This window comes from Streptomyces polygonati (assembly GCF_042650325.1).
Classification (GTDB): domain Bacteria; phylum Actinomycetota; class Actinomycetes; order Streptomycetales; family Streptomycetaceae; genus Actinacidiphila; species Actinacidiphila polygonati.
On record NZ_JBHSBB010000006.1, the window covers coordinates 117,349 to 174,191 of the forward strand.

Here is a 56,843-nt window from a genome sequence, read left to right on the forward strand (position 1 = left end):
CCCGGCCGGGGTTCCGCCCACCACCTCATCTGCCTCCCGGGCGACCTGGTTTCCGGTCAGCCCAGTGCGCGCAGCCGTTTGGCCGCGGGGCCGAGCGAGTGTCCCCGGGAGGGCAGCAGGCCGTCCCAGGGATCGTTGCGCGCGTGGTCCAGCGCGTTCTCGACGGTCCAGCGCCGCGGGCTCAGCCCGGGGTCGTCCAGCGCGTCCCGGGTGATCGGGGCCGCGACCGGTGCGCCGGGCAGTGCCCGCACCGACCAGGGCGCGACGGCGGTCTGCGCGTAGCCGTTGCGCAGCACGTCGACGAAGAGCCGTCTGCCGCGCGCGCTCTTGCGCGGCTCGGTGGTCAGCTCGCCCGGGTGGCGCGCGACGAGTGTGTCGGCCACCTCGCGGGCGAAGTCCCGCACCTCGTCCACATCGGCGCGCCGGTCGAGCGGCACCGTCAGATGCAGCCCGCGCGAGCCGCTGGTCATCGGCGCCCAGGGCAGTGCCAGCTCGTCCAGCAGTTCGCCGAGCCACTGGGCGGCGCGGCGAACCGGGGCGAAGGCGTCACCGGCCGGATCGAGGTCGAACACCATCCGGTCCGGCTGCCGCGGCCGGTCCGCCCGGGACTGCCAGCGGTGCAGTGTGGTGCAGCCCTGCCCGGCCAGATAGACCAGCGTGTCGGGGCTGTCGGCCAGCACATGGGTGACGGTGCCGCCCTCCTTGGGCAGCTGGACCCGTTTGATCCAGTCCGGGTAGTGGCCCGGCACGTTCTTCTGCATGAAGCGCTGCCCGTCGATGCCGTCCGGGTGGATCTCCAGCATCAGCGGCCGGTCCTTGAGCTGCGGCAGCGCGTAGGGGGCGATGTCGCGGTAGTACGCCGCCAGGTCCGCTTTGGTGACCTCCGCCGCGCCGCGCCGGGCCGGGAAGAGCACCTTCTCCGCCCGCGCCACCCGCACCGCGTGCCGGCCGGCCTCGACCGTGAGCGTACTCATCGGCCCACCAGCTTCCGGGCCGCCGCCGTGATGGCGTCGGCGTCGATGCCGGCCGCGTGCAGCTGCTCCTTCGGGGTGGCCGATCCCGGCATGGAGTGCACCGCGAGGCGGGTCAGCAGCGGCATGGGATGGCCGTTGCCGAAGGACTCCAGTACGGCGTCGGCCAGGCCGCCCTCGGGGTGGTGGTCCTCGGCGGTGACGAACCGGCCGGTGTCCTCGGCGGCCGTCCGCAGGGTCCGGGCGTCCACCGGCTTGACCGAGTACAGATCGATCACCCGGGCCCGGATGCCGTGGTCCGCCAGCCGGTCGGCGGCGGTGAGCGCCTCGTGCAGGGTGACACCGGCGCCGATCAGGGTCACCTCGTCGTCGTGGCCGGAGCGCAGCACCCGGCTGCCGCCGATCGGGAACTCCTCGCCGGGCGCGTAGATCACCGGGGTGTTCCCCCGGCTGGTGCGCAGATAGGTGATGCCGGCGCGGTCGGCCATCGCCGGGACCAGCTGGGCGGTCTGGTTCGCGTCGCAGGGGTAGAGCACGGTGCTGCCGTGGATGGACCGCATCATCGCGAGGTCCTCCAGCGCCATCTGCGAGGGGCCGTCCTCACCGATGCCGACGCCGGCGTGCGAGCCGAAGACGTTCAGGTCGGAGCGGCTGACCGCGGCCATCCGCAGGAAGTCGTGCGCGCGGGTCAGGAAGGCGGCGAAGGTGCCGGCGTAGGGCTGCCAGCCGCACACCCCGATGCCGACCGCGGTGCCGATGAGCTGCTGCTCGGCGATGTAGCACTCGATGTAGCGCTCCGGGTGCTCCTTGGCGAACAGCTCGGCCTTGGTGGAGTCGCCGACCTCGCCGTCCAGCACCACCACGTCCTCGCGGCGGGTGCCGGTCACGGTCAGCGCCTCGCCGAAGGCGGTCCGGGTGGCGACCTCGTCGCCCAGGTCGTAGGCGGGCAGCGCGGCCTTCGGGTCGCCGCCGTGGGCGGGGCGCTCGGCCGGCTCCGGGTGGCGGACCTCGATCCGCAGCTCGCGCACCCCGCCGAGCTCGCGGACCGCCTCGCCGGCGTCGGGCACCGGCTTTCCGTGCATGCCCTCGCGGTCCTCGACGGCGGCGACGCCCTTGCCCTTGCGGGTGCGGGCGATGATCGCGGTCGGCGCGCCGCGGCTGGCCCCGGCCTCGGCCATCGCCGCGTCGACGGCGCCGATGTCGTGCCCGTCGATCTGCAGGGTGTGCCAGCCGAAGGCGCTGATCCGGCGCGCGTAGGCGTCCAGGTCCCAGCCGTGCCGGGTCGGGCCGCGCTGACCGAGCCGGTTGACGTCGATGATCGCGGTGAGATTGTCCAGGCCCTCGATCCCGGCCTGCTCGAACGCCTCCCACACCGAGCCCTCCGCCAGCTCGCTGTCCCCGCACAGCACCCAGGTCCGGTACGGCAGGTGGTCCAGGCGCTTGCCGGCCATCGCCACCCCGACCCCGATGGGCAGTCCCTGGCCGAGCGAGCCGGTGGCCACGTCCACCCAGGGCAGCTTGGGCGTCGGGTGCCCTTCGAGGCGGCCGCCGAGCTTGCGGTAGGTGGTCAGCAGCTCGTCCTCGGTGATGGCGCCGGCCGCCTTGTAGGCGGCGTACAGCAGCGGCGAGGCGTGGCCCTTGGAGAAGATCAGGTGGTCGTTGCCGGGGTGCTCGGGGTGGTCGAAGTCGTAGCGCAGATGGCGGGCCAGCAGGACGGCGACGAGGTCCGCCGCGGACATCGACGAGGTGGGGTGTCCCGAGCCCGCCGCGGCGGCGGCGCGGACCGCGTCCACGCGCAGCTGCTGGCCCAGTTCACCGATCTGGTCGTCGGTCAGGGACGGTGCCTGGGTGACCGTGTTCATGAGGGGCGTTCTCCGTTCGCTTGCGGGCGGTCGGACGAGGTGCTGTGCGGCGGCTTGCTCTCCGGGGGCTCGGTGGCGGGCCGGCCGGCCGGGGCGGGACCGCTCGGCGGCGGGGCGTTGCGCGTCCACTGGTCGGGGCCGCGCGGCAGCTCGGGCGCGGCGGTGTCCAGCGGTACGGCGTAGGAGCGGACGATGCCCAGCTGGACGGCCTGCCGGGGCAGCACCGCGTCGAGCAGCCAGTCGGCGGCGACCCGGACGCGGTTGCCGGGCATCGCCATCAGGTGGTAGCCGCGGGTGACCGCGCCGGCCGCGATCCCGGACAGCGGGACGCGCAGCGGGTTGGCGGCGGCCTTCACGCCGCCGAGGTCGACGGTGAAGCCGAGGTCGTGGTGCTTGTACGGCCTGGTGCTGCCGTAGCCGAAGGAGGCGGCGATGTTGCGCGCGGCGGTCTTCCCCTGCCGGCTGGCGTGCTGGGCGGTCATCGGGGTGTACGAACCCGGCCGGGTGCGGTCGGGCACCGCGGCGGCGTCACCGGCCGCGTAGACCTCCGGATGCCCGGGCACCACCAGCTCCGGGCCGACCACCAGGCGGCCCTTCTCGGCGGGCAGGCCGACGTCGGCGACCAGCGGGTCGGGGCGGACCCCGACGCACCAGATGAGGCTGCGGGTGGCGAGGTGCTCGCCGGTGTCCAGCAGCACACCGTCCGAGGTGGCCTCCTTGACCGATTGGCCGGTGCGCACCTCCACCCCGCGCCCGCGCAGCACCCGGTCGGCGGTCCGGGACAGCCGCGGGTCCAGCTCGGGCAGGACCCGCTCGGCGATGTCCAGCAGCAGCCAGCGCGGCGGGTCGCGGTGCCGCAGCACCCGGTGCCGTTTGACCAGCGTGTCGGTGTAGAGCTTGCCCTGGGCGGCGACCTCGGTACCGGTGTAGCCGGCCCCGACCACCACGAAGGTGCAGCGGGCGGCGCACTCCCCCGGGTCGTCGGTGCCGCCGGCCAGCTCCAGCTGCCGGGTGATGTGGTCGCGCAGGTAGAGCGCCTCGGGCATGCCGCGGAAGCCGTGCGCGTGCTCGGCGATGCCGGGTATGGGCAGCAGCTTGTTGACGCTGCCCACGGTGAGCAGCAGCCGGTCGTATCCCAGCTCGCCCCGGTCGCCCTCGGGGCCGGTGTACGAGACGCTGCCCCGGTCCAGGTCCACCCCGTCGACCTCGCCGAGCACCAGCCGCACCCCGCGCAGGGTGCTCGGCAGCGACACCGCCACCCTGCGGGCCTCCAGGACGCCGGCCGAGACCTGCGGCAGCAGCGGCAGGTACAGGAAGTAGTCGGTGGGGTTGATCAGCACGATCTCGGCCTCTTCGCGCAGGCCGCGGTGCCGGCTCAGAGCGCGGGCGGCCTGGTATCCGGCGAAGCCGGCCCCGACGATGACGACACGGGATCGGGACATGGGGGGCTCCCTTCCTCAGGCAGCGGCTGCCCGGGAGGGAGCGGGACAAACGGGGCGGCGCCGGGAAGCGGCGCGCGGTCAGCCCAGCACCCGGTGGACCAGGGTGTCGCGCTCGGTCTGCGGGATCGCCGTCCAGCGCATGCCGCGCAGCGCGCCCTCCAGGGCCAGCAGGGTGTGGGTTCGGGCGTCCTCGGGCAGATCGGGGCTGATCTTCTCGTAGGCCCGGCCGGAGCCGAGGCGGCGCAGTTCGCCCGCGTCGCCGACGCCGGCACGACGCAGACGGTCGGCGAGCACCGCCCCGATGTTCGGCAGCTGCTGAAGGGAGTCCATGTGGCGCCTCCGGTACAAGCTGGTGGGTGCGTTCGGCGCCATCATGCACGGGCGGCGGCGCGCTGCCGGGGACTCGGCGGCTGACACGCCCGGGGCGGTCCCCCGCGGTGGTGATGTGCGGCCAGTCGGTCCCGGGCCGCCCGGACCCCGCGCGCCGGAGAGTCGGGCGCCGCCGTCACAGATCGAGGTCGACCACCACCGGGGCGTGGTCGGAGGCGCCCTTGCCCTTGCGTTCCTCGCGGTCCACATAGGAGTCGGAGACGGCCTTGGCGAAGGACTGGTTGCCGTAGACGAGGTCGATCCGCATCCCGCGGTTCTTGGGGAAGGCCAGCTGGCGGTAGTCCCAGTAGGTGTAGGGGTGGTCGTACTTCAGCGGGCGGGGCAGCACGTCCGTCAGGCCGGTGCCGCGCAGCGAGGTGAGCGCGGCCCGCTCGGCGGGGGTGACGTGGGTCAGGCCCTCGAAGGCGGCGGGGTCGAAGACGTCGTCGTCGGTGGGCGCCACGTTGTAGTCGCCGAGGACCGCGAAGGGGCGCTCGCCCGCCGCGTCCCCGGCGACGGCGGCCTGGAGCGCCTCCAGCCAGAGCAGCTTGTACGCGAAGTGCGGGTGGTCGACCTCGCGGCCGTTGGGCACGTACACCGACCAGACGCGGACCGGGCCGCAGGTCGCCCCGACCGCCCGGGGCTCGCTCACCCCCTCGAACTGCGGACCGGCCGGCAGGCCGTGCACCACGTCCTCCAGACCGGCCCGCGAGATCACCGCCACGCCGTTCCACCGCCCGGTGGCCTCCACGGCGGCCTCGTAGCCCAGCGCGCGCAGCTCGGTGTGCGGGAACTGCTCGGGGGTGCACTTGATCTCCTGGACGCACAGGACGTCCGTGCCGCTGCTCTCCAGCCAGGCCAGCAGCCGCGGGAGGCGGGCGGTGATCGAATTGACGTTCCAGGTCGCGATGCGCATGCCTGACAACCTAGCGGCTGGGTCCGACACCGCCCGCGCACCGGCCGGACTCCGGCGCCGGGAGCGCCGCGGCTACGCGTCGGTCGCGTCCCCGGGGGTCAGCCGCAGGTGGTCGGCGCCGCCGAGGCCGCCGACCAGCGAGTCGTACAGCGGGCGGGCCTGGTCGTTGAGCAGGCCGTCGTGCACGTCGATGGTGCGCTGCGGCTTGATCTCGCGTACGTATTCGATGACGTCGAAGATCTTGTTCCAGGGTGCCTGCAGGGGCAGCAGCAGGGTGTCGACAGGATGGTTCGGCACGGTCAGCGCGTCCCCGGGATGGAAGATCGAACCGTCCACCAGATAGCCGACGTTGGTGACCCGCGGGATGTCGGGGTGGATCACCGCGTGCAGTTCGCCGTGCACCTGGACGTCGAAGCCGGCGACGGTGAAGGCGTCGCCGTGCCCGACGGTGTGCACCCGCCCGGGAAAGGCGGCCGACATCTGGTCGGCCACGCTCGCCAGCGTCCACAGCTCGGTCGCCGGGTTGGCCTCAAGACCGGTGCGCAGCCGCGCCTCGTTGAAGTGGTCCGGGTGCTCATGGGTGACGAGGATGACGTCCGCGCCCGCCGCCGCGTCGTCCTCGCTCCAGCCACCGGGGTCGATGACGAGGGTGCGGCCGTCCTTCTCCAGGCGTACGCAGGCGTGTCCGTTCTTGGTCAGCTTCATGCGCCCATCTTCCTACGGCTGCCCCCGCCCGCGCCTGTCGAGCCCCGGTGGGGGCTTGGCCCCCTCCTATGGTGTGCCGCTCCCGGTCTCCTCCGCGACCACGGCCCGGGCCGCGTCGATGGCGGCGCGGGCGGCGGGCAGCCCGCAGTAGACGGCGGTGTGCAGCAGCGCCTCCTCTATCTCGGCGGGCGTCAGACCGTTGCGCAGCGCGGCGCGGGTCTGCTCGGCGAGTTCGCCGAGCTGGCCGAGCGCGGTCAGCGCGGTGAGGGTGATGACGCTGCGGGTGCGGCGGTCCAGTCCCGGCCGGCCCCACACCTCGCCCCAGGCGTAGCGGGTGGCGAAGGTGTCGAACGCGGAGCCGAAGCCCTCGGCGCGGGCCAGCGCGGCCTCGACCTCGGCGTCCCCGGTCAGCTCGCGGCGCACGCGCAGCCCCTCGGCGTAGTGGTCGGGGCCCGCCGGCGGCGCGGCCGGCCCGGGCATGCGGGGTGCCACCGGCGGCGGGGCGGGGGCGAAGGGCAGCGGCGCGGGGGTGTGGTCGGCCCAGGCGGCCCGGAAGTGCCGGGCGAGCAGGTCGCCGACCGCGGCCGGCTCCTCGACCGGGGCCAGGTGCCCGGTGGCGGGAACGACCGCCAGGCGCGCGTCGGGTATGCCCGCGACCAGCAGGCGGGCGTCGGCCGGCGGCGTCTCGGTGTCGTCCACGCCGACCACCACCAGCGTCGGCACGGTGATGCTGCCGACCGCGTCGCGGATGTCGAAGGCGGCCAGCGCCTCGCAGGCCGCGACATAGCAGGCGGCGTCGGTGCTCCTGACCATCTGCACCGCCCACTCGGTGATCGCGGGCTGGGTGGCCAGGAAGGCCTCGGTGAACCAGCGCTCGGGGGTGGTGTGCGCGGTACGGTCCAGGCCGTTGGCGCGCACCAGCACGCCGCGCTGGCGCCAGCCGTCGGCGGTGGCGTAGCGGGCCGCGGCCGAGACCAGGGCGAGCGCGGCCACCCGGTCGGGCCGCAGCAGCGCCAGCCGGGCGCCGATGGCCGCGCCGAGCCCGCAGCCGGCGTAGCCGAAGCTGTCGATGCCCTCGTCGTCCAGCACCGCCAGCAGCCGCCGGGCCAGGTCGTCGACGGAGTAGGCCGGGTCGGCCGGCGCGCCGCCGTGTCCCGGCAGCTCGTAGCGCAGCACCCGCCAGTCGCCGCTGAGCATGGGGAGCTGGCGGTCCCACATGTGCCAGGTCGCGCCCAGCGCGGGGCCCAGGACGAGCACGGGGGCGTCGTCGGGGCCGTCGAAGCGGTACTGCAGCGGGGGCTGCAGCAGGTCGTCACGATCGTCGTACCCGTCGTTGAACGTGTCGTACGTAGTGGCGGCCTGGTCGGTCGTCTCGCTCATCGCCTCACGCTATCGAGTGAAGGCGGGGACGGGGTCACCCGCCCCCGAAGCCATGCTGGAAATTGACAGTGGACACCACGTACACCGTCGGGGCGTCGGGGTCCGTGAGGTCCACCGTGATGTCGTGGTCGGGCTTGTCGCCGGCCTGGTGCAGGGAGATCCCGGCGTAGGGGCGGTGGACGCCGAAGTCCCAGTCGGCGCCTTTGGTCTGGGCCGGGGTGATCGCGGACCGGCCCTCCTTCAGGGCGGCGCGGCTGGTACCGACCTTCGCCAGGAAGGTGTCCAGTCCGCCGGCGGTGGTGGTGAACTGCGCCAGCAGCGTGCTGGTGTCCCAGGAGTTGGTCTCCAGGTAGGCGGGGTGGGTGGCGCCGATCGGGAACGCCACCTGGTAGATCCGCTGCTGGAGCGAGCTGGGCCTGGCCCGGGTCAGATGGCGGGCGGCGGCCTCCTGCTGCTTGTCCTCGCCGCTGTCCCGGCTCTGCTCGGCGGCGATGACGACATAGCCGATGGGCACCAGGACCAGCAGCGGGAGCACCGTCCAGCGCACCCAGCGGGGGAGGTCACGGGGCGGTCGCATGCCGGATCCGGCGCGCTCGGCGCCGATGGCGGGGTGCTGGGGCGGGATGGTTCGCGATGGGCTCATCTGCTCGGGCTGATCGGACGGATCGGGCTGGTCGGACGGATCGGTGGCGGTGGGATCGACGGGTTCGGGGTCGGCCGGCACCGGGCCGGTGGGGGCGAGGTCGGCGGCTGCCGGGTCGGCGGCTGCGGGATCGGTGGTGTCCGGGTCCGGCGGGTCCCCGGTCGGGAACGGGTCCGCCGGGTCCGCTGGGTGGGCCGGGTCGGCTGGCGCGCCCGCGGTCTGCTCGGGCCCGCCGCCGGAGCCCGCCGTCTCGGCGGAGTCCGCCGCGCCGGTCGCCGGGACCCGGTGCTGTCGCTGGTGCTCGTGCTGGTCGGGGGTGGTCGTCACGAATCGGCCTCCTGCCGTCCGTAGACCCGACCGTAGCGCTCGTACCGCTCGACGCGGCGCCGGTTGGCGCGGCGGAAGCGGCGGGCGACCAGCCGGGCCAGGTCGGCGGCCCCGACCATACCGGCCTCCGGGCCCAGCTCGGCCTTGACGATCCGGGCCTCGGGCCGGTAGCCGCGGCCGGTGAGATTGCGGCGGAAGGCGTCCCTGGCCGGGCCGATCAGCAGGTCGTCGGCCGCGCTGACGCCGCCGCCGATGACGAAGCAGGACGGATCGAGGGCGGCGGCCAGATTGGCGATGCCGATGCCGAGCCACTGCCCGATGTCCTGGAACAGCTCCACGCACATCGCGTCGCCCTCGCGGGCCAGTTCGGTGATCAGCGGCCCGGTGATCTCGCGGATGTTGCCGCCGACCCGGTCGTTGATGCTGTGGGCGACCGGGGAGTCGGCGGCGGCCATCTCGCGGGCCTCCCTGACCAGGGCGTTGCCCGAGCTGTACTGCTCCCAGCAGCCGCGGTTGCCGCAGGCGCAGCGGTGTCCGCCCTGCACCACCTGCATATGGCCGAACTCGCCGGCCACGCCGTAGCGTCCCCGCTTGACCCGGCCCTCCTCCAGGATCGCGCCGCCGATGCCGGTGCCGAGGGTGATCATCACCAGATCGCTCTCCCCGCGGCCGGCCCCGAAGCGCCACTCGGCCCAGGCGGCGGCGTTGGCGTCGTTGTCGACCATCACCGGGACCAGCAGCCGGTCGGCCAGCCGGTCGCGCAGCGGCTCGTCGCGCCAGGCCAGGTGCGGGGCGAACAGCACCCGGGAGCGGTCGCCGTCCACCCAGCCGGCCGCGCCGATGCCGACCGCGTGCACGTCGTGCCGCTCGGACAGGTCGAGCACCAGCTCGACGATGGTGTCCTCGACGACCTTGGGGCTCTTGGACTTGTCCGGCGTCTCGGCGCGGATCTTCTCCAGGATCGTCCCGTCGGCGTCCACCACCCCGGCCATCACCTTGGTGCCGCCGATGTCGATACCGACGGTGGGGACGCGGGGCGCGGTCAGGTGCGAGCGGCGCTCGCGGCGGTCGCGCATCCCGACGTTCTGCCACACCGTGGCGCGGGCGGCGCCGCCACGGTAGACACGTTCACGATTGGCACTCAAGCGTTGCTCTCCGGCTCGCTGCTGTCGGGTGTCGTACGAACCGGTTCATCGGGGGTCGCACGGCTCAGTTCATGGGTCAGCTCGTCCAGCTCACTGCCTCCGGCCATCTCCCGGGTCAGCTCGTCCAGCGTAATGTCCTTCTTGAGGTGGCTGCCGGACATCGCCCCGCGCTTGAGCAGGACGAAACGGTCACCGACCAGGTAGGCGTGGTGCGGATTATGGGTGATCAGCACCACCCCCAGCCCTCTGTCGCGGGCCGCTGCCACGTATTTCAGCACCATTCCGGCCTGTTTGACGCCGAGCGCGGCGGTCGGCTCGTCGAGTACCAGCACCTTGGCGCCGAAGTGCACCGCACGGGCGATGGCCACGCACTGGCGTTCGCCACCGGACAGGGTGCCGATCGGCTGGTCGACGTCCCGCAGATCGATGCCCATCCGCAGCAGCGCCCGGTGCGTGGTGGCGCGCATGGCGGCGGTGTCCAGCCGGCGCAGCGGGCCGCGGCCCCGGGTGGGTTCGGAGCCGAGGAAGAAGTTCCGCCACACCGGCATCAGCGGGACCACCGCCAAGTCCTGGTGCACGGTGGCGATCCCGCGGTCGAGGGCCTGGCGCGGCGAGGTGTGCCGCACTTCCTCGCCGCCCACCGTGTAGCTGCCGGAGTCGTGCGGGTGCAGCCCGGCGACGATCTTGATGAGGGTGGACTTGCCCGCCCCGTTGTCACCGAGGACGCAGGTGATCTCTCCGGCGCGCACATCGAGACAGACGCCCCGCAGCGCCCGGACGTTCCCGTAGGACTTGGAGACGTCGGTGAGCCGCAGCAGCGCGGCCGGCCCGGGCACGGCGGTCGCCGGGTCCGGCGGCCCGTCCGTACCGGTCGTCGCCCCGCCCGTCATTCGCCGGCCTCCGCCCGCTTGCGCACCCAGGCGTTGAGCAGCACGGCGAGCAGCAGCATCATGCCGAGGAAGAACTCGAACCAGTTCGGGTCCCATTGGGCGTAGACGATGCCCTTGCTGGTCATACCGAAGATGAACGCGCCGACCGCCGCGCCGACCGCGCTGCCGTAGCCGCCGGTCATCAGACAACCGCCGATGACGGCCGCGATGATGTACAGGAACTCGTTGCCGACGCCCTCGCCGGACTGGACGACGTCGAATGAGAACAGCAGGTGCTGTCCGGAGATCCAGGCGCAGAAGGCCACCGCCATGTAGAGGCCGACCTTGGTCCGGGCCACCGGGACGCCGACCGCGCGGGCCGCGGCCGCGTTGCCGCCGGCCGCGAAGATCCAGTTGCCGGTCCGGGTGCGCAGCAGCACCCAGGTGGCCACCGCGACCAGCCCGAACCACCACAGGATGGTGACCTGGAGGTCGACCGAGCCGATCGTCCAGTGCGAGGCGAAGACGTCCCGGGCGGTCGGGAAACCCTCCATGTCGCCGATGGACTTGGTGGAGACGGTGCCGCTGATCAGTTTGGTCAGGCCCAGGTTGAGGCCGGTGAGCATCAGGAAGGTGCCCAGCGTGATGATGAAGCTGGGCAGCCGGGTGCGCACCAGCATCACCCCGTTGAACGCTCCGACCGCGAGGGTGACCAGCAGCGAGACGCCGACACCGACCCAGACGTTCGCGGTCAGCTGATAGCTGGACATCGAGGAGACCAGCGCCGAACTCGTCACCATGACGCCGGCCGACAGGTCGAACTCGCCGCCGATCATCAGCAGCGCCACGGGCACGGCCATGATGCCGATGGTGGAGGACGCGTAGAGCACGGTGCTGAGGCTGGAGGCCCGCAGGAAGGGGTCGGCGGCGATCGAGAAGAAGACGAAGACGGCCGCCGCGCCGACCACCGCGCCCAGTTCCGGCCGGCCCAGCAGCCGCCGGGCCGCCGAACGCGGCGCCAGCCGCTCGTCCGGCCGGTCCCGCCGGCCTGCGGTCAGGGCGGTCACCGGGTGCCCCGCCGGGTGTACGCCAGCAGCGCGTCGGCGTCGTCCTTGGTGACGATCTGCGGGCCGGTGAGCACGGGTTGGCCGCCACCGAGGGTGTCGCCGTTGTAGCGGTCCAGCCAGAGCAGGTCGACCGCCTCGTAGCCCTGGAGGTACGGCTGCTGGTCGACCGCGAAGCCGATCGTGCCGTTCTTGAGGGAGGCGGCGACCTGCGCGTTCAGGTCGAAGGTGTCGATCTCGGCCCGCGAGCCGGCGTCGTCCCTGGCCTTGGCGGCGGTGGCGGCGAAGGGGGCGCCGAGGGTGACGACGGCGTCGATGCCGTGGTCGGCCTGGAGTTTGGCCTCGATCGCGGACCGCACGTCGGGCATGTTGGTGCCGTCGACGTAGAGGTCGTCCAGCCGGCCGGTGAAGGTGTCCTTGGCCCCGGCGCAGCGCTGCTCATGCCCTACGTTGCCCTGCTCGTGCAGGACGCACAGCGCGTGTTTCCGGCCCCGCCTGTCCAGTTCCCGGCCGACCGCCTGTCCGGCGATCGTCTCGTCCTGGCCGATGTGCGCGATCGCGCCGAACCGCTTGGACTGCGCGGAGCCGGAGTTGATGGTGATCACCGGGATGCCGGCCTTCTCGGCGCGGGCGACCGCGGCTTTCATCGCGTCGGGCTTGGCCAGGGTGACGATCAGGCCGTCCACATGGCTGTCGACGGCGGCCTGCACGAGCTGCGCCTGCTCGTTGGCCTGGTCGCTGCTGGAGTAGACGAACTTGATGTTGTCCTTGGCGGCGGCCTGCTTGGCGCCGCTCTGCACGATGTCCCAGAAGGTGTCGCCGGCTCCCGAGTGGGTGACCATCGCGAAGGTCCAGTGCGGGGTGTTCACGGCGGAGCCGTTCGCGGCGAGCCGGTTCGCCCGGTCCTCGGCGCGCTTGCCGCCGGTGCTGCTGCACCCGGCCAGCGCGGTGGCGCCGAGCAGCGCCGCCAGCAGCGCGCCGAGCGCGCGCCGGGCGCCGGTGGCCCGCGGCCGCCGGGCCGGTTTTGTCCTTCCCGTTCCCGTTCCTGCCTTCGCCACCTGGCCCTGCCTTTCGGTGCTGTCCGTGGTGCGGCCGGGGATGGAGTGCTGCGAGAGATCGGAAGTGCTGCGAGCGACCATCCCGGCGGGGCAAGTATCCGTCAAGGGGTCGGGCGCTCCCGGCGCGGGGCGCGGGGGGCCCGGGCGGTGTGAGGGCGGGCGCGGGGCGCTACGCCCGGACCAGCAGCCGGAACTCGAAGGCGTAGCGGGAGGCGCGGTAGACATGGCTGGCGTACTCCACCGGCCGGCCCCGGTCGTCGTACGTGGTCCGCAGCATGGTCAGCAGCGCGGCGCCGGGCGGTTCGGCGAGCAGTCCGCACTCCTCGTCGGTGGCCGTGCGGGCGCCGACCGTCTGCTGGGCGCTGTGCAGGGTTATGCCGCGGCGGCGCATCAGCGCGTACAGGCCGGTGGCCTCCAGCTGGCCGTCGGCGAGTTCCAGCAGGTCGCACGGCAGGTAATTGCACAGGTACGCCATGGGCTCGCCGTGTGTCAGCCGCACCCGGCGCACCACCGTCACCGGTTCGGCGGCGGGCAGACCGAGCGCGGCGGCGGCTTCGGCGGAGGGGTGCCCCCGGGTGTTGTGCAGGACCCGGGTGGTGGGGTGCAGTCCGGCGGCGAGCAGATCGTCGTACAGGCTGCTGAGTTCCAGCCGGCGGGCGACCCGGCTGTGCACCACCTGCGTCCCGACCCCGCGGCGGCGCACCAGCATGCCCTTGTCGACCAGCGTCTGGATGGCCTGGCGCACGGTGGGACGGGACAGGCCGAGGCGGGCGGCCAGCTCGATCTCGTTGCCGAGCAGACTGCCGGGGGTGAGCGCACCGTCCTCGATCGCGGCTTCCAGTTGCCGGGCGAGCTGGAAGTAGAGCGGGACCGGGCTCGCCCGGTCGACTGCCAGCCGCAACCGCGCGGGGTCGTGCGTCGGCTCGTGCTTGGGCACGAGGGGAGCGTAGCGGCAGGGCATCATGACGGGAAGTCCTTATGTCCGGACAATACGTTGACACGGTGCGGGGCGGCGCGGGAGGTTGGGACCGCGGTTCCGGGACGACGCGCCGAAACGGCAGGAGCACATATGCGGATGCGGATCGGACTTCTCGGCGCGGGGCGGATCGGCGCCTTCCACGCCGCCACGCTCGCGGCGCACCGCGAGGTGGGCGAGCTGCTGGTGGCGGACGTCGATCCGCTGCGGGCCCGGCAGGTGGCGGCGGAGCACGGCGGTGCGGCCTGCTCGGTGGACGAGCTGTTCCACCGCCGCCCCGACGCGGTGGTGATCGCCACCGCGACCGCCGCGCACGCCGGGCAGATCGCCGCGGCGGCGCTGGCCGGCCTGCCCGCCTTCTGCGAGAAGCCGGTCGCCGTGGATCTGCCCGGCACCATCGCGGCGCTGCACGCGGTCGAGACGGCCGGCACCGTGCTCCAGATCGGCTTCCAGCGGCGTTTCGACCCCGGCTACCGGGCCGCCCGCGAGGCGCTGCGCACCGGGCGGGTGGGCCGGCTGCACACCGTGCGCACGGTCAGCTCGGACGGGTCGCCGCCGCCGGCCGCCTATGTGCCGCTGTCCGGCGGGCTGTACCGGGACTGCCTGATCCACGACTTCGACATCGTGCGCTGGGTGACCGGCCGCGAGGTCACCGAGGTCTACGCGACCGGGACGAATGTGGGCGCTGACCACTTCCGCGCCGCGGGCGACGTGGACACCGCGAGCGTGCTGCTCACCTTGGAGGGCGGGGTGCTGGCGACGGCCACCGCGGCCCGCTATCACGCCGCCGGGTACGACGTGCGGATGGAGCTGGCCGGCACCGAGGACCAGCTGACGGTGGGCGGCGGGCCGCGGGCCCCGATGACCTCCGTCGAGCCCCTGGTGGCCGGACCGGCGGTGCTGCCCGGCGGCCGGGTGGACAAGTGGCCGGGCTTCCTGGAGCGCTTCGCGTCCGCCTACCGGGCCGAGATCGCCGCCTTCCTGCGCGTCGCACGCGGTGAGGCCCCCAATCCCTGCGAGGGTCGGGACGCGCTGCGCGCGCTGCTGGTGGCCGAGGCGTGCGAGGTCTCACGCCGCGAACGGCGGCCGGTGGCGCTGGCGGAGGTGGAGCCGGCGGGTCCCGCGGGTCCGGCGCGGCCGAGCGAGCGGATCGGGGTGGTGACATGAGGCTGGAGCGGATCGCGGCAGCGCCGATCTCCTGGGGCGTGTGCGAAGTCCCGGGCTGGGGACATCAGTTGACGCCCGATCGGGTGCTGGACGAGCTGACCGGGCTGGGCCTGGGGGCGAGCGAGTTCGGCCCCGACGGCTTCCTGCCCGGACCGCTGCTGGCGGCCCGCGGTGTGACCGCGGCGGGCGGCTTCGTACCGGCCGTGCTGCACGAGCCGGACCACGACCCGCTGCCGGACGTCCGGGCCGCGCTCGACCGCTTCACCGCGGCCGGCGCCCGCACGCTGGTGCTGGCCGCCGCCACCGGCGGCGACGGCTACGACGCCAGGCCCGAGGTCTCCGCGGCCGGCTGGCGCACCCTGCTGTCCCATCTGGACGCCATCGCCGCCCTGGCCTCGTCCCTCGGGGTCACCGCGGCCCTCCACCCCCATGTCGGCACGGTCGTGGAGGGCCCGGCCGAGGTCGACCGGGTGCTGGACGGCAGCTCCGTCGGGCTCTGCCTGGACACCGGCCACCTGCTGGTCGGCGGTACGGACCCGGTCGCCCTCGCCCGGCGCGCCGCCGACCGCGTCAGCCACGTCCACCTCAAGGACGTCCGGGCGGAGACGGCCTCCGACGTCCGGGAGGGCCGCCGTACGTACACCGCCGCGGTCGGCGCCGGTCTCTACCGACCCCTCGGGCAGGGCGACCTGGACCTGGGCGCGCTGATCGGGTCGCTGGAGTCCGCCGGGTACGACGGCTGGTACGTGATGGAGCAGGACACCGTGCTGACGGCGGAACCGGCCCCCGGGGAAGGGCCGCTGGCGGATGTGCGGGCCTCGCTGGAGTGGCTGGTGGACAGGTGACGACGGGACCGCCCGGCGGCCGCGCCCACGACGTGATCACCCTGGGCCGGATCGGTGTCGACCTGTACCCGGAGCAGAGCGGGGTCGGCCTCGCCGACGTACGGTCCTTCGCGAAGTCCCTGGGCGGCACCGCGGGCAATGTCGCGGTGGCCGGCGCCCGGCTGGGGCTGCGGACCGCCGTGCTGACCGGCGTCGGCGACGACCCCTTCGGCGGCTATGTCCGCACCGCCCTGCGCGGCTTCGGCGTGGACGACTCCCTGGTCAGCACCGTCCCGGGCGTCCAGACCCCGGTGACCTTCTGCGAGTTGTTCCCGCCGGACGACTTCCCGATCTACTTCTACCGCCGCCCGGTCGCCCCCGACCAGTGCCTGACCCCGGACCGGCTGGACCGGGACGCGGTGCGGTCCGCCCGGGTCCTGTGGATCACCGGTTCCGCGCTGGCCGTCGAGCCGACCCGCTCGACGCTGTTCGCCGCGCTGGAGGAACGCGCCGGCGCCGAGGTGTGGTTCGACCTGGACTGGCGTCCCGGCTTCTGGGCCGACCCGGCGCGGGCCCCCGCGCTGTACGCCCGCGCCCTGTCCCACGCCACCCTCGCGGTGGGCAATATCGCCGAGGCCGAGATCGCGGTGGGCAGCCGGGACCCCCGGGAGGCAGCGCGACTGCTGCTGCGCCGGGGGGTGCGCACGGCGGTGGTCAAGCAGGGTCCGGCCGGTGTGCTGGGCAGCACCGCCCGGGAGACCCACCACGTGCCGCCGGTGCCGGTCGAGGCGGTCAACGGCCTCGGCGCGGGCGACGCGTTCGGCGGCGCGCTGTGCGCGGGCCTGCTCGCCGGGGACCCGCTGCCGGAAGTGCTGCGGGCGGCCAACGCGGCCGGCGCGCTGGTCGCTTCGCGCCTCGCGTGCGCCGACGCGATGCCGACCCGGGCCGAGATCGACGCCGTGCTGCGCGGAACCGATGTGCGGGGCCGGGGAGTTGAGACCGTATGACACATCTGCCGGCCGGCTCCGGCGCCAAGGACGGCTACGAGCTGTGGATCGACCCGGACTCGGCGGGCTGGGATTACTGCGGGCTGCGGGTGCTCGCCCTGGAGCCCGGCGGCTCCCGCGCCCTGCTCACCGGCGACAGCGAGTGGATCGTGCTGCCGCTGGCCGGCGCCGCCACCGTGCGGGCGGACGGCGAGACCTTCACCCTGCGCGGCCGCCGCGATGTCTTCTCCGGGGTCGCGGACTTCGTCTATCTGCCCCGTGACTGCTCGGCGGTGCTGAGCAGTGCGGCCGGCGGCCGGTTCGCACTCGCCGGGGCCCGCTGCGCCCGGCGGCTGCCCGCGCGCTACGGCCCGGCCGGCGCCGTACCGGTCGAGCTGCGCGGCGCGGGCGGCGCGAGCCGCCAGGTGAACAACTTCGCCGCCGCCGACAGCTTCCGCTGCGACCGGCTGATCGCGGTGGAGGTGCTGACCCCGGGCGGCAACTGGTCCTCCTTCCCGCCGCACAAGCACGACGAGAGCGGCCCGGGCGAATCGCGGCTGGAGGAGATCTACTACTACGAGTTCGGCGGCGGTCCGGCCGCGCTCGGCTACCAGCGGGTCTACCCCTCCCGCCCCGGAGGCACCGAGCTGCTGGCCGAAGTCCGCGCCGGGGACGCGGTGCTGATCCCGGACGGCTGGCACGGCCCGAGCATGGCGGTGCCCGGCTACGACATGTACTACCTCAATGTGATGGCCGGCCCCGGCCCGGAGCGGGCCTGGCTGATCAGCGACGATCCCGCGCACGCCGGGGTCCGCGACAGCTGGCCCGGCCAACCCCGCGACCCCAGGCTGCCGTTGTACGAAGCGTCCGACCGGGAGGTGGAGGCATGAGGCTCACCGTCGCCCAGGCCCTCGTACGGTTCCTGTCGGCGCAGTACACCGAACGCGACGGCGTGCGGCACCGCACGGTCGCCGGCATGTGGGGCATCTTCGGCCACGGCAACGTAGCCGGGGTCGGCCAGGCGCTGCTGGAAGCCGGCCCGGACGCGATGCCCTTCCACCAGGGCCGCAACGAGCAGGCGATGGTGCACGCGGCGGTCGGCTTCGCCCGGATGAACCACCGTCTGTCCACCATGGCCTGCACCACCTCCATCGGTCCGGGCGCCACCAATCTGGTGACCGGCGCGGCCCTGGCCACCGTCAACCGGGTGCCGGTCCTGCTGCTCCCCGGCGACGTCTTCGCCACCCGCCCCGCCGACCCCGTCCTGCAGCAGCTCGAAGTGCCGTGGGCGTACGACGTGTCGGTGAACGACACGCTGCGGCCCGTCTCCCGCTACTTCGACCGGATCTGGCGCCCGGAGATGCTCCCCGCCTCGCTGCTCCAGGCGATGCGGGTGCTGACCGATCCCGTGGACACCGGCGCGGTGACGCTGGCGCTCCCCCAGGACGTCCAGACCGAGGCCTACGACTGGCCGCCGGAGCTGTTCCGCGAGCGGGTCTGGACGGTGCGGCGGCCGGTGCCGGACGCCGCCGCCCTGTCCGAGGCCGCCGCCCTGCTCCGGGGCGCGCGCAGGCCGCTGATCGTGGCCGGCGGCGGGGTGCGGCACTCCGAAGCGGGCCCGGCGCTGGCCGAGTTGGCGGCCTCCACCGGCATCCCGGTGGTCGAGACCCAGGCCGGCAAGGGCTCCTTGCGGTGGGACCACCCGCAGGCCCTCGGCGGTGTCGGCCACACCGGTACCGCCCCGGCCGACGCCGCGGCCCGCGCGGCGGACGTGGTGCTCGGCGTCGGCACCCGCTGGACGGACTTCACCACGGCCTCGGGCACCCTCTTCCGGTTCGACGCCCGCTTCGTCAATCTCAACACCGCTTCCTTCGACGCCCACAAGATGACCGGGCTCGCCCTGCTCGGCGACGCCCGGGCCGGAATCGAGGCTTTGGCGGCGGAATTGACGGGCCATCAGGCGCCGGCCGCGGTCTTCGGACAGGAGGAGTGGCGGGCCCGTACGGACGCGGTGTTCGGCGCGGAGGGCGACGGACCGCCCTCGCAGGGCGAGGTGATCGGCGCGCTGGACGCCGTATTGGAAGACCGGGACGTACTGATCAACGCGGCCGGTTCGCTGCCCGGTGACCTGCACAAGCTGTGGCGGGCCCGCGACCCGGAGCAGTATCACGTCGAGTACGGCTACTCCTGCATGGGTTACGAGATCCCCGCCGCGATCGGCGTCAAACTCGCCGCGCCCGACCGCGAGGTGTTCGCGCTGGTCGGCGACGGCACCTATCTGATGCTGCCGACCGAGGTGGTCACCGCCGTCCAGGAGGGCATCCCGATCAACCTCGTCATCGTGCAGAACCACGGTTATGCCTCGATCGGCGGGCTGTCCGAACAGGTCGGCGCCGAATCCTTCGCGACCGCCTACCGCTTCCGGGCGCCGGACGGCTCCTTCGCGGGCCCGCCCCTCCCGGTGGACCTGGCGGCCAACGCGGCCAGCCTCGGCCTGGAGGTCTTCACCGCCCGCTCGGCCAAGGAGCTCAGGACCGCCCTGACCGCGGCGCGCGACTCCCCCCGGGCCACGGCGACTTATGTGGAGACCGACCCTTCACGCCCGACCCCTTCCGCCGAGGCCTGGTGGGACGTGCCCGTCGCCGAGGTCTCCACCCGCCCGGCCGCCCGGTCCGCCCGCGGCGCCTACGAGGCGGCCCGTCCCCGCAGCGGCCGCCCGCGTATCTGAGCCCGCCCGGCCCCGGACAGCGGAAACGAGGACGTGCGGGCGGCCGGATCGTCATTAGGGTGCCGCTCATGACATCTCATGTGCGGCACATCACGATCGACTGCGCCGACGCCCACCGGCTGGCGTCCTTCTGGGCCGCGGTGCTCGGTGGAACGCTCGCCGAGGACGACGCGCCGGGGGACCCCGAGGCGCTGGTCACCTCCCCCGGCGGCTCGCTGCTCTTCATCACCGTGCCGGAACCCAAAACGGTCAAGAACCGCGTCCACCTGGACCTCCAGCCCCAGGACCGCGGCCGGGACGCCGAGGTGGAGCGGGTGGTCGCCCTGGGCGCCACCGTGGTGGGCGACCACCGCCGCCCCGACGGCACCGGCTGGGTCACGCTGGAGGACCCGGAGGGCAATGAGTTCTGCGTGGAGCGGAGCGCGGCCGAGCGGGCGGAGTGATCCGCGGCGCAGGGGCGGAAGTGCCGCCGAAGTGCCGGTCAGCTGCCGCACAGGACTGCCGATCCAGGGCGCCGGGGGCTCATAGGGTGCGGGCACGACAGGGGGCGACAGGTCCGAACTGCCCCTGCTTCCCGGGAGGTTCCATGAAGAAGCACAACCGGCTCGCGGTCGCGGGCGCAGCCGCGGCCGTCCTCGCGCTGAGCACGGCGGGCGTCGCGCAGGCCGAGGCCCCCGCTGCCAAGCCGGACCGCATCACATCCGTCCAGCAGCTGCACCAGAACCTGGCGCGGGCCATCGCGCTGGAGCAGGTGCAGACGGCCGAGATCGGCACCGGTCCGATCGGCAAGGCGCTCGCCGAGAACGTCTGACGGATCAAGTGAAGGAGTGAGCACCGTGGGAACCGACGATTCCGCCCTCACCTGGTGCCCGAGCGGGCAGCCGGACGCTCCCGAGTCCGTTGTCCTCGGGGTGCGTTCGGGCGCCGACGGCCGGGTGACGTATCTCGCCGAACCGGTACCGGCCGCCGATGTGCTGGGGGCGATCCCGGAGGGCATCGAACCGACGCGGGTGCTGCGGTTCGCGTCGCACTGCGTGTCGGCCTGCGCCCACCGGCGGGGGAACGACTGCACGCTGGTCCAGCGGGTGCTGGCGGTCCCGGTGCGGGAGGAGTCCCGCGCGGTCCCACGGTGCCACCTTCGCGGCAGCTGCAAGTGGTGGAGCCAGTCCGGCGTGGACGCCTGCTACCGCTGCCCGGCCGTCTCCACCGCCCACCTCGCCGACGACGAGCTGGCCACCTTGATGGCCGACCCGACCGCCACGCCCGAGCAGCTCACCGCCTGGATCGCGGCGGACGCCGCCGACCGCGCCGACGCCGCCGCACCGGCCTGACCGGCCGGCGGCCGGACCCGCGCTATACGCCCCACTCCGCGCGCACGCCCGCGAAGAACTCGTGGAAGCCGGGGAAGGTCTTCTTCACGCACCCCGGGTCGTCGAAGGTCGTGCCGGGGGTGCGCAGGCCCGCCACGGCGAAGCTCATCGCGATGCGGTGGTCGCCGTGGCAGGCGATCCGCACCGGGGCCGGGACGCCGGGGTGGATCTCGATCCAGTCGGGTCCGGTCTCCACCCGGATGCCCTGGCGACGCAGATTCTCCGCGCACGCTTCGAGGCGGTCGCACTCCTTCACCCGGGTGTTGTAGACGTCCTCGATCCGCACCGGGCCGTCCGCGAAGGGGGCGATCGCGGCCAGCGTCGGCATCGTGTCGGAGATGTCCCGCATGTTCACGGTGATCCCGCGCAGGCGGCCGGTGCCGGTCACGGTGGTGGCGTCCTGGCCGGTCTCGACCTCGGCGCCCATCTCCCGCAGCACGTCGACGAAGCGCAGATCGCCCTGGAGGGCCTCGGCCCCCAGGCCCGCCACGGTCGCGCTGCGCCCGGACAGCGCGGCGGCGGCGAAGAAGTAGCTCGCGGTGGAGGCGTCCGGCTCGATCGGGTAGTCGGTGGCGCGGTAGCCGCCCGGCGGCACGATGAAGGTGTCGCCGTCCCGGGTCACTTCGGCGCCGAAGCGGCGCATCATCGCGAGCGTGATCTCGACGTACGGCACCGAGACGATGCCGGTGACCCGGATGCGCAGGCCCTCGGCGGTCAGCGGGCCGGTGAGCAGCAGCGCGGTGAGGAACTGCGAGGACAGGCTCGCGTCGAGGTCGATCGCGCCGCCCTTGATGCCGTCGGCGACCACGGTCAGCGGGAGCCGGCCGTCTGCGTCCTCGTGGGTGAGGTCGACACCCAGCGAGCGCAGGGCCTCGGTGAGCGGCGCGACGGGCCTGCGGCGCATCTGGGCGGAGGCGTCGAAGCGGAAGGTGCCGGTGCCGGCCGCGGCCAGCGCGGGCAGGAAGCGGGCGGCGGTCGCCGCGTCCCGGCAGTAGACGTCCGCCCGGTCGGCGGCGGGGCCGGCCGGGCGGCCGGTGACGCGCCATACGTCCGCGCCGCGTTCGACGTGGTAGCCGAGCTCGGTCAGGCCCGCCGCGAAGCCGTCGGTGTCGTCGGACAGCAGGGGGCGGCGCAGGGTGGTGACACCGTCCGCCGCGGCGGCGAGGAAGAGGGCTCGGGCGGTCACCGACTTGGAGCCGGGCACGGCGACGACGGTCACGGGGGTCCTCCTGGCACGATCGACACATGGGCCCGCTGGGGCCCCGCGCCGAGTCTAGGCCGCGCCCGGCACCGGACGCCCCGGCCCGGCGCCGGCGCCGTGAGCCCGGCCGACCGCTCAGCGCCCCGCGCCCGCCGGGTCAGAACCGTACCGGCAGCCGCTGCACCCCCCGGATGAGCTGCCCGGCCCGCCACCGCAGCTCGGTCGCGGGGGCGTCCAGCCTCAGCTCGGGGCAGCGCTCCAGGAGGGAGCCGATGGCGATCCGGCCCTCCAGCCGGGCCAGCGGAGCGCCCAGGCAGTAGTGGACGCCGTGGCCGAAGGCGAGGTGGGCCCGCGGCTCGCGGCGGATGTCGAAGGTGTCCGGGGCCGGATAGCGGCCGGGGTCGCGGTTGCCGGCCGCGAGGACGACCGTCACCACCTGGCCGGCCGGGATGAGCCGGCCGGCGATCTCGGTGGGCTCGCGGGTGAAGCGGTAGGTGGCGTTCTCCACCGGCCCCTCGTAGCGCAGCATTTCCTCGATGGCGCCGTCCATCAGCCCCGGATCGGCGCGCAGCGCGGCGAGCTGGTCGGGATGGCGCAGCAGCGCGAGCACGCCGTTGGCGATGAGATTGACGGTGGTCTCGTGGCCGGCGACCAGCAGCAGGAAGGCCATCCCGACCAGTTCCTCGCCGGAGAGCTGGTCGCCCTCCTCGTCGCGGGCCCGGATCAGGTCGCTCAGCAGGTCGCCCTGCGGTCCGTGGCGCCGCTTGTCCCCGATCAGGCAGGTGAGGTAGGCGCCGATCTCGGCCGCCGCCGCGGCCTCCTCCTCGTAACCGGCGCTCTCCCCGATGACCTTGCGGGACAGCGCGCTGAACATCGCCCGGTCCAGGTCGGGTACGCCGAGCAGTTCGCAGATGACGGTGATCGGCAGCGGGAAGGCCAGCGCCTCGATCAGGTCGGCGGTCCCGCGCGGCAGCATCGCCTCCAGCAGCCGGTCGGTGATCTGCTGGACGCGCGGGCGCAGTTGCTCCATCCGCCGGGCGGTGAACTCGCGGGCCACCAGCTTGCGCAGCCGGGTGTGCTGCGGGGCGTCGGACTCCAGCATATTGGCGCTGATGACATAGAGGTCGCCGGGCTCGGGGACGAGGGTGCGCCAGTCCTTGCTGAGGCGCGGGTCGGCCAGCACGGCGCGGGCCTCGTCGTAGCCGACGATCAGCCACATCTCGCCGCCGGCCGGGGTGTTGACGTGGTGCAGCGGCCCCTGCTCCCGCAGCCTGGCGTAGACCGGGTAGGGGTCGGCGATGAACTCCTTGCCGTATCCGGACAGATCGATGGTCTCGATGATGCTCATCCGCTTGCCCCTCGGTACGCAAACTCCGCTCACCGCACGTCGGCGAGCCTCTCCAGCAGTTCGGTGAGCCGCTTGGTGACTGTCTCCCGGTCGCCGCCGGTCAGCGAAGAGCCCATCCCGACGGCCACGGCGCCCGCGGCGACCCAGTGCGGGGCGTCCGCCACGGTGATCCCGCCGATCGGCAGCAGCGCCGCCTGCGGGATGATCGCGCGGACGTCGATCACCCAGTCCGGGGTGTAGGCGGTGGCCGGGTAGAGGGTGAGCGCGTCGGCGCCCAGTTCCATGGCGTGGACGGCTTCGGTGGGGGTGGAGACGCCCGGGAAGACGGGTATCCCGTAGCGGTGGCCGGTGCGCAGCACCTGCTCGTCCAGGTTGGGCGAGAGCAGGAAGCGGGCGCCGGCCTCGATGGCCATCCGGGCGGACACCTCGTCCAGTACGGTCCCGGCGCCGATCACCGCGTCGTCGCCGACCTCGCGGACCAGGGTGGTCACGGCCTCCAGCGCGAAGGGCGTGGTGAGGGATATCTCCAGCGTGGTCAGCCCGGCGGACAGCAGGGTGTCGGCGGTCGCCGCGGCCTGGTCGTAGCTCTCGCTGCGGATGGTGGCGAATACCCGCTGGGCCAGTGCGGCCCGGGTGATCTCCCAGCGGTACACGGCTGATCGCCCACCTTCCTCGGGGTCTGCGCGGAGGGGGTGCGGCGCGGCGTCGCGCTGCACGGGGTCAGCACGCTACCCGTAGCGGGCGGCGCGGACGGGAGAGGAAGCCGCAGCGTCACCTCACCGTGACTTGGGGGGAGCATGAGACCGCTGGGGCCGCGGGGTCATCCCGCGTAGATCGTCGCCCGGGCCAATACCCCGACCGGCCATGTGACATCGCTCACTCCCGCCAGGTCGTCCCGTCCGGCGGGAGGGCGGGTCTCACCGCATGTGTGCGGACCCCACGAGGTCCTCCACATGAGTCACCCCACGTGGGTGGAGAACATCCCGCCCGTCGGGCCCTGCTTGTCCCCACCTTGCGCCTTCTTCAGCGCGTTGGCGAGCCCCTCCAGTGTCATGGATTGCAGGATCACCCGGCCATCACCCTCCAGAGTGGCGAGCGAGAGCCCCTCGCCGCCGAAGACGGCGTTCATCAGGCCCTGCCGGTTGAGGCCGCCGATGCGCTGGACGCCGTACTGGATGCCCTCCTCGAAGGCCACGATGCAGCCGGTGTCCACCTCGATCCGGCCGCCGAAGTCGGCCGCCGGGTTGAGGTCGATGAAGTTGCCGGCGCCCGCGATGATCACGGTGCCGCGGCCAGTGAACTTCTCCAGGATGAAGCCCTCGCCGCCGCTCATGCCCTGCCGGCCGCCGGCGAAGGCGATACCGAACTGCACGCTGGACTCGGCCGCCACGAAGGCGTCCTTCTCGGCGAACCAGGCCCGCGACCCGCTGAGCTCAAGGGCCCGCATCTCGCCGGGCAGCACCCCGGCGAAGCCGACGGTGCCCTCACCGCCGGTGGCGGTGAAGTACTGGAAGGCCAGGGATTCGCCGGCCAGCGCGCGCTGGCCGACCTGCATGGCGGTGCCGACGGCCTGCCGCAGCAGTCCGCCCATGCCGCCGCCGCCCTGCTGGCCGGGGGCGCCCGCGGGGCGGCTGCCGGGGGCGCCGAGCCGGGTCTCCATCGTGACGTTGGAGGTCTTGAAGAGGAATTTGCCCGCCTCGCAGTACACCGTCTGACCCGGGCTGAGGGTGCAGATGGCCATCTGCATGGCGTTGCCGACGATCTGCTGCTGCAGGGTCACAGCGGGCTCCTAGGGCGTGCTCGGGGACGAGGTCGGCGCCCCTTCGGAGCCGCGCCGGACCCACGTCGGGCGACGTGCGCGGGACCGGGGACGCACCGCCGGATCAACGTACCGCGCGCGCGATTCGGTTCCGCAAGGCCTCGGGGCGCTCGGTCCGGCTGCCGTCCCCGGCGCCGCTGTGCGGGGCGGGCACCCGGACGGGGCGCTCGCCGCCGGTGTCCAGGAAGCGGGCCAGCGGGAGGGTGGCGGCGCCCACGGTGACCGCGTCGGCGCCGAGCCGGCCCAGCTCGATGGAGGTCTGCGCGCAGGGGTGGCGCAGCGCGTAGGCGGCGGCCACCTCGCGGACCGCGGGCAGCAGCCGGGGGCCGAGCAGCAGGCCGGCCCAGCCGCCGATCACGATGCGCTGCGGGTTGAACAGGTTGATCAGGTCGGCGATGCCGGCCCCCAGGTATTCGGCCGCCTCGTCGAGCAGCGCGGCCGCCTCGGGGTCGTGGTCGGCGGCGGCGAGCAGGGCGGCGAGCCCGCTCTCCTCGCTGACCCCCTCGGGCGCCGCGTGCCAGCGGCCGAGCAGTGCCTCGGCGCCCACATACGCCTCCAGGCAGCCCCGGGAGCCGCAGCGGCAGGTCCGCCCGCCGACCCGCAGGGTGGTGTGGCCCCACTCGCCGGCGCTGCTGCTGGCGCCGTGGTACGGGCTGCCGTCGGCCACGACGGCGGCGCCGACGCCGGAGCCGATCAGCGCGATGACGACATTGCCCGAGCCGCGTCCGCCGCCGAACCACATCTCGGCCTGGCCCAGGGTCTTGGCGCCGTTGTCGATGTAGAGCGGCAGGGCGGTGCCGGCCCGCAGCAGCCGGCCGAGCGGGACCGCGTCCCAGCCGATGGTCTGGCCGTGCACCACGATGCCCGTGCCCTCACCCGGCGGGCTCCCCTCGGGGTCGCCCTGCTCGACGATGCCGGGCACGCCGATGCCGACGCCGAGCACCTCGCTGTCGTCGACGCCCGCCTCGCGCACCACCGTGCCGATGCCTTCGAGGGCGAGCCGGACCACATGGTCCACATCGTGGCCGCTGTCGGACAACGGCAGGTCGGCGGAGGCCAGTTCGGTCAGCGCGAGGTCGAACAGCTCGACCCGGACCCGGGTCTCGCCGACATCCACGCCGACCACATGGCCGAAGCCGGCCGCGACCTGGAGCAGGATTCTGGGCCGGCCGCCGTCGGACTCGACAGCCCCCGCTTCCTCGACCATGCCGTCGGCGATCAGCTCACCCACGACGTTGCTGATCGAACCTGCGCTCAGGCCGGTGTCCCGGCCCAACTCCTGACGACTGAGGGGGCCTTCGAAATACAAATGACGCAGAAGCGATGCACGGTTGCCCCGCCGCAGGTCACGCACGGTCCGCTTGCCGCGCTCTGCCATCAAGTCACCCTCCCAGGCCGTCCGGCGAGAATCTATCGCTGCACAGGGTCTTGACGCCACCTTTTCTCACAAGTTAAATCACGGCCTGAATTAAGGCACAGGCGCTGTTCACTTCCTGAAGCGATCCCACCCCCTGAGAGGGAACCGGTATGCGCACCTCCAGCACGTCCAGCAGACTCCTCGCGGCCACCGCCCTCGTGGCCGCGCTCGGTCTCACCCTGTCCGCCTGTGGCGGCGGCGACTCCGACAAGAGCAGCGGCAAGACCTCCAGCGACCCCGGCAGTCTCAAGGGTCAGACGATCACCTACTGGGCCAGCAACCAGGGCACCAGCCTGGACAACGACAAGCAGGTGCTGACCCCCGAGCTGGCCAAGTTCACCCAGCAGACCGGCATCAAGGTCAACCTCGAGGTCGTCGGCTGGGCGGACCTGCTCAACCGCATCCTGGCGGCCACCACCTCCGGCCAGGGCCCGGACGTCCTGAACATCGGCAACACCTGGTCCGCGTCGCTGCAGGCGACCGGCGCGCTGCTGCCGTGGAGCGACGACGAGTTCAACAAGATCGGCGGCAAGGACCGCTTCGCGTCCGCCGCGATCGCCTCCACCGGCGCGGTCGGCCAGACCCCGGCCGCGGTGCCGATCTACTCGATGGCCTACGGTCTGTACTACAACAAGAAGCAGTTCGCGGACGCCGGCCTGACCCCGCCGAAGACCTGGGACCAGCTGGTCTCCGACGGCAAGGCGCTGACCAAGGACGGCCACTACGGCCTCGCGGTCGAGGGCGGCAACGGCTCGGAGAACATCCACCACGCCTTCGTGCTGGCCAAGCAGCGGGGCTCCAGCTGGTTCGACGCGTCGGGCAAGGCGACCTTCGACACCCCGGCGAACGTCGCCGCGGTCAAGCAGTACGTCGGCTTCATCGCCAACGACAAGATCGCCGCGAAGGGCGACGCCGAGTACGCGCAGAACCAGACCATCACCGACTTCGCCACCGGCAAGGCCGCGATGATGATGTGGCAGTCCGCCGCCACCTCCATCAAGGCGCACGGCATGACGCCCGACCAGTACGGCGTGGTGCCCGTCCCGACCCTGACCGAGGGCGCCACCGGTGACGCCGGTGTGACCTCGATGGTGGCCGGCATCAACCTCGCGGTGTTCAAGAACAGCAAGCACCAGGAAGCCGCCGTCGACCTGGTCAAGTTCCTGACCAGCACGCCGGAGCAGAAGATCCTCAACGGTGCCTACGGCTCGCTGCCGCCGGTCAAGGAGGCGCAGAGCGACCCCGCCTTCCAGACCCCCGACCTCAAGGTGCTCGCCGGCGTGCTCGGCAGCTCGGCCGCGCCGCTGCCGCAGGTCCCGAACGAGGCCCAGTTCGAGACGCTGATCGGTACCGCGGTCAAGGACCTGTTCGCCGACGCCGCAGCCGGCAAGGCCGTCACGGACGCCTCCGTGAAGTCCGAGCTGACCAAGGCTCAGCAGCAGATGCCCGCATCCTAAGGACCGGCTCTTCATGACTGCCACCGCCCCTCCCCGGAGCGCACCCGAGGCCGGTCCCCCCAGCGGCAAGCCCGCTGTCGGGGGCCGGCTCCGGCCGCGCATCCCCGTACGGCTGCGCCAGATCGGCCTGCCGTATCTGTTGCTGTTCCCCGCGCTGATCCTCGAACTGCTGATCCACATCGTCCCGATGGTGTTCGGCATCGTCATCAGCTTCAAAGGGCTGACCCAGTTCTTCATCCGTGACTGGGGCAGCGCGCCCTGGTCGGGGCTGAACAACTACCGACTGGCGGTGAAGTTCGACCAGCCCGTCGGCGAGGCGCTGCTGCACTCGTTCTGGGTGACCTGCTGCTTCACCGTGCTGTCGGTCGCCTTCTGCTGGCTGTTCGGCACCGTCGCGGCGATCCTGCTGCAGGACGCCTTCCGCGGCCGTGCCCTGCTGCGCGCGATCTTCCTGGTGCCGTACGCACTGCCGGTCTACACCGCGGTCATCACCTGGACGTTCATGTTCCAGCAGGAGACCGGCCTGGTGAACCACGTCCTGCACGACCAGCTGCACCTCACCTCCGACAAGCCGTTCTGGCTGATCGGCCCCAACAGCTTCTGGGCGCTGGTCATCGTCTCGGTCTGGAAGGGCTGGCCGTTCGCCTTCCTGTGCGTCATGGCGGGCCTGCAGAACATCCCGCGCGAGCTCTACGAGGCCGCCGCGATGGACGGCGCCGGCATCTGGCAGCAGATCCGGAAGATCACCATGCCGTCGCTGCGGCCGGTGAACCAGGTGCTGGTGCTGGTGCTCTTCCTGTGGACGTTCAACGACTTCAACACCCCGTATGTGATGTTCGGTCAATCGGCCCCGAAACCGGCCGACTTGATCTCCATCCACATCTACCAGTCGTCGTTCATCACCTGGAACTTCGGCTCCGGCTCGGCGATGTCCGTGCTGCTGCTGCTCTTCCTGCTGCTGGTCACCGCGATCTACCTGCTGTTCACGTCCAGGAAGCGGGGCGACGCCGATGTCTAGGATGCCTGCCGAGCAGTCCCCCATGGCGGTGCCGAAGTCCTTCCTGTGGACCCGCCGGATCCTGCTGACGCTGCTGCTGCTGTTCGTACTCATCCCCGTGTACGTGATGCTCAGCTCGTCGCTGAAGAACCTCCAGGACGTCCAGGGGTCCTTCAAGTGGATACCCAGCCACCTCACGATCAGGCCGTACATCGACATCTGGTCGACGGTGCCGCTGGCGCACTACTTCGTGAACTCGCTGATCGTCTCGGTCAGCGCGACCCTGCTGTCCGTCGCGGTGGCGATCTTCGCGGCCTACGGAGTGAGCCGCTACCGCTTCGCGGGCCGCCGGCTCTTCACCATCACCGTGCTGTCGACGCAGATGTTCCCCGGCATCCTCTTCCTGCTGCCGCTGTTCATCATCTTCGTCAACATCGGCAACTCCACCGGCATCCAGCTCTACGGCAGCCGGCTCGGCCTGATCATCACGTATCTCACCTTCTCGCTCCCCTTCTCCATCTGGATGCTGGTCGGCTACTTCGACTCCATCCCGCGCGACCTCGACGAGGCCGCGAAGGTGGACGGCTGCGGCCCGTTCGGCGCGCTGTTCCGGGTCGTCGTACCGGCTGCCATCCCCGGCATCGTCGCGGTGTCCGTCTACGCGTTCATGACGGCCTGGGGCGAAGTGCTCTTCGCCTCCATCATGACCAACGACAGCACCCGAACCCTGGCCGTGGGCCTGCGCAGTTACGCGACTCAGAACGACGTGTACTGGAACCAGGTCATGGCCGCCTCGCTCGTGGTGAGCTTGCCAGTGGTCGCCGGATTCCTTGCCCTGCAGCGTTACCTCGTCGCCGGACTGACCGCCGGCGCCGTCAAGTAACCCCACCGAAAGGTAACTTGTGAACGACCTGAGCGCTCTTCCCGCCGATTTCATCTGGGGCGCGGCCACCGCCGCCTACCAGATCGAGGGCGCGGTGGACGAGGACGGCCGGGCCCCGTCCATCTGGGACACCTTCTCCCACACCCCCGGCAAGGTCGCGGGCGGCGACACCGGCGACGTCGCCTGTGACCACTACCACCGCACGGCCGAGGACCTGGAGCTGATCAAGGCTCTGGACCTGGGCTCCTACCGGTTCTCCATCGCGTGGCCGCGGATCGTCCCGCAGGGCGGGGGCGCGGTCAACGCGGCCGGTCTCGCCTTCTACGACCGGCTGGTCGACTCCCTGCTGGAGGCGGGCGTCACGCCCAACGCGACCCTGTACCACTGGGACCTGCCGCAGGCCCAGCAGGACCGCGGCGGCTGGCCGGAGCGGGAGACCGCCGAGCGGTTCGGCGAGTACGCCGCCGTGGTCGGCCAGGCCCTCGGCGACCGGGTCAAGGACTGGGCGACCCTCAACGAGCCGCTGTGCTCGGCGTGGATCGGCCACCTGGAGGGCACCATGGCTCCGGGCTGGACCGATCTGACCGCGGCGGTCCGCGCCTCCTACCATTTGCACGTCGGGCACGGCCTGGCCGTGCAGGCGCTGCGGGCGGCCCACTCCGACCTGCGGATCGGCATCGTCAACAACCTCAGCCCGTGCGAGCCGGCCACCGACCGGGAGGCCGACATCGCGGCCGCCAAGCGGGCCGACGGACACACCAACCGCTGGTGGCTGGACCCGATCCACGGGCGCGGCTACCCGCAGGACATGCTGGACCTGTACGGCGTCGACCTGCCGATCAAGGACGGCGACCTGGAGTCGATCGCGGCTCCGCTGGACTGGCTGGGCCTGAACTACTACTTCCGGAACGTCATCACCGACGACCCGACCGGCCCGGCGCCCTACGCCAAGCCGGTCTACCTGCCGGGCGTGCGGCGCACCGCGATGGACTGGGAGGTCAACGCCGACGGCCTGGAGCAGCTGCTGGTCCGGCTGTCCGAGGAGTACGGCGCCAGCCGCATCTTCGTCACCGAGAACGGCTCCGCCTACCACGACACGGTGGGCGCCGACGGTCAGGTGGACGACCCGGAGCGGTCCCAGTACCTGGAGGAGCACCTGGCCGCCTGCGCCCGGGCGGTCCGCCGCGGGGTCCCGCTGGCCGGGTACTACGCCTGGTCGCTGCTGGACAACTTCGAGTGGGCGTACGGCTACGACAAGCGCTTCGGCCTGGTCCATGTCGACTACGCCACCCAGAAGCGCACCATCAAGGGCAGCGGCCGGCGGTACGCGGACCTCATCGCGGCACACCGCCGCCGGGTGCGCCGCGCGGCATGACGCTCAACTCCCGTCGGCCGGCCGTTCGATGAGCCGGCCGGCGGGCTCCGTACCCACACTTCCGTCCCTCGCCACCACCCGGCCGCCCAGCCAGGTGGAGCGCACCACCCCGTACAGGGTGCGGCCGGCGTAGGCGGTGATGGGGTTGCGGTGCTGGAGGCGGGCCGGATCCACGGTGAAGGTCCGCTCGGGGGCGAGGACGGCGAAGTCCGCGTCGTAGCCCTCGGCGACGGCGCCCTTGGTGGCGCCGAGTCCGGCGAGGCGGGCCGGGCCGGCGGACATCCAGCGGGCGACGTCGGAAAGGGTGTGGCCACGGCGGCGGGCTTCGGTCCACACCGCGGGCAGACCCAGCTGGAGTGAGGAGATACCGCCCCACGCGGCGGCGAAGTCACCGGTGTCCTTGTGCTTGAGGTCGACGGTCGACGGCGAGTGGTCCGAGACCACGCAGTCGATCAGCCCGTCGGCCAGCGCCTGCCAGAGCGCGTCCTGGTTGGCGGCCTCCCGGATCGGCGGGCAGCACTTGAACTCGGTGGCGCCGTCGGGCACTTCCTCAGCGGTCAGGGTGAGGAAGTGCGGGCAGGTCTCCACGGTGATCCGGACGCCTTCGCGGCGCGCGGCCGCGATCAGCGGCAGCGCGCCGGCGGAGGACAGATGCAGGATGTGCACCCGGGCGCCGAGGCGCCGTGCCAGCGCGATCAGATCGGCGACGGCGCGGTCCTCGGCGGCCCGGGGGCGCGAGGCGAGGAAGTCGGCGTATCGGGGCCCGGATCGCTGCGGGGCCGCGCCGATCGTCCCCGGGTCCTCGGCGTGCGCGATCAGCAGTCCGTCGAAGCGGGCCAACTCCGCGAGATGCGCTTCCAGTTCGGCCGGGCCGAGCGGCGGGAACTCGTCCACGCCGGAGGGCAGCAGGAAGCACTTGAAGCCGAAGACGCCCGCGTCGTGCAGCGGCCGCAGATCCCCGGTGTTGCCGGGTACGGCCCCGCCCCAGAAGCCGGTGTCGGTGTGCACCCGGCCGCGGGCGGTGTCCCGCTTGATCTCCAGATGGGCGGCGGTGGTGGTGGGCGGGATGCTGTTCAGCGGCATGTCCACCACGGTGGTGATCCCGCCGGCCACGGCGGCGGCGGTGGCGGTCGCGAAGCCCTCCCAGGCAGTGCGGCCCGGGTCGTTGATGTGCACATGGGTGTCGACCAGACCGGGCAGCAGTACGTCCGCGCCGAGGTCGGTCAGCCGGGTGCCGGCCGGGACGGCGGCGTCGTGGGGCAGCACCGCGGTGATCGTGCCGCCCTCGATGGCGACGGTGGCCGGGCGCTCGCCGTCCGGGGTCACCACGCGGGTCGAGCGCAGCATCCGCCGGCTGGTTCCCTCGGTCTCCTCGGCCCCGTCAGCCCTGTCCAGCACCGGCTCCCGCACGCTCGTACCTCCGGTTCGGCGACTGCTTCAACGTTCTGTTGACGGCCATGGTGCGGAGCGTTCTCGGGAACGTCAAGAACGGTAGGATTCCACAGAGCGAAAACAGCCTTCCGCGACCGACCGAGGGGGAATTCCAGGTGTCTGCTGACCGCGCCGGAGGCGTCCAGTCGCTCGAACGGGCCTTCGATCTGCTGGAGCGGATGGCCGACGCGGGCGGCGAGGTCGGCCTGAGCGAACTGTCGGCGACCAGCGGCCTGCCGCTGCCCACCATCCACCGGCTGATGCGCACCCTGCTGGACTGCGGTTACGTCCGGCAGCAGCCGAACCGGCGCTACGCGCTCGGGCCCCGGCTGATCCGGCTCGGCGAGAGCGCGTCCCGGCTGCTGGGCAGCTGGGCGCGGCCGTATCTCGCGGAGCTGGTCGAGGCGACGGGCGAGACCGCCAACATGGCGCTGCTGGACGGCGACGAGGCGGTGTACGTGGCGCAGGTGCCGTCCCGGCACTCGATGCGGATGTTCACCGAGGTGGGGCGGCGGGTGCTGCCGCACTCGGCCGGCGTCGGCAAGGCGCTGCTGTCCGAGCTGCCGCCCGAGGAGGTCCGCGCGCTGCTGGCCCGTACCGGCATGCCGGCCGCGACCGACCGCACCATCACCGAACCGGACGCCTTCCTCGCCGAGTTGGAGCGCATCCGCGCGATCGGCCACGCCGTGGACGACAACGAGCAGGAGCTCGGCGTGCGGTGCCTCGCGGTCACCGTGCCGGGCTCCCCCACAGCCGCCGCCATCTCCATCTCCGGCCCGGCGGGCCGGGTCACCGACGCGGCGACCGAGAAGATCGTGCCGGTCCTGCACGCGGTGGCCCACCGCCTGGCACTGGCGCTGCGCGACGCCGGAGCACCGGTCGCCTGACCACCGCGACACCCGGCGGACGCCGAGACCGCGAGCCGCGGTCAGGCGGCGCCGCAAGCCGCATCCGCGCGGCGGACGGGCGAAGGACATCGGGCCCCCGCCCCCGACCGGACCCGCTCATCCGGACTCCCCCCGGCTGCCGCCGAGACCGCGAGCCCGCACCCTCGTCGGACGGGCGAAGGGCATCCCGCGCCCGCCCGGCCCAGACCGGCTGATCCGGAACCCCCCGGCCATGTCATCAGCACTGACGGCCCGGCGGACGCCGGGACCGCGAGCCACAACCAGGCGGCGCCGCAAGCCGCATCCACGCGGCGGACCGGGGGCCCGTCGGCGGCGCGTGCGGAGTCGGCGAGCGCGGGCGGATCGGCTTATGCGCCAGCCCGCAAGCGCGCGCCGCGGCGCCCCGGCCGGAACGGCCGGAAATCGCTCATCCGCGGCCTCGGTACGGCGGCGCCAGCGTCTCCACCGCCTCTCGCAGCGCGTCCAGCGGCGCGGTCAGCGCGCTGACCGAACCCAGCGCGGCGGCCACCAGCAGTAAAGAGTGCCGCAGCCGCTCGGTGTCGGGCAGGATGCCGGCCCGGCCGGCCGTGACGGCCTGCGCCGCCAGCTCTTCCAGTTCATCCTCGGCGACCGCGCGGTCCGGTAACAGCGGCCGGTACGCGGCGAGTTCACGCCGCAGCCAGGCCACCGCATCATGCAGGCCCACCGCCGCGCTCCGCCCCGCGCCGCCACCGCCCGGCCGCGCGGCCATGCCGCCGCGGTCGTCGTCGAGCACCTGAGTCTCCCCCACCACCACGTACTACCTGCCCCATTGAGTCGTACTGGCTCCCGGCGGCTCCGGCCCTCGCCCCCCGGGGCGGATCAGTAAACGCGACCGGGCGGCCTTCGCGCTACAGGGCCGTAGAAAATTGCGCCGAATTCGATGCCGCACGCGCGCGGTCGGTACCCGTCTGGCAGCTCATGGTGCTTTCGTCCCCTCTCCGGCGGGGTTTGACGGTACCCGAACGCGCCACGCCGACCGGGGGCCTGTTCGAGGACGGGGCGGCGGCGGTATGCAGGAGGTATGGAGACGAGGGGCGAGGTGGCCGGTCTGCTGCTGGCGGCCGGCGGGGGGCGGCGGCTCGGCGGCCGGCCGAAGGCGCTGCTGCCGTTCGGCGACCGGCCGCTGGTGGAGCACGCGGCAGGGGTGCTGCGGGCCGGCGGCTGCGGCCCGGTGCATGTGGTGCTGGGCGCGGCGGCGGCCGAGGTCCGGGAGCGGGCCGACCTGTCGGGCTGCGTCGTCGTGGAGAACCCGCACTGGGAGGAGGGCATGGGCTCCTCGCTGCGGGCGGGCCTGGCGTCGCTGGCGGGCCGCACCCAGGGGTTCGGGAGCGGCCAGGCGCACCGGCCGGTGCCCGCGCCGCCGGGTGGCGCGCCGCCGCGCCCGGCCGCCGCGGTGATCGGGCTGGTGGACCAGCCGGAGGTCGGCGCCGAGTCGGTCGCCCGGGTGCTGGCCGCCGCCCGGGCCGGCCAGGACCTGCTGTCGGCACTGGTCTCGGCGATGTACGACGGGCGCCGCGCCCATCCGGTGCTGATCGGGGCGAGCCGCTGGGCGGGGGTGGCGTGCAGCGCGGGCGAGGACCGCGGCGCGCGTACGTATCTGCGCGAACACGCCGAGCAGACACTGCTGGTGGAGTGCGGCGACGTCGGCAACCCGGCGGACATCGACACGCCGGCGGACCTGCGGCTGCTGGAAGCCGCCGCCCGGCGTGCCACAAAACGTTGAACTTCCGCAGTGCGAAAACTATGATCCATTGGGCAGAAGCGCCCGCATCGCGACCCGGCCCGGCACCGCGTACCTCCTCCCGGCCACCGCCGGGAGGCCCGGCGGGACGCGACCGGCGGACGCCGGAACCCCCTTGCTCTCCGGAGGAGTCACCCGCATGTCCGCAAGCCCGCCGTCCCCGGCCGTCGTCTCCGAGACCGCCCCGCAGGTGGCCCGCGCGCAGGAGGTGCTGACGCCGCGGGCGCTGGCGTTCCTCGGGGAGCTGCACCGCCGCTTCGCGCCCCGCCGCGCCGAACTGCTGGAGCTGCGCCAGCGGCGGCGGGCGGAGATCGCCCGCACCGCGACGCTGGACTTCCTGCCGGAGACCGCGCACATCCGCGAGGGCGACTGGCAGGTGGCGCCCTCGCCCGCGGCGCTGAACGACCGCCGGGTGGAGATCACCGGGCCCACCGACCGCAAGATGACCATCAACGCGCTCAACTCCGGCGCGAGGATCTGGCTCGCCGACTTCGAGGACGCCTCCGCCCCCACCTGGGAGAACGTCATCGGCGGCCAGCTCAATCTGATCGACGCCTACGAGCGGCGGATCGACTTCACGTCCGCCGAGGGCAAGACCTACGCCCTCAAGGACGCGGCCGAGCTCGCCACCGTCGTGACCCGGCCGCGCGGCTGGCATCTCGACGAGCGGCACCTGACCGTGGACGGCGAGCGGCTCCCCGGCGCCCTGGTCGACTTCGGGCTGTACTTCTTCCACAACGCGCGGCGGCTGATCGACCTCGGCAAGGGCCCGTACTTCTACCTGCCCAAGACCGAGTCCCACCTCGAAGCGCGGCTGTGGAACGAGGTGTTCGTCTTCGCCCAGGACCACCTCGGCATCCCGCGCGGGACGGTGCGCGCCACCGTGCTGATCGAGACGATCACCGCCGCCTACGAGATGGAGGAGATCCTCTACGAGCTGCGCGACCACGCCTCCGGGCTCAACGCCGGCCGCTGGGACTACCTGTTCTCCATCGTGAAGAACTTCCGCGACGGCGGCGAGCGGTTCGTGCTGCCGGACCGCAACGCGGTCACGATGACCGCGCCGTTCATGCGGGCGTACACCGAACTGCTCGTCCGCACCTGCCACAAGCGGGGGGCGCACGCGATCGGCGGCATGGCGGCGTTCATCCCCTCGCGGCGCGACGCGGCCGTCAACGAGGTCGCGTTCCAGAAGGTCAAGGCCGACAAGGACCGCGAGGCCGCCGACGGCTTCGACGGCTCCTGGGTGGCCCACCCCGACCTGGTGCCGATCGCCCGGGCCTGCTTCGACGCGGTGCTGGGCGACCGCCCGAACCAGAAGGACCGGCTCCGCGAGGACGTCCGGGTCACCGCGGCCGAACTCATCGACATCGCCTCCCTCAAGGCCCGGCCCAGCTACGAGGGCCTGCGCAACGCCGTACAGGTCGGCATCCGCTACATCGAGGCGTGGCTGCGCGGCCTGGGCGCGGTGGCGATCTTCAACCTGATGGAGGACGCCGCGACCGCCGAGATCTCCCGCTCCCAGATCTGGCAGTGGACCAACACCCGCGTCCTGCTGGAAGGCGCCACCCCCGGGGAAGCCGAGGTAGTGGCCACCCCTGAACTGGTCCGCGAGGTCGCCGCCGACGAGCTGGTCGCCATCCGCACCGAGGTCGGCGAGGACGCCTTCGCCACCGGCAAGTGGACCGAGGCCCACGAACTGCTGCTGCGCACGGCCCTGGACCCGGAATACGTCGACTTCCTGACCCTCCCGGCCTACGACCAGCTGACCGGCTGACCGGGCGGCGGCTGCTCTATCCGCCCCGGCTCCGCAGGCGGGGCCGGGGCGGGGCTCAGCGCAGGCCGGCGATCTCGGCCAGCCGGCGGGCCTCGGTGCGGGTCAGGGCGGCCAGGGTGTCCTCGTCGGCGCGGGTGAGGTGGCCGTTCTCCACCACCGGGAGGCCGTTGACCAGGGAGAGGGTGACCGGGGCCGGGGGGCCGAAGACGAGGGCAGCCACCGGGTCGGCGATGGAGGCGTGACCGATGCCGTCGAGTCTCCACAGCACCAGGTCGGCGAGCTTGCCCGCCTCCAGGGAGCCGATCTCGGCCGCGCGGCCGAGGACTTGGGCGCCGCCGTAGGTGCCGAGCCGCAGCGCCTGACGGGCCGTCAGGGCCTTCTCGCCGCCGCGCAGGCGGTTGATGAGCAGCGCGTTGCGCAACTCGGTGTGCAGCTCGCCCGATTCGTTGGACGCCGAGCCGTCCACCCCGAGGCCGACCGGCACTCCCGCGGCCAGCATGTCCGGCACCCGGGCGATCCCGGCGGCCAGCCGGGCGTTGGAGGACGGGCAGTGGGCGACCCCGGTGCCGGTGCGGGCGAAGGCCGCGATGTCCGCGTCGTTCATATGGACGCAGTGCGCCATCCACACGTCGTCGCCGAGCCAGCCGGTGGACTCGAAGTAGTCGGTGGGTCCCATGCCGAACGTCTCGTGGCAGAACTTCTCCTCCTCCACCGTCTCGCTGCCGTGGGTGTGCAGGCGCACGCCCTTGCTCCGGGCCAGCACCGCCGCCTCCCTGAGCAGTTCGGTGGAGACCGAGAACGGCGAGCAGGGCGCGACGGCGATCCGCAGCATGGAGCCGAACGACGGGTCGTGGTGGGTGTCGACGGCCGACTCGGTGGCCAGCAGCGCCCGTTCGGTGCTCTCCACCGCGAAGTCCGGCGGCAGCCCGCCCGCGCTCCTGCCGAGGTCCATCGAGCCGCGGGCGGCGGTGAAGCGCACCCCCAGCTCGGCGGCGGCCCTGATCTCGGCGCCGAGCAGGTCGCCCGCGCCGCGCGGGAAGACGTAGTGGTGGTCCATGGCGGTGGTGACACCGCCGCGCGCCAGCATCGCCAGTGACCCGCTGGCGGCGGCGTGCACCATCGGCTCGTCGATCCGCGCCCAGGTCGGGTACAGCTCCACCAGCCATGCGAAGAGGTTGCTGTCCTGGGCCAGCCCCCGGGTGAGCCACTGGTAGAAGTGGTGGTGGGTGTTGACCAGGCCCGGCGTGACCAGGTGGCCGGTGGCGTCGATCCGCCGGGTCACGCCCTCGACGGCGGGCGCCGCCCCGGCGCCGACGGACTCGATGAGATTCCCGGCGACCACGACGTAGCCGGTCTCGTACTCGGTGCCCGCCGCGTCCACCGCGGCCACCGCCGCGTTCTCGATGACGATCCGCTCGGCGGTGGTCCCCTCGACTGTCATGGCAGCCCTCTCAGTCCGTCACCGGGATACGGGCCTCGGCCCCTTCGCGCAGCACCGTGCCCTCGATGAGTCCGTACGGTCGGTCGGCCGCGAAGTAGACCTCGTTGTCGTTCTTCAGGCCGAACGGCTCCAGGTCCACCAGGAAGTGGTGCTTGTTGGGCAGCGACAGCCGCACCTCGTCCACCTCGGCGCGGTTCTCCACGACCCGGCTGCCCATCGCGAACAGCGTCTGCTGGAGCGAGAGCGAGTACGTGTCGGCGAACGCCTCCAGCAGATGGCGGCGCGCCTGCCCGTACGACTCGTCCCAGTCCGGGGCGGGCCGGCCCTCGTCGGTCCAGTTGAACCGCCAGCGCGCCGTGACCTCGGTGGCCAGCACGCGGTCGTGGGTCTCCTTGAGGGTGGTGTACGGGTCCTTGACGAAGCCCCAGAACTCCGAGTCGGTGGAGTTCATCACCACCAGGTCCCGCAGGCCGGAGACCACCTGCCAGCCGCCGCCGTCGAAGGCGACCTCGGTGGTGCGGGTCTCCTGGCCGGTGCGGACGAAGGAGTGCTCGCCGCCGCCGGCGCCGGGGGCGGCGATCCGCTCCCAGCCGTACTCCTCGATCCTTATCCGGGCCCGGTGGATGGACGGCTGGCTGGTGACGAAGTGCCGGGCCAGGTGGATGCCGAACTGCTCGGTGGAGGCGATGCCGTGCCGCTTGGCGAAGGCGAAGACGGTGTTCTTGGTGGTGTCGGTGGTCAGCACGGTGGCGTTGGAGCCGGACAGGTGGACGTCGTCCATGGCGCCGGACAGGGCCACCGAGACATTGAGGTCCTTGACGCGGTGGGTCGCGCCGTCGCGGACGATCCGGACCACCCGGGTCTCCGCCTTGCCGTACTGGTTGGGGCCCAGCCGGGTCACCCGGGCCGGGCGGGATGCGTCGGTCATCGGTGCTAGCTCCCTCGGTATACGGAGTAGCCGAACGGATTGAGCAGGAGGGGTACGTGATAGTGCTCGCCCGGGGCGACGGCGAAGACGACCGCGACCTCAGGGAAGAAGACCGGGCCCTGCGACGGGCGTTCTCCGGCACCGGCTGCCTCCCGGGCCCGGAGATACGGTTCGACCTCGAAGCGGAGGCGTACGTGGCCGGCCGCGTCCGGCAGGGCCGGCAGATCCTTGCAGCGGCCGTCCGCGTCGGTCTTCGAGGCGCCGTGCGGGGTCCAGGGCGCGTCCGGGGCGGGGCGCGTCGACAGTTCGACGGCGACGCCCGCGGCGGGGCGGCCGGCGCTGGTGTCGAGGATGTGCGTGGACACGGACGTCATGACTGCTCCCGCTCGGCCAGTCGGTGCACCAGCCCGGTGAGCCGGATACGGTTGATCTTCCCCAGTTCGGCGCGGACGATCTCACGTTCGGTCGCCTCGTCGTTGCCGGTCCGCTCCTTGAGCGCGGCCAGCATCTGGGCGCCGCTGCGGCCGGTGGCGCAGATCAGGAAGACATGGCCGTGGGCGTCCTGGTAGGCCAGATTGAGCCGGAGCAGCTCGGCGCGCTCCTCGTCCCGTACCCCGCTCTGCTCCCGGGCCGAGGTCGGGTCGCCGGGCTCGGGCCGGCCGATCGGCGGGTGGCCGGCCATCGCCTCGCCGAGGTCGGCGGGGGTGAGCGCCGCCATGGCGGTGTCGCTGGCCGCCAGCAGGTCGTCCAGCGAGGCGTACGGCCGTCCGGCGGACACCAGGGCGCCCCAGGCCGTACTCGCGCAGACATCGCGCAGCCGCTCGGACAGGGCCGGCCGCTCGGCTTCATTGAGCCGGGCCAGACCCGGCGAAGCGCTGGAAGTCACAGGGCAGGCTAAGAGCCGCCGGCCGGCAACGTCAACAGTCTGTTGAATCACCGGGCGGCGCGGACCTGCCGCCCCAGTCGTGCTCACTGGGTGGTGCGGGCGGCGTTCTCCCTGTTCAGGTAGTTGTAGACGGTGAAGCGGCTGACCCCGAGGGCGGAGGCGACGGTCTCCACCCCGTGCCGCAGCGCGAACGCGCCGCGCTCCTCCAGGATCCGGACGACCGTCTGCTTCTCCTTGCGGCCCAGCTCGGACAGCGGGCCGTGCCGGCGCCGCAGGTCGGCCAGGATGTGGTCGAGGGAATCGGCCAGACGGGGCAGCCGCACCGCCAGCACGGGCTCGCCCTCCCAGCTGAGCACCACGTCGTCGGCGCGGGCGTCGGCCGCGGCCACGATCTCGGCGCCGATCGCGCCCACCAGCGGCCCGACTGCGGCGGCCAGCGGGTGCGGTTCGGGGCGGCTCACCGGAGGTCCCGGCCAGGCGGTACGTGGGCGGTGTCGGCCGGCGGCGCCCCGCCCTCCGTCAGCACGTTGACCTGCATCGACACCCGGGTGGCCCCGGCCGCGAGGGTACGGCGCAGCAGCTCCGCGACCGCCTCGACCACCGCTTCGGCGGAGCCCTCCGCGGTGTTGCCGAACGGGCCGACGTCCACCGCGTCGAGGGTGCCGTTCCCGACCACCGCACGGGCCACCAGCGCGTGCTCCGGCGGTTCGTCCAGGTCGAACGGCTCGGTCGTGCATTCCAGCCTCAGTCTCACCAGGGCCCCCACGGCGGCTGCGAGGTTCTCGGCCCTCCAGCGAGGAGGGCGACTCGGTGGCGACCTTAGCCGACCCGACCGGCCGGCTCCGGGGCCGCGAGACACGCGCGGGCCGCGACCGCCAGGGCGCGTATCCCCGTCTCCAGGGTCAGCCGGACGTGCGGACGGAAGCGGGACGAGTGGTTGCCGGGGACCGCGGCCAGCCGCTCGGCGGCCGTGGCGCCGGCCGCCGCCCACTGCTCGGGGCCGATCGCGCCGAGCATCCAGTAGGCCGCCCCGATGCCGGGCACGCCGTGCAGCGCGATCCCGGCCGGGCCGAGCAGCGGGAAGTCCTCGGTGGCCGTCGAGGGCTGCCAGCGGGCCACCCGCGCGGCGCCGAACGCCTCCTCGTGGGCGCGCCGCACGGCCGCCGCCGGTGCGGGGTCGCTGATGGTGACCCCGGACCGGGACAGCTCCCGGATGTCCGGCGCCCGGTCGGCGCCGGAGGCGGCCGACTCGGCCCGTACGATCCGGTGCACCGCCGCCAGCGCCCGGTCCAGCGTGTCCGGTGCGAAGGCCCGCAGGGTGATCTCCAGGACGGCCCGGTCCGGGATGACGTTCCCGGCCCCGCCGGCGTGCAGCTTCCCCACGGTGAGCACCAGCGGCTCCCCCGGGCCGGTCTCGCGCGACACGATCGTCTGGAGCCGGAGCACCGTCGCCGCCGCGGTGACCACCGGGTCCACCGCGAACTGCGGCGCGGAGGCGTGCCCGCCGCGCCCGTGCAGCACCACCTCCAGCGTGACGCTGCCCGCCAGCAGCGGCCCTTCGGCGTGCGCGACCATTCCGGCGGGCAGCGGCGCGGTGTGCTGCGCGAGCACCACGTCGGGCACGGGAAACCTCTGGTACAGCCCGTCGGCGAGCATCGCCGCGGCCCCGCTCAGCGTCTCCTCGGCGGGCTGCCCGACCACCACCAGCGTTCCGCGCCAGCGGGCGGCGCCGCCCGCCAGCAGCGCCGCGGCCCCCGCCGCGCAGGCCAGATGCGCGTCGTGCCCGCAGGCGTGCGCGGCCGGCTCCGCGCCGGTGACCGTGCTGGCGTACGGGAGCCCGGTGTCCTCGCGCAGCGGCAGCGCGTCCAGTTCGGCGCGCAGCAGCACCACCGGCCCGGGGCCGTTGCGCAGCACGCCGACCACGCCGTGGCCGCCTACGCCCCGGGTCACGTCGTAGCCGTGGGCCGCCAGCCGCTCGGCCAGCCGCGCCGCGGTGCGCCGCTCGTGCCCGGACAGCTCGGGGTGCCGGTGCAGGTCCAGATAGAGCTCGGCGGCGGGTCCGAGCGCGTCCGCGACGGCGGGATCACCGGGCGGGCCGGGCGCGGGCTGCTGCGGGAGGCTGGTCAACGGGATCTCCGTCCGGTGGTTTTCGGGGGACCGTGGGCAGGCCGGGGCGGGTGTGACAGCGGGGTGACAGCGATCGGCCAGCGGATGTGCCAGTGGACGCGCGTAGAAAGGGTGGCGCGGCCCGCGGTGGGCCGGTCCCGTCGCCGAGAAGGAGTCCCCCATGGCTGACATCTCCCAGCTGAACACCCCGCTCGCCTCCCTCGCCCAGGAGATCCTGGAGCTGGAGTCGGAGACCTTCGAGATCACCGACTACTCCGACGCGAGCGAGGTCATGCTGGGCTCGTCGACCAGCTGCTCCAGCACCAGCACCTGCTCCAGCACGACCAGCACCACCAGCTGCACCGCCTGATCCTCGGCCGCTCCGGACGGAGGGCCCGCCGCCGCGACGGCCGCGGGCCCTCCGTACGGTTCTCGCGTCCCGCCGCACCGCCCGGCCCACCCTGCTCCCGTCCGCGCCGCTACGGGAACGGGTGCGGGACCAGCCGCAGTTGGTCCTCGCGCAGGTCGTGGTCGCGCAGGCCGCCGCGCCGCTGCGCGGTACGCAGCCGCGGCATGGTCAGCGCGCGCTGGCGGGCCCAGCCGAAGTCGATGGGCAGCAGGCCGGGCACGATCGTGCACACCGTGCGCAGTCCCATCCGCCGCTGCTCCGGCGCCGTCTGGTCGACCACGATCACATCGGAGCCGGCGCCCGCCAGCCGGTCGCGGAGCCAGCGCACATCGTCCCGCAGGTCCCCGCTGCGCGGCCGCGCGCCTTCCCAGCTCCGGTACGTGTCCGCCAGCGACCGTACGGCGGGCGGTTCCAGATAGCCGCGCACATAGCGCTTCATCCGGGGCAGCCCGAAGAGGGCCGCGTGGTCGGGGAGGCGTTTGACCAGGCTGAAGTCCTCGGCCATGGCGGCCAGTTCGGCGGGGCGTTCGGCGACCTGGCGGGGCAGGTGCGGCAGATAGGTGAGGATCTCGGAGACCGCGGACTCCACCGCCGCCTCCGGCTCGAAGGCGGCCCCGGCGGCGAACGCGAGGGTGCCGGGGCCGTCGTCGCGCCGGACGGCGAGCCCGGTGACGACCGGCACGGGCAGGTCGATCCGGTTGTCGTAGACATGGACGTCGTAGCCGCACAGCGCGGCCCGGTCGGTCATCGCGCGGATCGTCGGGCTGCCGCACGAGGCGAGGTCGATCTCGGGGAGCGGCGCGTCGCCGTACCAGCCGAGCAGGAAGGCGTCGCGCTCGACGAGTTCGAGCAGGCCGAAGAGGATCGCCTCCTCCAGGCAACTGCCGGTGGCGCAGCCGTTGGAGCACTCGAAGACGAAGGGATCGGCGTCGGTGCCGGCGCTGTAGTGGACCAGTCGGGCCGGCACCCACACCGGGCGGTCGTCGCGCAGCGAGTGGCCGCGTACCCAGGGGATCGGGCGGGCCGGGTCGAAGGGCGCGAGCATGGGGTCGTCGCGGTAGGTGCTCGGCGCGTACAGCCCGCAGGCGCGCGGATCGAGCGCCGCGTCACCGAGGTTGTCGTAGGACTCGGTCAACCCGCCGCCGGGGGTGCGGCGGTGGGTGCCGGCGTAGCGTTCCAGCCCCTCGAGGAAGGCCAGATCACGGCTGCTGGAAAAGGAGTTGGCCTGGCCGCTCCAGGTGACGTCGGTCAGTCCGGCATAGCCGCGCATGAAGACGGTGCCGGCGACCGGCGCCGTGGTCGGGGAGGTCACGTCGTTCCAGGTGGCGGCGCCGAGCACACCGCACACCGGGTTGGCGAGCGCGCCGGTCGGCAGGGGGTAGCCGGAAGGCGCGCGCAGCCGGTAGCGGTCGGCGGCCTCCTTGGGCCGGGACTCCAGGGCGAACGGCTCTTCCTCGCGCGGGCGTTGGTGGCAGGGCGCGCCGCACAGCGGTTCGGCCAGCAGCGGCACGGTACGCACCCGGCCGGTCTCCAGGTCGTAGCGGGTCACCCGCGCCAGCCCGTCGGGCCAGGGCTCCGGGCGGGTGAACGCCCAGGAGTGCAGCGCCGCCACCGCGTCGGCCGCGTAGTCCGGCAGCACCGGCCACCCGCCGGCCGCGGTGAGGTCCGCCCCGGTCTCCAGCGCCTCGCGTTCGGTCCGGGTGCGCAGGCGCTGCCAGCGCACCGCGAGGCAACTCCCGCACGCGTACGCCGGGTCGGCCGGGTCGGCCGCCCCGCCCCAGGGCCCGATCAGCACCGACTCCGGGGTGAGGTGCACCGTGGCGACGGCCCGCCGCCCGGCCCGCTCGGGAGGTTCGGGCCGCAGCACGTCGTGGGCGCCGAGCATGGCGACCAGGGGCGCGGCGGGGTCGCCCCGCCCGGCGGTCCGGCGGGCGAGCCGCAGTTCCAGTTCACGTCCGGCGGCCTCCATCGGGCTCGATCCGGCGGCGGGGGCGAGGAGTTCGGCGGTGTCCGAGGTCATGTCCGGTTGCTCCAGCGGAAGGTCCGGGCCGCGATCAGTCCGAACAGGACGGTGAATCCGGCCAGCCCGGCGCAGTCCAGGGCCAGCGGTCCGGGATCGCCGCGCCCGGCCAAGACGTTGGTCAGGCCGTGGTCGAGGTAGCGCAGCGGCAGCACCCAGGAGAAGGTCCGGATCCAGCCGGGCAGCAGATCCGCCGGGTAGAACGCGCCGGACAGGAACGCCATCGGCACCATCACGCAGTTGGCGATGGCCGCGACCGCCTCCGGGGTGTCGGCCAGGCTGCCCACCACCAGGCCCATCGCCAGGAAGGCGGCCACCCCCAGCACCAGCAGCGGCAGGGCCAGCGGCCAGTCCCCCGACAGCCGCAGCCCGAACACCGGGAGCAGCGCGACCGCCGTGAACAGCACGGCCTGCGCGAGCCCCACACTCACCGCGACCGCGAACCGCGAGCCGAGCACGGTGGCCAGCGGGGTCGGTGTGCGCCACACCAGCCGCAGGATGTCGTCGCGCCGCCAGTGCATCAGGGCGAAGGCCGGACCGAACAGCGCGGCGTTGCCGACGCCCCAGGCCAGCACTCCGGGCGCCACGTAGTTGATGTAGGGCAGGCCGCCCTCGACGCTCTGGCCGCGGAAGAGCAGCCCGAACACCAGCAGGAAGACCAGCGGGAAGGCGAAGGTGAAGAAGACGGTGGTGCGGTCGCGTACCGAGGCCAGATACGCGGCCCGGGTCAGCGCGCCGGAGGCGGTGGTCATCGGGCGTGCTCCGATCCGGTCAGCCGCAGATACGCGTCCTCGAGGGTCGCGGTGCGGGTCTGGATGGCGTCCATGTCGACGTACTCGCCGACCGCGACGAGCACCCGGTTGGCCGCGTGCGTCTCGATGACGACCTCGCCGCCCTCCACCGTCACCCGTTCGACACCCTCGATGGCCCGGGCCTGCTCGGGGGTGATCCGGCCGGCCGGCACCAGCAGCCGGGCGGGGGCGGCCAGCGAGCGGATCAGCGCGGTCGGGGCGTCCAGCGCGACCAGCGCGCCGCGGGCGATGATCGCCACCCGGTCGCACAACGCCTCGGCCTCGTCCAGGTAGTGGGTCGTGCAGACGATGGTCCGGCCCTGCCCGCGCAGCGAGCGCAGCACCTCCCACAGGGCCCGGCGCGCCTCCGGGTCGAGCGCGGCGGTCGGCTCGTCCAGGAAGATCAGGTCCGGGTCGTGCACCAGGGCGGTGGCCAGCGCGAGCCGCTGCCGCTGGCCGCCCGACAGGTCGTCCACCCGGCTGCGCGCCTTGCCGGCCAGCCCGACGCCGTCCAGCGCCCGGTAGGCCGCGCCCCGGTCCAGGCCGTGCAGCGCGGCCACCGTCTCCAGGTGCTCGGCCGCCGTCAGCCGGGTGAAGAACGCGGACGCCTGCGTCTGCACCCCCATCCGGCGCAGCAACGCGATGTTCCGGGGCCAGGGGCGCTGCCCGAAGACGGTGATCGTGCCGGCGTCCGCCTTCCGCATCCCCTCGACGATCTCGACCAGGGTGGTCTTCCCGGCTCCGTTCGGCCCGAGGATCCCGAAGAACTCCCCCTGCCCGACGGTCAGCGAGATCCCGTCGAGGGCGATCACCTCGCCGTACCGCTTGCTCACCCCTTCGAGAACCACCGCGTGCTCGGTCTCCGTGGGCCGTTCGGATGTCTCCATGTCGCCTTTCCGTGGCGGGTGGGTGGCGGGTCGCGCCGGTGCTGGTGCCTGAGCCTGAGCCGGTGCCGGTGCCGGTGCGCGGGGGGCGGGCGCGGGGGTCCGGGCGGCCCGGCGGGCCGCCGTGCGCAGACCGGCGAGGCGCAGCAGGAGGGCCACCGCGACCACGCCCAGCGGGAGATAGGGGGTCCAGGCGGAGCACCGGGACGGCAGCCAGGCGCGGGACAGCAGTCCGGCCGCGGTCAGCGCGGCGACGGCCAGCGCGGCGCAGACGACGGCGTACGCGGTGTAGAGGACGCGCAGCCGTGGCGGATAGGCCGCCACCGGGGGCGCGGTGGAGCGGCGCAGGACCGTCCGCGCCGCCACCCGCAGGAAGACGCGGCTCTCGGTGGCCAGCCGCAGCGTGCCGAAGGCGTAGCCGAGGGCTTTGTAGCCGTCCAGCGGCGGCAGGGGGATCAGATTGAGCAGCGCCATGGCGGTGCCGAGCAGCAGCAGCCCGCCGAAGAACGGCACGGCCTGCGCACGGCCGGGCAGCAGCGCCCAGACCGGCCAGAAGGGCAGCAGGAAGACGAGGTTGGCGACCGCCCCGGCCGCCGCGATCGCGACCTGCTGCCCGCGACGGCCGAGGAAGCGCACATCCTCCACCTCGCAGTAGAGGTACGTCATGAATCCGGCGGTTCGCCGCAGCCCGATCTCGGTCACCCGCAGCCCGTAGCGGCGGGCCACCAGGCCGTGGGCCAACTCGTGCGCCGCCAGACTGAACCAGAGCACCACGCCGACCGCGCACAGCGTCACCGGCTGGCCGAAGAGCCGCGCGGTGTCGTGCGCCAGCGCGCCGAACCGCACCCCCTCGGCGGCGAGCAGCGCCGCGCACAGCGTGAGCAGCGCGGCCGGCGCGGCCCGGCCGCGCGCGAAGGCGGTGGCCGCATGCAGCCGGTCCATCAGCGCGGGCGCGTCCGCGACCATCCGGGTCCGTCCGGCCAGCCATGTCCCCCCGGGGGCGGTCCGCTCCGGGGCGCGGGGCGGCTCGGCGGCGGGTGGTCCCGCCCCCGGACCAACGCCCGGACCGACGTCCGCACCCGCGCCCGCACCGACGCCCGGACCGGCCAGCAGCCCCCGGACCGAGAGCAGCCGCAGCAGCTGCCGCCACTGCGCCTCGCCGAGCCGGACCCCGAACGCGGCGGCGTACCGCGCGCCGATCTCCGCCAGCGAGCGGGTCCCGTCGAGCCGGGTGATGATGAAGTGCTCCTTGACGCCCACTTCGAGCCGGGCGCCGCTCACCGGGTCCTTGACCAGGTGGACGAGGGCCGGGCCGCGGGTCAGCGCGGGCCCGACGAGGATGTCGGGGCGCACCGCGGGGCGCAGATCGAGCAGTCCGGTGGTGGTCACGGCGCCGCCGACGGCTGGGGCTCGCGCAACGCGCGGGCCAGGACATAGGACAGGTAGGCCTCGTCGCGCACGCTCACCGACAGCCGGTTGTTGGTCATGTGCGTGTACGGCGAGGCCAGCATCGGCAGTGCCCGGCCGGGGTCGGTGACCGGCAGCTCCCGGGCGCCGTCCCAGGAGCGGAAGACCAGGTCGCCGTTGGACGCCAGTTCACCGACGCGGGCGCGCAGTTCGAGGCAGTGCTCGGCCCAGCCGCCAAGGAAGCCGGGGAGCCGCTCGGTCGCGGACCCGGCGACCGCCCGCCGGATGTCCCGGAAGCGGCGGGGCAGCGCGGTGTCCATCGAGCCGTAGGCGCGGTCGTAGCCGTCCCGCGCGGTGAAGTTGGTGCCGGTGAAGGCCGCGTTCCAGAACTCGTGGTAACGGTCGAGGAATTCCAGCAGCACCGCCTCGTCGGACAGCAGGCAGGCGGACATGGTCATCATCAACTGCGCCGCCACGCCGAGCAGTACGGTCCGCAGATGGAGGTTCATCCCGGCGGCGGCGTCGATCACCAGGTCGCTGGAGCGCTGGAAGTGCCATTCGGCCAGCTCGACCCCGGCCGGGCCGCCGTACTTGCCGTACTCGGGTTCGTAGGGCTCCGGGCTGAAGGAGTTGTTGGGGCGCAGCCGCATCCGCCCGGCGGCGTCGGTGTAGCGGTCCCGCTCCCCGCCGGGGTACTCCAGCTCGAACAGCGTGTTGTAGAGCTCGGCCAGGAAGCCGTCCTTGACCTCGTACAACGCCGGTCTGCGGCGCAGGAACCCGGCGATGGCGAGGGTGGCCCGCTCGGCGACCTCGGGGGCGGCCCCGGGTGAGGAGGGGCGCAGCCGGAGCCTGATGTGCGGGCCCTCCAGCCAGTAGTTGATGAAGAAGTAGCCGCTGAGCAGGCCGTCCCGGGTGAGTTCGGCGACCAGCGGGCGGGCGCACTGCAGCAGGAAGGGGCGTGTGCTGGCGGCGTAGAAGACGTGGTATGCCTGCCAGTCGCCGCGTTCGTCCGGCGGCGGGGTGGTGGTCATCCGCGGGTGTCCTGCCTTCCCTGCTGTTCGGGCCCGGCGGCCGCCGCCGGGCGGGGGACGATCTCCACGGCCAGTTCCGCGACATGACGGCCGCGCGGAGAGGAGACGTGCAACTCGTCCGGCTCGGGCAGCATCTCCTCGAAGTCGGTGACGGCCGGGCCGCCGGCCAGCAGCCCTTCGAGGGCGAGCAGCGACAGCGGGCTGTCGAAGTCGACGTACTGCGGTTTGGCGCCGCCGCCGAAGACCGCCCCTGGCCCCTCGCCGCCGTCCGGGGCGAGCGGCCGTACGGTCGCGAACACCCGGTCCGGCAGACCGTGCCGGCGCCGCCAGCGCTGCCAGCCGAGATACCCGGCGGCGTCGTCGGCGGCGGGTCCGCGCACCGGCAGCGCGCCGGGCCGCGCGGTCCAGCGGCGGCGGTGCAGCACCAGGCCGCGGTAGCGGACCCGGGGCCTGGTGGTGATCCCTTCGGTGGCCGGGCCTTCGGGCACACCCCGCCACACGTCCGGCCGGGCCCGCGAGGTGGGCGAGAACAGCAGCAGGGTGCGCGGGACTTCGGGCAGCACCATGGGGACCAGATAGCCGAGATAGAGCGGGACGACCTCGCGGCCGAGGCGGCGGGAGCGGAGCACCAGCCGGTCGCCGGTCTCGTCGTGCTCGGCGTAGAGGTCGTCCAGGTCGATCCGGGCGTCCGGCGGCGCTGTGCTGCTCTCGCCGGGGCAGACGATCTCGTAGTCGGTGAGGCGGCCGTGCAGATTGAGGTTGGTGGTCGCGGAGCCGGCCGTGACCTCGGCGAACACCGATCCGGGCGGCTGCCATCCGCGCACGGTCGCGCGCAGCTGGCCGCTGAAGTCCTCGCTCGCGCCGGCGAACGTGCCGGTGACCGCCTCGGCGTCAGCGCCGGTCTCAGCGCCGGTGTCCGCGTCGAAGCAGTGGGTGAAGCGGGTGAAGGGGAAGCACAGCCCGCCGTAGGAGTTGTTGAGCACCACCAGCGGGTCCCGCTCGCGGTCGGCGAGCTGCACGAAGTGGCTGTGCGGGGCGAACGTGCCTCCCAGCGGCGCGAGTTCGGCCCGCACCGCGTCCACGGTGGCCTCGTCGATCCGCAGTTCGGCGGCGGCGTCCGGGTGGGTCCGCCACAGCTCCCGCATCCGGCGGGTGAACTCGGCGCGGCCCCGGTCCAGCGCGGTGACCTCGGGCATGCCCAGCCAGTTCTCCTCCGGCGCCGGGGAACCGTCCGGCGCCCAGGGTGACTTGAGAGCGGTGAACTGCAAGTACTGCGTGAAGATGTCCTCGTGGAAGTCGTGCACGAGCCGCAGCAGGTCGTCGCAGCGCCCGCCGCGCCCGTAGCGGGCCAGGAAGAAGCCCTTCAGGGTGAGGCGTTGGGGCAGCGCCACGTCGAAGGCGGGCAGGATGCCGGTGAGGGCGTGCAGCGGAGCCGCGGCCAGTTCGGTCCAGCGGTCCAGGTCGGCGGTCACCGGCCGCTCGCTGACGTCCTCGTAGAGCAGCGTCCGCGGCAAGGACGGCTGTTCGGCGCCCAACGCGTCCTGGACGGTGATCAGTTCACGCCGCAGCTCACCGAGCAGGGCCCGTCGTCCGGCGGCGTCGGCGGCGGCGTAGCGCCGGACCCGCGCCGCCACCGCGTCCAGCGAGGTGGCGGTCTCGTCGGCCCAGCCCCGGCTCAGGGCGCGCAGCGCGGTCTGGAAGGAGCGCAGCGGGTCGCGGGCGTGCACGTCGGTCTCCAGGCCGGCCGTCTGGAGCATGCCGAGGTCCAGCAGCGTGGCGGCGTAACGGGCGGCCTCCTCGGGCGGCGCGCCCGTCTCGGCGGCCAGCCACGCCTCCAGTTCGGCGTAGCGCGGCGGGACCGAGCGCTCGCCGAACAGACCGAGCAGCCGCTCCAGGACGCCGCGGCGGCGCAGGAAGAACAGCCGGTCGTGGGCGGCGTCGAAACTGACCGCGGCGCTGTCGTCGCCCGCGGTCACCGAGCGGCGTACGTAGCGCACCCGGTCGTCGTCCAGCTCCCACCCGGCGGACAGGGCCACCGGCAGGTCGGCACGACGGCCCGGGTCGGCGGCGATCAGCTCGGCGAGGCGGCTGAGCACGACGACGTTCAGCCGGGGGTGGCCGGTCCACTCCCGGCCGATGACGGTATCGGGGGCGTCCCGCTGGAAGTGCCCTTCCGCGACGCCGGTGAAGGTGCTGAACGGACTGGTCTTGCACGCGGTGCGGTAGAGGTAGGCGAGCAGTGAGCGCTCCTTCTTCCGGGCCCGCTTGTCCGGGACGGGGGACGGGTCGGCGACGAAGGCGTCCAGCTGGCTGTCCAGCGTGGGCGACGCCAGTACCAGCCCGCGCCGCAGCCGGTCCTCCCCGGCCAGCGTCCGCAGCCGCCCGCGCGCCCGCGCGAGTCCTTCGGCCAGTACGGGTCCGCCGTCGGCGAGCAGCCCGGCGAGCTGCTGCCGGGCCTCCATCCAGCCGACCAGCCGCTCTCCCGTACCGCCGCCGATCGCCGCCGCCAACTCCCGCACGGCCGCCGGGTCCCGGGGCAGCCGGCCGTTGAACACCTCGCGCCGCACGGCCAGTACGGCGCGGCGCGGTCCGGGGTCGTCCGTTTTCGTCACCAGGGCGGTCAGCGGCTCGTCCAACTCCGCCGCCAGCGCCGCCAGTCGCTCCTCGGCGTCCAGCACCCGCCCGGCCCAGGCGCGGGCCAGCGGGTCCCGCAGGCCCGCCACGGTCTCCACCGGCAGCCCGGCCACCCGCAGCACGAACCGCCGGTGCAGCAGCCAAGCGGTGCGCTCAGCGGTCACGGCGCCCATGAATCCGCCCTTTCTCCATCGAGGTCCGCGTCACGTCCCGTGCCGGGTCGCGGGTCGAGTCCCGCGCCGGGTCCTGCGCCGATGCACGCGTCGAGTCGTCCATCGCGGCCGCTCAGGCGATCTCGGAGCGGAAGTCGGCGGGTTGGGGGCGCTCGTGGCCGATCATCATCGTCAGCAGCGGCAGTTCGCCGGTGCGGTCGAGTCCCAGCTCCTCGGTGTACGAGATCGCGTCGAAGCCCAGCGCCACCCCGCAGCCGAGCCCGGCCGCCGAGGCGGCGGTGTAGACGGCCTGCGAGATCCCGCCGACCACCGCGTTCACCAGCCGGTAGCCGCGGTCGCCGACGGCGTCCAGCACCGCGTGTGTCCGGGCGGCGGGCACGATCACCGCCGCCGCCTGCTCCAGGTTGTAGTTGGCCAGGAAGTAGTTGCGCTGGAGGAACTCCCCCGGCGGCCCGGCCCGCAGCACGCGCAGCGAGCGGTCCGCGCGGTCATAGGCGTAGGTGCCCGGCTCGACGCCCGCCACATGGCTGACGAGGACGTAAAGGCTGGTCAGGGGGCCGTCGCCGGGTGTCTCCGCGTCGCTGTCGAGCGTGCCGGCCGCGTCCGCCGCCGCGAGCACGGTGGCCAGCGCGGCGGCCGGCAGCGCGCGAGCCGCCTCGAACCGCCCGAAGCTGCTCCGCCGGGCCCGCAGCGCCTGCCCCACCCCGATGTCCAGCGCCTGCCGCTCCGGCAGCCCGACGCGTTCCCCGCCGGGGGGCAGCGGCGGCGCGGCGGCGTCCGCCAGCGATCCGGGCGCCGGCCGTTCGGCGGCGCCCGCCGAGGTGGCGGCGTGCATCCGCCGCACCGTCTCGAAGGTGCTGACCCGCCGGGAGCGCTCCTGGTCCCGGTAGCGGACCCGTGGCTCCGACGGCTCGCGGTCCTCCACCGTCCCTTTCGCCCCGGCCGGCCCGGACGACGGCGCCGCGCCCGGCGCGGGCTCGCCCGCCCACCGCAGCGGAACCACCGCGAAGACCCCTTCCTCGTCCGCATCCAGACCCAGCAGGCGGCCCAGCCGCGCTTCGTCGAACCAGAAGGCGGGGCCGAGGTCGAGGCCGTGGGCGCGGGACCAGACGCGCCAGGTCTGGAGCAGCGCGCCGGTGTCCATGGCGATGACGTGGTAGCTGAAGCTGTTGTATTTGAAGGCGTTCTGCCAGAAGTGGCCGGTGACGACGAGGAAGTCGCCGTGGCCGGCCGCCGGTTGACCGACGGCTTCGCGCACGCTCGCGGTGACGTCGCCGGTCAGCAGCCGGCGCAGGGCGTGGTGGCGGGTGTCGTAGTAGTGGACACCCGGGGTGAGCGGGCCGCCCCGGCCACTGATCAGGTGCACGCCGAGGGGGTAGAGGCCGCCGCCGGACGCGGTGCCGCGCGACCAGTTGGCCTGGGTGTACGCCGGGAGGGTGCCGAGGTCGGAGTTGGCGTGGACGGCGAGCCGGCGGCCGGTCAGGCCGTAGGAGTCCTGGAGCATCCCGGCCAGCAGCGGCAGGGTGAAGGCCCCGGTGCCGCGCGGGCCGTGCAGGCCGCGTTCCACGGTGGCGGCGGCGGGCCGCTCCGGGCTCGCGGGCAGCGGGAAGGAGACGGCGCCGGGATGGTGCTTGCCCTTGCGCGGCCGGTCCGCCCAGTCCGGCACCCAGTCGGCCGGCTCCATGGGATACCGGCCCCGCCGGACGATGGCGGTCGCGTACTCATGGGCGAATCCCACGCGCGTTCCTTTCCGTGCTCGAAGGCTCATCGGAGGTCCAGGGGAAGTTCGGGAAGCCAGGGGCTCAGAGGCCTCAGGGGAAGGGGTGGGGCGCGGGGTTGAGGTCGTCGGGGGTCAAGTCCTCAGCGCGCAGCCCGCCTTCACGCAGCGCGCGGAGCGTTCTCGGCATGGCCGGTGCCCGCTGCCGGGCCCAGCCGAAGTCGATCGGCAGCAGACCCGGCACGATCACTCCGGCCGTGTGGAGGCCGAGTTCGCGCTGCTCGGGCGCCGTCTGGTCGACGACGACCACATCGAATCCGGCCCGGGCGACCTCGTTGACGCACGCGGTGACGTCGTCCCAGCTGTCGGCGCCGGGTGCGATGGTGTCCCGGGCCAGGGCGGCGAGCGGCACCCGCGGCGTACGGTCGCGCCGCAGCAGGAAGTCGGCGTGGCGGGCCATCTCGGGCAGGCCGTAGAGCAGCGGGTGGTCGTGCAGCACCTGCACCCGGCGGAAGTCGGCGGCCAGTGCGCGCAGCCGCGGCTCGTCCCGTACCGTCCTGCGCCGCAGGTTCACCGCGTCGGTGGCGATCTCGCAGAGGCCGGCGGCCAGCGCCGCCTCCGGGTCCAGGCCGGCGCCCGCGCCGAAGCAGAGCCGGCCGAGTCCGCCGTCCAGGCGTTCGGCGACCGCCGTGACGACGGGCACCGCGAAGGAGACCCGGGTGTCGAAGAAGCGGGCCCGGTAGCCGTACATCGCCAGCCGGTCGATCATCGCCCGGGTCTCGGGCCGGCGGCTGCCCGAGGCGTCGATCTCGCTCAGCGGGGCCCGGCCGTACCAGGCGAGCAGGAACGCGTCGCGTTCGATGACCTCCATCAGGCCGAAGTAGACCGCCTCGGCCAGACTCCCGCCGGACGCGCAGCCGTTGGAGCTCTCCTGCACGAAGCGGTTGGCCAGGCCGCCGGGCGCGTGGTAGTACGCCACGATCTCCGGTACGAGCAGCGGGCGTCGGTCCCGCAGCGAGTACCCCCACACCCAGGGGATCGGCCGGGCGGGATCGAAGGGCCGCACGGTGGGGTCGGCCCGGTGGAAGTCCGCCGGGTAGAGCCCGCAGTCGCGCGGGTCCAGGACCTGCTCGCCGAGGTCCACGAGGTCGTCGTACGCGGCCGTCACGCCGGTGCGCCTGCCGCGCGGGCGCATTCCGGCGTAGCGCTCCAGGCCCTCCAGCACCCCGACGCGGACACTCGACCGGTAGCGCGCGGTGTGGCCGCCCCAGAAGCACTCCCGCAGATAGTCGCCGGAGCGCAGCAGGAACGACCCGACGACGGACGAGGTGGAGGCGGAGACCAGGTCCGGTACGACGCCCGGTCCCAGCATCCCGGCCGCCGGGTTGGCGAACGCGGCGAGCGGCACGTCGTACTCGTCGGCCGGCCGCGCCCGATAGGCGTCGGGTGCGTGCTTGGGCGAAGGAGTCCGCTCCACCAGGGCGTTGGCGGCGCTGTCCGTCACCTGCTCGCCGCACCAGGGGCATTCGGCGTCGGGGACGAGGGCGAAGGGGGTGACGGCGAGGGTCTCCAGATCGAGCAGGAAGGCGTACGGGAAGCGGCTCCCGGATCCCGGCGCCCGGAGGCCGGCCGCCCTGGCCATGATCACCGCGGCCAGCGCGTCGGCCACGAAGGGCACCGCCCACGGCCCGGGCCCCGCCGCCCGGGTGCCCGATCCGCCTTCCAGCGCTTCGCGCAGCGCCCGGGTGCGGACCGCCTGCCAGCGGCGGGCCAGGCACCGCGAGCAGCCGGGTGCGCCGTCCGGGGTGAAGGGGCCGACGAGCGCGTGCTGCCCGTAGAGGTGGACACCGACGGTACCGGCCGCCGAATCGCCCTCCACGACGGTGAGTTCGTCGCGCAGCCCGAGGGCCGCCACCGTCGCGGCGACGGGCCCGGCGAACTCGCCTTCGGCCGGCGGCCCGACGCGGGACCGGCGGCCGCCGCTCCGCCCGTATCCGGCCAGGGACTCCGCGAGAGCCCCGGCCAAGCCCGCGGTGACATCGGCCTCTTCGTCCGCGGCCCGCGGCGGGGGCCCCGCCGGGCGCGGGCGCAGGTCAGCGGTCGTCATCGGGGGCTCCGCCGGAGGTGAGCAGCACCCGGGTGACGTACAGCCGCCCCGCCGCCAGGTCCGGCGCCGGCACCGGCGCCGCGAGCAGGTCCCGCCCGGCCGCGCGGAGTTGAGCGGCGAGCGTCGGCCAGTCGGTGCCGGCCGTGAGGTCGGGGGCGGAGGCGGGCGCGCTCCCCGGCGGGCTGGTGGGGGCGAGGGTGTCCGGGTCGAAGTCGGGCAGCAGCGGGTCACCGGTGTCCAGCGGCGCCGGAGGGCGCGGTTCGCGGGACAGCTGGCACGCGCCCAGCAGGTCCCGTACCGCTTCGAGGGCCGCGTCCCGCCACCGCTGCCCGGCGCTCGCGGCCCAACGGCGCTCGCCCGTCGCGGAGTCGGTGGCCCGGGCCAGCACGACGGGAGCGGGGCTCTCGGCCGACGCGCCCAGGTCCAGGATCTCCAGCGGCACGCCGAGGTTCGCCGCGGACCGTACGAGGAAGGTCAGTTCGGCGTCCCCGGTCTTCTCCAGGGCGGCGGGGTCCACGGCGGTGATCCGGATCCTGCCGCGCAGGGCGGCCCGCAGCGCGTCGTGGGTGAGGGCGGTCATGACCGCGCGGGCGGTGGCCGCGCCGGGGGTGCCGCCGGCCCCGGTGCCGGCGGAGGTCGGCTCGGCGAGGCGGTCGCGGTTGTACGGTCCGAAGGTGCGCAGCGCCGCCGCCGGTACGAGGACGGTCTCGCCGCCGAGCAGCGAGGTGGTGGCGCACCAGGCCGGCACATCGGAGCCGTCCAGCCCCGAGGCGATGCTCAGCGCTCGCGGTGCCAGGGCGGCCCACTTGCCGCGCGCCGCGTCCAGGGCCGCGCCGGTCAGGACCTCGGGCAGCGGGACCACGTGCTCGGCGTAGACCTCGGCGGCCCGGTGGAGGGCGCGCAGCCGGGCCCCGGCGACATGGTGGACGTCGAAGGCACTCACGGTCCGTGCGGCGCCGTGGCCGGTGCCGAGGACGACGGCGCTGACCTTGAGCGGGGTCTGGGTCCACTCCTCGTCGTCGTAGCGCCGGAAGACACCCGCGGCGGGCCGCACGAGGATGTCGCGGTCGGTGATCTCGGCGAGGGCGGCCTGGGCGGCGTCCTCCTCGGCGGCTGCCTCGGCGGGCTCGTC

The 56,843-nt window shown here is 73.6% G+C and carries 51 protein-coding genes (1 of these 51 running past the window's edge); 16 read left to right on the top strand and 35 right to left on the bottom strand.

Features of this window, described 5'->3' with window-relative positions; all coding sequences use genetic code 11:
* Positions 1–56: 56 nt before the first annotated feature.
* From ligD to ACFO3J_RS06005, 13 genes are all read right to left on the bottom strand, one after another.
* Positions 57–974 carry a non-homologous end-joining DNA ligase gene (gene ligD, locus ACFO3J_RS05945; protein WP_386426800.1) on the bottom strand — a complete coding sequence of 306 codons (918 nt, stop codon included), beginning with the start codon at positions 972–974 and terminating at the stop codon, positions 57–59.
* On the bottom strand, positions 971–2,833 hold the full coding sequence (locus tag ACFO3J_RS05950) for a transketolase (RefSeq protein ID WP_386426802.1): 1,863 nt from the start codon (positions 2,831–2,833) through the stop codon (positions 971–973). Before ACFO3J_RS05950 ends, ligD begins: the two co-directional genes overlap by 4 nt.
* Positions 2,830–4,275 (bottom strand): NAD(P)/FAD-dependent oxidoreductase, encoded by a 1,446-nt coding sequence (locus tag ACFO3J_RS05955; RefSeq protein ID WP_386426804.1) that lies wholly within the window; start codon positions 4,273–4,275, stop codon positions 2,830–2,832. The genes ACFO3J_RS05950 and ACFO3J_RS05955 overlap by 4 nt, the downstream gene beginning before the upstream one ends.
* A 78-nt stretch (positions 4,276–4,353) precedes the next feature.
* Positions 4,354–4,605, bottom strand: a complete 252-nt coding sequence (locus tag ACFO3J_RS05960) for a TfoX/Sxy family DNA transformation protein (protein WP_386426806.1) — start codon at positions 4,603–4,605, stop codon at positions 4,354–4,356.
* Between the two features lie 175 nt (positions 4,606–4,780).
* On the bottom strand, positions 4,781–5,560 hold the full coding sequence (locus ACFO3J_RS05965) for an exodeoxyribonuclease III (protein ID WP_386426808.1): 780 nt from the start codon (positions 5,558–5,560) through the stop codon (positions 4,781–4,783).
* Positions 5,561–5,632: 72 nt separating this feature from the next.
* On the bottom strand, positions 5,633–6,265 hold the full coding sequence (locus tag ACFO3J_RS05970) for an MBL fold metallo-hydrolase (RefSeq protein ID WP_386426810.1): 633 nt from the start codon (positions 6,263–6,265) through the stop codon (positions 5,633–5,635).
* Positions 6,266–6,331: 66 nt separating this feature from the next.
* On the bottom strand, positions 6,332–7,645 hold the full coding sequence (gene pcaDC / locus ACFO3J_RS05975; protein ID WP_386426812.1) for a bifunctional 3-oxoadipate enol-lactonase/4-carboxymuconolactone decarboxylase PcaDC: 1,314 nt from the start codon (positions 7,643–7,645) through the stop codon (positions 6,332–6,334).
* A gap of 34 nt (positions 7,646–7,679) precedes the next feature.
* On the bottom strand, positions 7,680–8,615 hold the full coding sequence (locus ACFO3J_RS05980; protein WP_386426814.1) for a hypothetical protein: 936 nt from the start codon (positions 8,613–8,615) through the stop codon (positions 7,680–7,682).
* A complete protein-coding gene (locus ACFO3J_RS05985; RefSeq protein ID WP_386426816.1) occupies positions 8,612–9,760 on the bottom strand; it encodes an ROK family glucokinase in 1,149 nt (382 codons plus the stop codon). Before ACFO3J_RS05985 ends, ACFO3J_RS05980 begins: the two co-directional genes overlap by 4 nt.
* Complete coding sequence (locus tag ACFO3J_RS05990) at positions 9,757–10,650, bottom strand: ATP-binding cassette domain-containing protein (RefSeq protein ID WP_386426818.1); 894 nt, start codon at positions 10,648–10,650, stop codon at positions 9,757–9,759. The genes ACFO3J_RS05985 and ACFO3J_RS05990 overlap by 4 nt, the downstream gene beginning before the upstream one ends.
* Positions 10,647–11,687, bottom strand: coding sequence for an ABC transporter permease (locus tag ACFO3J_RS05995; protein WP_386426933.1), 1,041 nt, complete (start codon positions 11,685–11,687; stop codon positions 10,647–10,649). The genes ACFO3J_RS05990 and ACFO3J_RS05995 overlap by 4 nt, the downstream gene beginning before the upstream one ends.
* A 5-nt stretch (positions 11,688–11,692) precedes the next feature.
* The gene (locus tag ACFO3J_RS06000; RefSeq protein ID WP_386426820.1) at positions 11,693–12,832 is read right to left on the bottom strand and encodes a sugar ABC transporter substrate-binding protein; all 1,140 of its coding nucleotides are present in this window, start codon (positions 12,830–12,832) and stop codon (positions 11,693–11,695) included.
* An 88-nt stretch (positions 12,833–12,920) separates the two neighbouring features.
* Positions 12,921–13,712, bottom strand: a complete 792-nt coding sequence (locus ACFO3J_RS06005; protein ID WP_386426935.1) for a GntR family transcriptional regulator — start codon at positions 13,710–13,712, stop codon at positions 12,921–12,923.
* A gap of 114 nt (positions 13,713–13,826) precedes the next feature.
* Here ACFO3J_RS06005 and ACFO3J_RS06010 point away from each other — a divergent pair, with 114 nt between their 5' ends.
* The 8 genes from ACFO3J_RS06010 to ACFO3J_RS06045 all read left to right on the top strand — a co-directional run bounded on the left by ACFO3J_RS06010 (position 13,827) and on the right by ACFO3J_RS06045 (position 20,763).
* Positions 13,827–14,894, top strand: a complete 1,068-nt coding sequence (locus ACFO3J_RS06010; protein ID WP_386426822.1) for a Gfo/Idh/MocA family protein — start codon at positions 13,827–13,829, stop codon at positions 14,892–14,894.
* A complete protein-coding gene (locus ACFO3J_RS06015) occupies positions 14,891–15,739 on the top strand; it encodes a TIM barrel protein (RefSeq protein ID WP_386426824.1) in 849 nt (282 codons plus the stop codon). Before ACFO3J_RS06010 ends, ACFO3J_RS06015 begins: the two co-directional genes overlap by 4 nt.
* Positions 15,736–16,725 (top strand): 5-dehydro-2-deoxygluconokinase, encoded by a 990-nt coding sequence (gene iolC, locus ACFO3J_RS06020; RefSeq protein WP_386426826.1) that lies wholly within the window; start codon positions 15,736–15,738, stop codon positions 16,723–16,725. Before ACFO3J_RS06015 ends, iolC begins: the two co-directional genes overlap by 4 nt.
* Entirely contained in the window at positions 16,722–17,594 is an 873-nt protein-coding gene (iolB, locus tag ACFO3J_RS06025) for a 5-deoxy-glucuronate isomerase (RefSeq protein ID WP_386426828.1), read from the top strand. Before iolC ends, iolB begins: the two co-directional genes overlap by 4 nt.
* Positions 17,591–19,432, top strand: a complete 1,842-nt coding sequence (iolD, locus tag ACFO3J_RS06030) for a 3D-(3,5/4)-trihydroxycyclohexane-1,2-dione acylhydrolase (decyclizing) (RefSeq protein ID WP_386426830.1) — start codon at positions 17,591–17,593, stop codon at positions 19,430–19,432. Before iolB ends, iolD begins: the two co-directional genes overlap by 4 nt.
* A 68-nt stretch (positions 19,433–19,500) precedes the next feature.
* Entirely contained in the window at positions 19,501–19,875 is a 375-nt protein-coding gene (locus ACFO3J_RS06035; RefSeq protein ID WP_386426832.1) for a VOC family protein, read from the top strand.
* A 143-nt stretch (positions 19,876–20,018) separates the two neighbouring features.
* Positions 20,019–20,243, top strand: a complete 225-nt coding sequence (locus tag ACFO3J_RS06040) for a hypothetical protein (protein ID WP_386426834.1) — start codon at positions 20,019–20,021, stop codon at positions 20,241–20,243.
* Between the two features lie 25 nt (positions 20,244–20,268).
* On the top strand, positions 20,269–20,763 hold the full coding sequence (locus ACFO3J_RS06045; RefSeq protein WP_386426836.1) for a hypothetical protein: 495 nt from the start codon (positions 20,269–20,271) through the stop codon (positions 20,761–20,763).
* A 22-nt stretch (positions 20,764–20,785) separates the two neighbouring features.
* On the opposite strand, the gene aroA is transcribed toward ACFO3J_RS06045, so the two are convergent.
* The 5 genes from aroA to ACFO3J_RS06070 form a co-directional block, all read right to left on the bottom strand.
* Positions 20,786–22,021, bottom strand: a complete 1,236-nt coding sequence (aroA, locus tag ACFO3J_RS06050) for a 3-phosphoshikimate 1-carboxyvinyltransferase (RefSeq protein WP_386426838.1) — start codon at positions 22,019–22,021, stop codon at positions 20,786–20,788.
* Between the two features lie 139 nt (positions 22,022–22,160).
* The gene (locus tag ACFO3J_RS06055; RefSeq protein ID WP_386426840.1) at positions 22,161–23,351 is read right to left on the bottom strand and encodes a cytochrome P450 family protein; all 1,191 of its coding nucleotides are present in this window, start codon (positions 23,349–23,351) and stop codon (positions 22,161–22,163) included.
* A gap of 29 nt (positions 23,352–23,380) precedes the next feature.
* Complete coding sequence (locus tag ACFO3J_RS06060) at positions 23,381–24,004, bottom strand: bifunctional 4-hydroxy-2-oxoglutarate aldolase/2-dehydro-3-deoxy-phosphogluconate aldolase (RefSeq protein ID WP_386426841.1); 624 nt, start codon at positions 24,002–24,004, stop codon at positions 23,381–23,383.
* A 305-nt stretch (positions 24,005–24,309) separates the two neighbouring features.
* Positions 24,310–25,131, bottom strand: coding sequence for an AIM24 family protein (locus ACFO3J_RS06065; RefSeq protein ID WP_386426843.1), 822 nt, complete (start codon positions 25,129–25,131; stop codon positions 24,310–24,312).
* Positions 25,132–25,234: 103 nt separating this feature from the next.
* Entirely contained in the window at positions 25,235–26,548 is a 1,314-nt protein-coding gene (locus tag ACFO3J_RS06070; RefSeq protein WP_386426845.1) for an ROK family transcriptional regulator, read from the bottom strand.
* A gap of 149 nt (positions 26,549–26,697) precedes the next feature.
* Here ACFO3J_RS06070 and ACFO3J_RS06075 point away from each other — a divergent pair, with 149 nt between their 5' ends.
* From ACFO3J_RS06075 to ACFO3J_RS06090, 4 genes are read left to right on the top strand one after another with little or no spacing between them, the layout of a single operon-like run.
* Positions 26,698–28,044: an ABC transporter substrate-binding protein gene (locus ACFO3J_RS06075; protein WP_386426847.1), complete on the top strand. Its 1,347-nt coding sequence runs from the start codon at positions 26,698–26,700 to the stop codon at positions 28,042–28,044.
* A 13-nt stretch (positions 28,045–28,057) separates the two neighbouring features.
* On the top strand, positions 28,058–29,062 hold the full coding sequence (locus tag ACFO3J_RS06080; RefSeq protein ID WP_386426849.1) for a carbohydrate ABC transporter permease: 1,005 nt from the start codon (positions 28,058–28,060) through the stop codon (positions 29,060–29,062).
* 22 nt (positions 29,063–29,084) lie between these two features.
* Entirely contained in the window at positions 29,085–29,924 is an 840-nt protein-coding gene (locus ACFO3J_RS06085) for a carbohydrate ABC transporter permease (protein ID WP_386426936.1), read from the top strand.
* Between the two features lie 19 nt (positions 29,925–29,943).
* Positions 29,944–31,299, top strand: coding sequence for a GH1 family beta-glucosidase (locus ACFO3J_RS06090; RefSeq protein ID WP_386426851.1), 1,356 nt, complete (start codon positions 29,944–29,946; stop codon positions 31,297–31,299).
* A gap of 3 nt (positions 31,300–31,302) precedes the next feature.
* Here ACFO3J_RS06090 and allB read toward each other — a convergent pair whose 3' ends face one another.
* Complete coding sequence (allB, locus tag ACFO3J_RS06095) at positions 31,303–32,646, bottom strand: allantoinase AllB (RefSeq protein WP_386426938.1); 1,344 nt, start codon at positions 32,644–32,646, stop codon at positions 31,303–31,305.
* A gap of 200 nt (positions 32,647–32,846) precedes the next feature.
* Between allB and ACFO3J_RS06100 the strand changes: the two genes are divergently transcribed.
* Positions 32,847–33,617 (top strand): IclR family transcriptional regulator, encoded by a 771-nt coding sequence (locus ACFO3J_RS06100; RefSeq protein WP_386426853.1) that lies wholly within the window; start codon positions 32,847–32,849, stop codon positions 33,615–33,617.
* A 427-nt stretch (positions 33,618–34,044) separates the two neighbouring features.
* On the opposite strand, the gene ACFO3J_RS06105 is transcribed toward ACFO3J_RS06100, so the two are convergent.
* The gene (locus ACFO3J_RS06105) at positions 34,045–34,407 is read right to left on the bottom strand and encodes a DUF5955 family protein (protein ID WP_386426855.1); all 363 of its coding nucleotides are present in this window, start codon (positions 34,405–34,407) and stop codon (positions 34,045–34,047) included.
* 273 nt (positions 34,408–34,680) lie between these two features.
* Between ACFO3J_RS06105 and ACFO3J_RS06110 the strand changes: the two genes are divergently transcribed.
* Both ACFO3J_RS06110 and aceB read left to right on the top strand, forming a co-directional pair.
* Positions 34,681–35,382: a nucleotidyltransferase family protein gene (locus ACFO3J_RS06110; RefSeq protein ID WP_386426857.1), complete on the top strand. Its 702-nt coding sequence runs from the start codon at positions 34,681–34,683 to the stop codon at positions 35,380–35,382.
* Positions 35,383–35,539: 157 nt separating this feature from the next.
* Positions 35,540–37,177 carry a malate synthase A gene (gene aceB, locus ACFO3J_RS06115; protein WP_386426859.1) on the top strand — a complete coding sequence of 546 codons (1,638 nt, stop codon included), beginning with the start codon at positions 35,540–35,542 and terminating at the stop codon, positions 37,175–37,177.
* A gap of 55 nt (positions 37,178–37,232) precedes the next feature.
* Here aceB and ACFO3J_RS06120 read toward each other — a convergent pair whose 3' ends face one another.
* The 7 genes from ACFO3J_RS06120 to ACFO3J_RS06150 form a co-directional block, all read right to left on the bottom strand.
* Positions 37,233–38,618, bottom strand: a complete 1,386-nt coding sequence (locus tag ACFO3J_RS06120; RefSeq protein WP_386426861.1) for an 8-oxoguanine deaminase — start codon at positions 38,616–38,618, stop codon at positions 37,233–37,235.
* Between the two features lie 10 nt (positions 38,619–38,628).
* Positions 38,629–39,546 carry a factor-independent urate hydroxylase gene (gene pucL / locus ACFO3J_RS06125; protein WP_386426863.1) on the bottom strand — a complete coding sequence of 306 codons (918 nt, stop codon included), beginning with the start codon at positions 39,544–39,546 and terminating at the stop codon, positions 38,629–38,631.
* Between the two features lie 5 nt (positions 39,547–39,551).
* Entirely contained in the window at positions 39,552–39,920 is a 369-nt protein-coding gene (gene uraH, locus ACFO3J_RS06130) for a hydroxyisourate hydrolase (protein ID WP_386426865.1), read from the bottom strand.
* A complete protein-coding gene (gene uraD / locus ACFO3J_RS06135) occupies positions 39,917–40,432 on the bottom strand; it encodes a 2-oxo-4-hydroxy-4-carboxy-5-ureidoimidazoline decarboxylase (RefSeq protein WP_386426867.1) in 516 nt (171 codons plus the stop codon). Before uraD ends, uraH begins: the two co-directional genes overlap by 4 nt.
* 83 nt (positions 40,433–40,515) lie before the next feature.
* A complete protein-coding gene (locus ACFO3J_RS06140) occupies positions 40,516–40,893 on the bottom strand; it encodes a helix-turn-helix domain-containing protein (RefSeq protein WP_386426869.1) in 378 nt (125 codons plus the stop codon).
* A complete protein-coding gene (locus ACFO3J_RS06145; RefSeq protein ID WP_386426871.1) occupies positions 40,890–41,186 on the bottom strand; it encodes a hypothetical protein in 297 nt (98 codons plus the stop codon). Before ACFO3J_RS06145 ends, ACFO3J_RS06140 begins: the two co-directional genes overlap by 4 nt.
* 65 nt (positions 41,187–41,251) lie before the next feature.
* The gene (locus tag ACFO3J_RS06150; RefSeq protein WP_386426873.1) at positions 41,252–42,559 is read right to left on the bottom strand and encodes an amidohydrolase; all 1,308 of its coding nucleotides are present in this window, start codon (positions 42,557–42,559) and stop codon (positions 41,252–41,254) included.
* Positions 42,560–42,719: 160 nt separating this feature from the next.
* Here ACFO3J_RS06150 and ACFO3J_RS06155 point away from each other — a divergent pair, with 160 nt between their 5' ends.
* On the top strand, positions 42,720–42,908 hold the full coding sequence (locus ACFO3J_RS06155; protein ID WP_386426875.1) for a thiazolylpeptide-type bacteriocin: 189 nt from the start codon (positions 42,720–42,722) through the stop codon (positions 42,906–42,908).
* Between the two features lie 109 nt (positions 42,909–43,017).
* On the opposite strand, the gene ACFO3J_RS06160 is transcribed toward ACFO3J_RS06155, so the two are convergent.
* The 8 genes from ACFO3J_RS06160 to ACFO3J_RS06195 all read right to left on the bottom strand — a co-directional run.
* Positions 43,018–44,967, bottom strand: a complete 1,950-nt coding sequence (locus ACFO3J_RS06160) for a TOMM precursor leader peptide-binding protein (RefSeq protein WP_386426877.1) — start codon at positions 44,965–44,967, stop codon at positions 43,018–43,020.
* A complete protein-coding gene (locus ACFO3J_RS06165; protein ID WP_386426878.1) occupies positions 44,964–45,719 on the bottom strand; it encodes an ABC transporter permease in 756 nt (251 codons plus the stop codon). Before ACFO3J_RS06165 ends, ACFO3J_RS06160 begins: the two co-directional genes overlap by 4 nt.
* Positions 45,716–46,645, bottom strand: a complete 930-nt coding sequence (locus ACFO3J_RS06170) for an ABC transporter ATP-binding protein (RefSeq protein WP_386426940.1) — start codon at positions 46,643–46,645, stop codon at positions 45,716–45,718. Before ACFO3J_RS06170 ends, ACFO3J_RS06165 begins: the two co-directional genes overlap by 4 nt.
* 1,382 nt (positions 46,646–48,027) lie before the next feature.
* Positions 48,028–49,080, bottom strand: a complete 1,053-nt coding sequence (locus ACFO3J_RS06175; protein WP_386426880.1) for a lantibiotic dehydratase C-terminal domain-containing protein — start codon at positions 49,078–49,080, stop codon at positions 48,028–48,030.
* Entirely contained in the window at positions 49,077–51,878 is a 2,802-nt protein-coding gene (locus tag ACFO3J_RS06180; protein ID WP_386426882.1) for a lantibiotic dehydratase, read from the bottom strand. Before ACFO3J_RS06180 ends, ACFO3J_RS06175 begins: the two co-directional genes overlap by 4 nt.
* Before the next feature lie 121 nt (positions 51,879–51,999).
* A complete protein-coding gene (locus ACFO3J_RS06185) occupies positions 52,000–53,625 on the bottom strand; it encodes a SagB family peptide dehydrogenase (RefSeq protein ID WP_386426884.1) in 1,626 nt (541 codons plus the stop codon).
* A 73-nt stretch (positions 53,626–53,698) separates the two neighbouring features.
* A complete protein-coding gene (locus ACFO3J_RS06190; RefSeq protein WP_386426885.1) occupies positions 53,699–55,711 on the bottom strand; it encodes a TOMM precursor leader peptide-binding protein in 2,013 nt (670 codons plus the stop codon).
* A protein-coding gene (locus ACFO3J_RS06195) for a TOMM precursor leader peptide-binding protein (RefSeq protein WP_386426942.1) crosses the window boundary here: on the bottom strand, positions 55,698–56,843 show its end. 1,269 nt of this gene lie beyond the right edge of the window; 1,146 of the gene's 2,415 nt are visible here — the last part of the coding sequence; its start codon lies beyond the right edge, outside the window; its stop codon occupies positions 55,698–55,700. The genes ACFO3J_RS06190 and ACFO3J_RS06195 overlap by 14 nt, the downstream gene beginning before the upstream one ends.

Bases quoted from the DNA above. Each gene is read 5' to 3' on its own strand.
- ligD (WP_386426800.1), bottom strand. From the start codon at position 974: ATGAGTACGCTCACGGTCGAGGCCGGCCGGCACGCGGTGCGGGTGGCG.
- ACFO3J_RS05950 (WP_386426802.1), bottom strand. From the start codon at position 2,833: ATGAACACGGTCACCCAGGCACCGTCCCTGACCGACGACCAGATCGGT.
- ACFO3J_RS05955 (WP_386426804.1), bottom strand. From the start codon at position 4,275: ATGTCCCGATCCCGTGTCGTCATCGTCGGGGCCGGCTTCGCCGGATAC.
- ACFO3J_RS05960 (WP_386426806.1), bottom strand. From the start codon at position 4,605: ATGGACTCCCTTCAGCAGCTGCCGAACATCGGGGCGGTGCTCGCCGAC.
- ACFO3J_RS05965 (WP_386426808.1), bottom strand. From the start codon at position 5,560: ATGCGCATCGCGACCTGGAACGTCAATTCGATCACCGCCCGCCTCCCG.
- ACFO3J_RS05970 (WP_386426810.1), bottom strand. From the start codon at position 6,265: ATGAAGCTGACCAAGAACGGACACGCCTGCGTACGCCTGGAGAAGGAC.
- pcaDC (WP_386426812.1), bottom strand. From the start codon at position 7,645: ATGAGCGAGACGACCGACCAGGCCGCCACTACGTACGACACGTTCAAC.
- ACFO3J_RS05990 (WP_386426818.1), bottom strand. From the start codon at position 10,650: ATGACGGGCGGGGCGACGACCGGTACGGACGGGCCGCCGGACCCGGCG.
- ACFO3J_RS06000 (WP_386426820.1), bottom strand. From the start codon at position 12,832: ATGGTCGCTCGCAGCACTTCCGATCTCTCGCAGCACTCCATCCCCGGC.
- ACFO3J_RS06005 (WP_386426935.1), bottom strand. From the start codon at position 13,712: ATGCCCTGCCGCTACGCTCCCCTCGTGCCCAAGCACGAGCCGACGCAC.
- ACFO3J_RS06010 (WP_386426822.1), top strand. From the start codon at position 13,827: ATGCGGATCGGACTTCTCGGCGCGGGGCGGATCGGCGCCTTCCACGCC.
- ACFO3J_RS06015 (WP_386426824.1), top strand. From the start codon at position 14,891: ATGAGGCTGGAGCGGATCGCGGCAGCGCCGATCTCCTGGGGCGTGTGC.
- iolB (WP_386426828.1), top strand. From the start codon at position 16,722: ATGACACATCTGCCGGCCGGCTCCGGCGCCAAGGACGGCTACGAGCTG.
- iolD (WP_386426830.1), top strand. From the start codon at position 17,591: ATGAGGCTCACCGTCGCCCAGGCCCTCGTACGGTTCCTGTCGGCGCAG.
- ACFO3J_RS06035 (WP_386426832.1), top strand. From the start codon at position 19,501: ATGACATCTCATGTGCGGCACATCACGATCGACTGCGCCGACGCCCAC.
- ACFO3J_RS06040 (WP_386426834.1), top strand. From the start codon at position 20,019: ATGAAGAAGCACAACCGGCTCGCGGTCGCGGGCGCAGCCGCGGCCGTC.
- ACFO3J_RS06055 (WP_386426840.1), bottom strand. From the start codon at position 23,351: ATGAGCATCATCGAGACCATCGATCTGTCCGGATACGGCAAGGAGTTC.
- ACFO3J_RS06070 (WP_386426845.1), bottom strand. From the start codon at position 26,548: ATGGCAGAGCGCGGCAAGCGGACCGTGCGTGACCTGCGGCGGGGCAAC.
- ACFO3J_RS06075 (WP_386426847.1), top strand. From the start codon at position 26,698: ATGCGCACCTCCAGCACGTCCAGCAGACTCCTCGCGGCCACCGCCCTC.
- ACFO3J_RS06080 (WP_386426849.1), top strand. From the start codon at position 28,058: ATGACTGCCACCGCCCCTCCCCGGAGCGCACCCGAGGCCGGTCCCCCC.
- ACFO3J_RS06085 (WP_386426936.1), top strand. From the start codon at position 29,085: ATGGCGGTGCCGAAGTCCTTCCTGTGGACCCGCCGGATCCTGCTGACG.
- allB (WP_386426938.1), bottom strand. From the start codon at position 32,646: ATGCTGCGCTCGACCCGCGTGGTGACCCCGGACGGCGAGCGCCCGGCC.
- ACFO3J_RS06110 (WP_386426857.1), top strand. From the start codon at position 34,681: ATGGAGACGAGGGGCGAGGTGGCCGGTCTGCTGCTGGCGGCCGGCGGG.
- aceB (WP_386426859.1), top strand. From the start codon at position 35,540: ATGTCCGCAAGCCCGCCGTCCCCGGCCGTCGTCTCCGAGACCGCCCCG.
- ACFO3J_RS06120 (WP_386426861.1), bottom strand. From the start codon at position 38,618: ATGACAGTCGAGGGGACCACCGCCGAGCGGATCGTCATCGAGAACGCG.
- pucL (WP_386426863.1), bottom strand. From the start codon at position 39,546: ATGACCGACGCATCCCGCCCGGCCCGGGTGACCCGGCTGGGCCCCAAC.
- uraH (WP_386426865.1), bottom strand. From the start codon at position 39,920: ATGACGTCCGTGTCCACGCACATCCTCGACACCAGCGCCGGCCGCCCC.
- ACFO3J_RS06155 (WP_386426875.1), top strand. From the start codon at position 42,720: ATGGCTGACATCTCCCAGCTGAACACCCCGCTCGCCTCCCTCGCCCAG.
- ACFO3J_RS06160 (WP_386426877.1), bottom strand. From the start codon at position 44,967: ATGACCTCGGACACCGCCGAACTCCTCGCCCCCGCCGCCGGATCGAGC.
- ACFO3J_RS06165 (WP_386426878.1), bottom strand. From the start codon at position 45,719: ATGACCACCGCCTCCGGCGCGCTGACCCGGGCCGCGTATCTGGCCTCG.
- ACFO3J_RS06170 (WP_386426940.1), bottom strand. From the start codon at position 46,645: ATGGAGACATCCGAACGGCCCACGGAGACCGAGCACGCGGTGGTTCTC.
- ACFO3J_RS06175 (WP_386426880.1), bottom strand. From the start codon at position 49,080: ATGACCACCACCCCGCCGCCGGACGAACGCGGCGACTGGCAGGCATAC.
- ACFO3J_RS06190 (WP_386426885.1), bottom strand. From the start codon at position 55,711: ATGACGACCGCTGACCTGCGCCCGCGCCCGGCGGGGCCCCCGCCGCGG.